This window comes from Microbaculum marinisediminis (assembly GCF_025397915.1).
GTDB lineage: Bacteria > Pseudomonadota > Alphaproteobacteria > Rhizobiales > Tepidamorphaceae > Microbaculum > Microbaculum marinisediminis.
In genome coordinates this window covers 114,326-171,996 of the sequence record NZ_JALIDZ010000010.1, presented here as the reverse complement: position 1 = coordinate 171,996, position 57,671 = coordinate 114,326, and the positions used below count along the sequence as shown (strand labels likewise).

Sequence of the window (57,671 nt, the reverse complement as noted above, 5' to 3'; positions counted from 1 at the left end):
CGTGCCGGTCCGGTCGTCGATCATGTAGGCGTGGGGCGCGGCGGTCTCGATCGCCTGCGCCATGGCTGGCGCGACAGGGGCGACGAAAAGGCCGGCCGCCAGGGCCAGCCCCGGAATGGCGCATCGCCAGAGTCGCGGCAGTGATGAAGGAGCCGGCAGGCGGCGGAAAATCACGCCAATATTCGCCATATCGCAATCGCTCGGTGTCGAGATTCCATCTCTGATACCAAGCGGTTCCGGGCGGGTAAAGAATGCGGGCTTTTAAGGACCGGCCGAATGGGGCGCGGCGCGGTTACCGGAACGTGCGGTTGTCGCTCGGATTCGTCGGCTGTCCGGTGAAGATCAGGACGATGTCCCGCTCGGTGTCGAAGATCGAGAACGCCCGCGCCACTGCGGCATCTGCCTCTCGTTCGGCGTAGCCCTGCACCCAGCGATAGGTGACCTTTCCCGTGCCGACCGGCACCTTGGGGACCGGCCCGTCGGCGGAAGGGGTGAAACTCGCCGATACCGGTTCGGGCGTGGGCGGTACGTCGGCGGCATAGGTCGACGGCGAGAAGGCCACGGTCGTCTGCGGATAGGGAGCCGATGTGCCCGGCGGCGGAGGCGGCGGCTGCATCGCTCGTCCGGCCGACGCCTGTTGCGCCGCCGGTGCCGAAAGGCCGGCAAGCATGACCGGGCCGACCGGCTGGCCATCGTGGCGAACGGTGGTGGTCAACCACTGGCCGTCATTGCCCTCCAGCGGGGCCATGCCGACATATTGGACCCGTACCTTGGCGGTGCCGTCGTTGTGGAAATCGAGCAACTCGGCGGTGCGCTTGGAAACGTCGATCAGGCGGTTATGGGCGAACGGGCCGCGGTCGTTGATGCGGACGACGACCGAGCGGCCGTTTTCGAGATTGGTGACACGGGCATAGGTCGGCAGCGGCAAGGTCGGATGCGCCGCGCTCAGGTCCGCCATGTCGAAGACTTCGCCGTTGGCGGTTTTGCGGCCATGGAAATCGCGGCCGTACCACGATGCCAGGCCGACCTGGTCGTAGCCGGCGTCTTCCTTGGGCCGATACCAGCGGCCGGCCACCTTGTAGGGCTTGCCGACCTTGTAGTAGCCGCCGCCTTCGGGGATCGGCTTGCCGAACGGCACGAGGCGCGGGCTGGCGGTGACACCGTATTTCTTGTCGGGCCCGCCCGATGGCGAGCTGCAGGCCGCGACGAGCCCGACCAGCGACAGGGCGGCAATGCCCCGTGCCGCGCCCAAGGCGGCCGTCATACGCGTACTCGAACCCCGTCCCGTCATTCTTACCCCGTCCGTCGCGGTGCGCCGTTCCTGTCCGCGGGACTTCGTCCCGCGCCGGATTTGATCCCGGTTCTCGACAGTCGACGCAAACACCCCCGTTTAACCGCGACTGTGTGTCCCCGCACGTTACACCGGCGTTAAGGCCATGCCACAATGGGCGGCATGGTTAAGCGATTGTTACCGGCGCTCGCTGCGACGTGAACCTTGGGATCGCAGTGCGGTCGAAATGTGACCGTAATGGGGCCCTGCTGCCCGCGGATGGCATGGCGGCCCGTCGGTCCCAACCGGTTCGTGCCGTGTTTCACTGCAAATTGAAAGCGATCAGGCTCGAATGAACGTGAAAAATGAAGCCCGTTCGTCTCAAAGCCTGTTGAAGCCGACGGCGGCTTCGGCGATGGTGCGGCGTCCGACGGATGGGTGGCCGAGTGGTTGAAGGCACCGGTCTTGAAAACCGGCAGGCGGGCAACCGTCTCGTGGGTTCGAATCCCACCCCATCCGCCATTTTCCCCTGACCGAACGGGCCGGGACACTGCGGAAGGCTTGGACGCTCGCAGAACTGCGGCCTGTTCGCCCTAGACCGACAGCACGGTCGTGCGAAACAGGCTGTCCGGCCTGATGTCCTAGGGGGCGGCCCGGCATGCCGCTGTCGGCCCCAACTGAGCACCCGTCGTAGCCTGCCTGCGGGGCATCACCAGCCTCAAACGGAGCGAAAATGTCTGGCACCCGCCAAAAGAAAGATAGGGTCATGACATCCGCGCCAACCGTCCTATGATCCGCCTGCAAAGCCGACAAGAAACAGGAGTCGCACACATGGCTGATGGCGGGAAATTAGCAAATCGGGCGCAGCGGAGCCTCGTCGTCCATGGCTTTACCAACAGCGTCCTGGACCCGGACGACGAAATGCTCGGCCCAGTTGAGGATGGCGGAACAATCATCGCCAACACCGCACCTGGATGCTGGGGGCCGATGATCACGCCGAGCCTTCGCGGCGGGCACGAAGTTACCCGGCCGGTGCGCATCGAGGGCGCGGCCCCCGGCGACGGGTTGGCCATCCGCATTCGCGACATCACCGTCACCTCGATTGCCACCGCCTCGGGGCATGACAGCTCGCCGGAAGGCTTCTGCCTGGGCGACCCCTATGTCGCTGCGCGCTGTCCGACCTGCGACACTGTCTGGCCGGAAACCCATGTGGAAGGCATCGGCCAGGACGCGGTGAAATGTAATGTCTGCGGAAACCCGGTGAAGCCGTTCGAGATCGTTCACGGCTACACGGTCACCTTCGACGAGACACGCACGGTTGGCCTCACCCTGCCGCGCGAGGCGGCGGAGACGATTGCCCGCAGCGCCGATCACTATGCCGCGCTGCCCGATGAAAGCCACCAGCACTCTATCCTGACCTATGCGCCCTCTGACATGCCCGGCACGCTGGTGCGGATGCGCCCGTTCCTGGGCCAGCTCGGCACCTGCCCGTCGAAAGCGATGCCGGACAGCCACAATGCCGGTGATTTCGGCGCCTTTCTCGTCGGCGCGCCGCATGCTTACGCCATCACGTCAGAGGAGCTGGCGGAGCACAAGACCGACGGCCATATGGACATTGACGCGGTGCGCGCCGGCGCGATCCTCGTCGCGCCGGTGAAGGTGCCGGGCGCGGGCCTTTACATGGGCGACATGCATGCCGGCCAGGGCGACGGCGAGATCGCCGGACACACGATGGATGTCGCCGGCAGCGTGACGCTCCAGGTCGAGGTCGTGAAAGGCTACCCGCTTGACGGACCGGTGCTGTTCCCGCTCCTTGAAGACCTGCCGCCCCTCGCGCGACCGTTCTCCGAGACCGAAAAAGCGAAGGGCAAACGCCTCGCCGCCAAATGGGATGTATCGGAGATCGAGGCGCTCGCGCCGATCTCGGTGATCGGCACTGCCGCCAATCTCAACGATGCGATCGAGAACGGCCTTGCCCGCGCCGCGAAGCTTCTCGACGTAAGCGTCGCCGAAGTGCGTAACCGCGCCACGGTGAACGGCGCCATCGAGATCGGCCGCGCCCCCGGCGTCATCCAAGTCACGTTCCTTGCGCCTCTTGCCAAGCTCGATGCGGCCGGCCTCGGCGACTACGCGCGCGAGCAATACGGCCTCTAGGGTCCCACTCCCCCCACGGCCGGTATCGGCCGTTGGGGGTAATCCCACCCTCCGCCATTTACCGCCGGTTTTACGCCACAGCCCGGATATGACCTGAAATCCGGAGACAACGGCAACCGGCCTCAATCCGCCTGCTAGTGCTGCACGTCCGGAACGACCGCTTCGAGCCTAGAGCGGTCATTCGTTACGTGTCTCCTCATCATGCAAGTTCCCCTGCTGCGAGCGCAGCAATTCTCAGATTCACCTGCGCCAAAGGATCCTGTTCCCGGAGAAGCCACGCCGCCGACAATCCAGTCCATGCGAGAATCCATTGAAGCAGGCGCCGCCGCTCGATATTTGCCGCTTCTGACACTACGGTCAGGCGCCGATGAAAGCGGCCTGGTTGCGTTGCTACTGGCCGACTTGGATCGCTTAAGTCGGGGTTGGTAAAGATGTTAGCAAAGTCGAAGCCGCGTTCACCTGCCAACGCATGTGGGTCGATGGCCAGCCAGCCTCGGTGGCCGAAATCGAGCACGTTTTCATGGTGCAAGTCACCGTGAAGGACGACCTTCTCTCGTGGATCAGCTAGGAGCATTTGCGCGGTCTCGAGGCTCCGGACCAGGATTCCGCCATGCTTTGCCGCTGCTGGTTCAAGTTCCCGGAACCACCCGGTCAGAGGAACCAGTTCGGGCAAAGGACCGGGGCGCCTGCGATGCAGTCGGGCGACCGTGGCGCAAAGAATGCGGCAGGCCTCATCATCATCGCTGCCACGTGCCATGGCCGCCAAAGACCGAGCACCTGTGGCACGCTCCATAAGCAGAGCGTTGTCGTCTTGTGCGAAAACCTGTGCCGCCCCATCCCCGTCCCACCACTTCATCAGCGCCGCGCCGCGTTGCTGATCCAAGTTGCAGGACAGTTTCAACATGGCAGGCTCACCTCTTCGACGCACCGGTAGGAGGCGTGCGGCGGGGGTGACAATCGGCTCGCCATCGGCGACGAGGTTCCAAAGGCGCAGATACGACTCGAACATCACATCTTCTTTAGGCTCGTCCGATTATGGCAAGTGTCATTCCTGGATAGCAGCCAGGTTCGTCGCACAATTCATCGTTTCTGACCGGCCATACGTTGCGGATTGTTTTGCTAGGACACCCAGTGCGAGCAGCGGATGACCGAGCAGAAGTTGTCGCGACGATATCCGGCATCCTTGTCCGCCAGCACGTCCGCCTTGACGTTGCCGAAGGTTGTGTGCGGCTTGTGTTCGATGCCGTCGTAGAACGCCTGAATGATGTCTTCCTTGAAGTGCGGTGTCCTCGGGAATGCCGCGACGACCGCCTCGCGGATCTCTTCCGGATACTGGCCATAGGTCAGGCCGAGCACGTCCATCTCGACGCCGGCCGTAGTCAAGGCAACTACGGGATGCATGAATTCCGGCACGCCCGGTGTGGTGTGCAGGGCGATTCCCGTCCAGACCTTTTCGATGTCGGACGGATCCACCCCGTAGCTATGTAGGAAGTCCCGGGCGGCATTGGCGCCGTCGACCTCGAAACGGAGATCGGCGCTGGCATGAGAGGGCATGAGCCCGACGTCATGAAACATCGCCGCTGCGTAAAGCAGCTCATGATTGACGCTCAGGCCGCGCTGTTGCCCCGCCAGCGCGCCGAAAAAGAATACGCGGCTGGAATGATTGAAGAGAAGCTCGCTCTCCGTATCCCTGATGAACTCGGTGATCGCTCGGCCGAGGCGACTGTCCGGCACACCTATTCCGTTGATTTCGGTTGGCGACGTAAGGGTGTCCAGCATCATCATTTCTCCAATGCAGAAAGGGCGCCTGGCTGCCCGCGCCCCGCGAAGAGCGGCGTCGCGGCGCCTGGCTTGTCTTGGCTCCCCGTTTATTGCTGCGGGCCGGTTTGGCTGCAATCTGCATGACCGTGGATTTTCTGCCAGTCAGGCCATATATGCTGCCCGGCTCCTGATCCGGAGCCTTGGTGAAAGGGGTGGGCGATGGCGAAACGGGATATCGCGCTGGTCATCCATGACGGGGTGCAATCCCTCGACGTGGCTGGTCCCCTCGATGTTTTCTCGGAAGCAAACGGGTTTCTGGCCGAGGGCGAAGGGTATCGCTGCCTGTTGCTCGCCGGCACCACGGCGCTGATCCGGGCATCCAACGGAACCCCGATGGCCGCGCATATGCGTTTCGCAGACGCATCGCGTGTTTTTCACACCGTGCTCGTCGCCGGAGGGCCCGGACTGCCTGAGGGGAGCGAGGACGCAATCATGTCGGCCTGGCTCCGGGATTGGGGAGCAAGGGCCGCGCGATACGGATCGATCTGCACGGGCGCCTTCGCGCTCGGCCATGCCGGGCTGCTCGATGGCCGTCTCGTCACCACACATTGGCAGAATGCCGCCTGCCTTGCCGAGGCGTTTCCCGCCGCGCGTGTCGAACATGATCGCATATTCGCCCGCGACGGCCGGCTGGTGACGTCTGCCGGCGTGACGGCGGGTATCGATCTCGCGCTTGCGCTTGTCGGCGAGGATCATGGAGAGCATGTCGCACTTGCCTGCGCGAAGCGCCTGGTCGTCGCGGCGCAGCGCCAAGGCGGGCAATCCCAGTTCAGCCCGTTCCTGCTTCCGCGGAGCGATCCTGAAACGCCGCTGGGGAAGGTCCAGGCCTATGTCATGGAAAACCTCGATGAGCCCTTTCCGGTCCGGCGTCTCGCCGCCATCGCCGGCACGAGCTCACGCAGTCTTGCCCGGCTGTTTGTGAAGGAACTCGGCGTAACCCCGCACGAGTTCATCGAAAACATCCGCCTGGATCACGCCCGTAACCTGCTCGAGGCGTCCGATCTCGCGTTGAAGGCAATCGCGTTCGATTGCGGTTTCGGTAGCTCGGAACAGATGCGCAGCGTCTTCCAGCGCCGTCTCGGGCTAAGCCCGCTTCGCTATCGCGAGAATTTCCGAACGACGCGGCCCGGTGCGGATTGAGACAATTCTCCGGAATCGGAGGTTGGAATCGGCAGGACTCGCGTTGGCAGGGCCGCTTGCGGCAAACGGTGCCCGATCAGCGCATGATCAATACCGGCACCCGACAGGACCGGATCATCTCGGTTGTCGTCGAACCGATGATGAAGGAGCGGACACGCGAGTGACCGTAGGCGCCCATCACGAGCAGTTCGTGCCCCGGGTCCTGCGTCAGGTCGGCGAGCACCGTTTCCGGTTCGCCGATGCGAACCAGGAGCTTCGCCTCGAAGCCCCCTGCCCTCAGCGTCGCCGCCGCTTTGTCGAGCGACGCGCGGATCTCCGGCGTTTCCTTGCCGGCATAAACCAGAGAAACCGCGAGCCCTGCGAACAGCGGACTGCGCGAGATGTAGTCGACCGCCTTCAGCGACGAGGCACCGCCGTCGAAGGCCACCAGAACCGTCTCGACCGGCCTGAAGGCGCGATTGGCGATGAAGACCGGCTTGTGACTGGCCCTTACGACGCGTTCCAGGTTGGAGCCGAGATGGTCCATCGCGTGGCCCGCCGCTTCGCCGCGCTTGCCGATGACGATCATCTCGCCCCGCTCTTCCTTGGCGGTGACGGTTTCCACCAGGTCGCCCCGGCGCAGGCGGGTCTCGACGGACGCGATACCGCCATCGTCCTGGATGATGGCTTTCGCGTCGTCCAGGATAGCGCGCCCGTGCTCGTGCGCCAGCTTCGCCCGCGCGGCGTCGAGTTGCGAAAGCTGCTCAAGCAGCGCCGTGCGCGCGCCCAGCCGGATCGCGCCGCTCAGGTCCTGCTCGCCGATGCCGTCACGGCGCCCCATGACGTGGTAGATCTTGACCTTCCAGCCGTTCCTGCCGGCGATCCAGGCAGCATGGCGACAAACGCTTTCGGAATAGACCGAGCCATCCACGAGAGCGATCAGTGTGTCGGTTGTCATCGCTCGATCCTTCCTCAGTGACCCATCAGTTGATCCATCGCGCCCGGCTTGTCATGGACGGCGAGCCTGTCGACGATGGTTTCGGAGGCTTCGTTGAGCCCGATGATCTCGACGTCGGCCCCTTCCCGGCGGAACTTGAGCACCGCCATGTCCAGCGCGGCAACGGAAGAAATATCCCAGATATGGGCGCGGCTGAGGTCGATCGTGACCGTCTCCGGCGCCTCCTTGAAATCAAAGGCTTTCATGAAGTCCTCGGAGGACGCGAAGAAAAGCTGGCCTTCTATCACATAGGTGCGATGGCTGCCGTCCGGCGTGATGTCGGACGTGACGCGGAAGAGCTGCGCGATCTTCCAGGCGAAGAAGATGCCCGAGAGCAGGACGCCCACAAGCACGCCGATGGCGAGGTTGTGGGTGTAGATCACGAAGACGACCGTCGCCAGCATCACGACGGACGAGGATTTCGGGTGCTCGCGGAGGTTCTTGACCGACGACCAGGAAAAGGTCCCGATCGAGACCATGATCATGATCGCGACCAGGGCGGACATCGGGATGATCGCCACGATGTCGCCGAGCGCCACCACCATGATCAGCAGGAAGATCCCGGCGACAAAGGTCGACAATCGTCCGCGTCCGCCGGATTTCACATTGATGATCGACTGGCCGATCATGGCGCAGCCCGCCATACCGCCGATGAAGCCGGTGGCGGTGTTGGCGAGGCCCTGCCCGATGCACTCCTGATTGCGGTCGGATGCGGTGTCGGTCAGGTCGTCGACGATCTGCTGGGTCATCAGGCTTTCCAAAAGCCCCACGACCGCGACGGCCAGCGAATAGGGAAAGATGATCGCCAGCGTTTCGAAATTCAGCGGAATGTCGGGGATCAGAAACACCGGAAACGTGTCGGGCAGGTCGCCCATGTCGCCCACGGTGCGGACGTCCCAGCCCATCGCGACGGTCAGGATGGTCAACACGACGATCGTGACGAGCGGCGACGGGATCGCCTTGGTCACCATCGGAAACAGATAGATGATGGCAAGCCCGGCCGCGACGAGCGGATAGGTGAGCATCGGCACCTTCGAGGGATCGAGCTCGGGCAACTGCGCGATGAAGATCAGGATCGCGAGCGCATTGACGAAGCCGGTCATCACCGACCGGGACACGAAGCGCATGACGTAGCCGAGTTTCAGAAAACCCGCCGCGATCTGCAGCAGACCGGCGAGAACGGTCGCGGCGAGCAGGTATTCCAGTCCGTAATCGCGCACCAGCGTGACCATCAGCACGGCGGTCGCCGCGGTCGCCGCCGAAATCATGCCCGGCCGACCGCCGGTGATGGCAACGATGACGGCGATGGAAAAGGACGCGTAGAGCCCGACCTTGGGGTCCACTCCCGCGATGATGGAAAAGGCGATGGCTTCGGGAATGAGCGCGAGGGCGACAACGAGGCCCGACAGCAGGTCACCGCGGATGTTGTGCATCCACTGGTGCCGGTATTGAGAAAGCGAGATCGAGAACACTTCAATATCCCTAGGCCGCAAGCTCTCGCTCGCGGTCTCGACAGATTTCGTCTGTTTGGAATTGTCCGGCGGATCGGCGGCCGGAATAGCCAGCCGGGAATCTCACCCGGCTCCATGTTCGTTGCCCACGCTCTTAGCCAGTCCGGTCGCGAATGCCAACCGTCAATGCAGCGATACTGTTGCCGGACCGGCAACGGCTTCCGACCCGCTTAGGCAATTCAGGGGCGCTTCGTGCACTGGTACTGTTTGCGAATCCCTCCTTGTCGCGCGTACAGCCGGAGAGCAGCAATGGCGCAGAACATCTACGACAACCCGGCGTTCTTTGCCGGTTACAGCCAGCTTCCCCGCCAGGTCCATGGACTTGACGGCGCCCCGGAATGGCCCGTCGTCAGGGATATGCTGCCGTCCCTGGACGGCAAGCGCGTGGTCGATCTTGGATGCGGCTTCGGCTGGGCTTCACGCTGGATACGGGAAAACGGCGCCGCCTCGGTGCTGGGCATAGACCTGTCGGAGAAAATGCTCGCGCGTGCGAGAGCGGAGACAACCGACCCGGCCATCGCGTATCGCATCGACAATCTTGAAACGCTGCAACTGCCGGCGGCGACCTTCGACCTGGCCTACAGCGCGCTGACCTTCCACTACGTCCGGGATTTCGACCGTCTTGCGCGGATGCTCCACGCGGCGATCGTCCCCGGCGGCGATCTCGTGTTCACGATCGAACACCCGATCTTCATGGCAGCCGCCCATCCGCACTGGATCGCCGACGAGGACGGGCGAAAGACCTGGCCCGTCAACGGCTACGCCGTCGAGGGGGAGCGCAGGACGGATTGGTTCGCCAAGGGCGTCTTGAAGTACCACCGAACGGTTGCCACGACGCTCAATACGCTGATGGCCGCCGGATTTGAGTTATCGCGGGTCGAAGAATTCGCGCCAACGCCGGAGCAGATCGCGGCAATGCCGGATCTCGCCGAAGAGCTGGAGAGACCGATGCTGCTCCTTGTGTCGGCACATCGAGGACGGGGCGCACCGGGATAGGTCCGGTCGTAACAAAACGGTCCGGCGGCACCGGCGCGTGTCAGCGTGCGGCGACCTCCGTCGTGCCGCCGACGAGCGCACCGGCGAAGGCGCTGCCGACGACGAAGCGGCTTGCGTCGCGATCGACGACCGTGCGCCCGTTGAGGACGACGCGACGGATGCGGGAGGGATCGCTCAGGACCGCGATGTCGGCCAGCGGATCGCCGTCGACCACGACGAGGTCGGCCAGCTTGCCGGGCTCGAGCGTGCCGACGCGATCGTCGAGCTTCAGCATCCGGGCGCTGTCGCGCGTCGCCACCTGGATCGCTTCGAGCGGGGTCAGCCCCATTTCCACCAGATAGACGAGTTCGTCGAGGTTCTGGCCATGACGCGTGAACGGAACCCCGGAATCGGTGCCCATGGCGAGCTTGACCCCGGCCTTGTGCGCCGCCTTGAAGCCGCCGACGTGGCGCTCGATGGCCGACTGCGCCTTGGCGACGGAATGGGCCGGGATGCCGGCTTCCGTGCCGTGCCGCACTACGTTACGGACCGCCGCCGAGGTCGCCACCAGCGTGGTGCCGTTCTCCAGCATCAGATCGATGCCTTCGGCGTCGATGAAATAGGCGTGCTCGATGGAGTCGACGCCAGCCATCGCGGCGTTCTTGATGCCCTGCGCGCCGTGTGCGTGCGCCGCGGAGATCTTGCCCGCCTTGTGCGCTTCCTCGACTGCTGCCCGCATCTCGTCCACCGTGAGCTGCGGGCTGCCGATCTCCGTCCCCTGCGTGAGGATGCCGCCGGTCGCGATCAGCTTGACGTTGTCGGCGCCTGCCTTGATCTGGGCGCGCGCGGCGCGGCGGGCGGCATCCGGGCCATCGACCTCGATACCGAGAAGCTGCCATCCATGGCCGCCGGTCATGCACAGGGCGCGGCCGCTGAGCACGAGCCGCGGTGTCACGCACAACCCGTCGGCGGCCGCCTGGCGCAGGGCGAAATCGATCTCGCCCGGTGTCCCGCAATCACGCACCGTGGTCACGCCGCCGCCGAGCGACGCAAGCGCGTTCTTGGACGCGGTCATCAGGCCGACGAGCTGCGCCCGCGGAGAGGAGAGCGCGGCCGGCGCGGCAAGTGCGTCCATGGACAGGTGCACATGGCAGTCGATCAGACCGGGCAGAAGCGTGCGGCCGGCCAGGTCGACGACGTCAGCGCCCGACCGCGCGGCAGCCCCGACAGGGTCGCCCTCGCCCACCGCCTGGATTTGGGCGCCTTCCACCGCGACATAGCCGGTGAAGACCTTGCCGTCGCCGTCGACGATGCGGCCGTTGCGATAGACTGTGCTGTGGGAAGACGGCATTGGCATTCCTCGTTTGGTCTTGCGTCTCGGGTCGCCCGCTCACTGGAGCATTTGGGCGGGAAGCCACAGGGACAGGGCCGGGATCGCGATCAGCAGGGCCAGCACGATCAGGTTGCAGACGATGATCGGCACTGCGGCGCGTGTGATCTCGCCCATCGTCGTATCCTGCAGGATGCCCTTGGCGACGTAGAGCAGGATGCCGAACGGTGGCGTGATCTGCGCCAGTTCGACGTTGATGAGCATCGCCACGCAGAACCAGATCGGGTCGTAGCCCAGCGCGGTGACCACCGGAAGGAAGATCGGCACGGTCATCATGATCAGGGGAATGCCGCCGATCGGCCCCCCGAGGAACAGCGTGATCAGATGCATCATCACGATCACCCAGATCGGCGATATCGGCAGCTCGGTGGCCCAGCCGATCAGCTGCTGCGTCGCCCCGGTGTAGGCGAGCAATTGCGTGAAGGCCTTGGACGCGGCCAGGATCGCCAGCACCATCACCGAGATGCGCAGCGTCGACATCAGCGCCTCGATGGTGACCGACCAGGTCAGCCGGCCGTAGCAGGCAGCCAGGCCAAAGGCGCCGGCGGTGCCGAGCGCGGCCGCCTCGGTCGGTGTTGCCACGCCGAGGAAGACCACGCCGATCACCAGGAAGATGATGATGGACAGCGGCAGGATGTATTTCGCCGTCAGCATCAGGCGTTCGCTGATCGCGACCCTCTCCGAGGAGTAGGCCGGTGCGGCGCTCGGGTCGAAGCGACTGGCGAGCACGACATAGACGACGTACGAAAGGGCCAGCAGAATTCCCGGCAGGATGATGGCGATCAACAGCTTGCCGACCGAAACCGACGCGATGACGGCAAGAATGACGCCGAGCGCGCTCGGCGGGATCATGATAGCCAGGCCGCCGCTGCCGAGCAGCGGACCGATGCTCAGCGACTTGCTGTAGCCCCGTTCCTGCATCGCCGGCGTCAGGGTGCGGATCAGCATCGCCGTCGTGCCGATGCTCGCTCCCGACAGCGTCGCCAGCAGCGTCCCTGAGCCAATCGCCAGGAGTGACAGTCGACCGGGAATGGCGCCCATCCACGTGTCGAGCGTGTTGATCATCTTCATGGCGATGCCTGTGCGGAAGAGCACCTCGCCCATCAGGATGAACAGCGTGATCGGCAACAGGACAAAGACCGAAAGGCTGCCATAAACGCTGTCGATCAACAGCTCGAAGCCGGCCTCGCCCATGAAGTAGCCGAGATAGATGATGTTGACGCCGAAGAACGCGAACACCACCGGAACGCCGAGCAGGACCAGAAAGAAGAAGGTCCCGATCAGCAAGAGGAATGCAACATACCACTCCATGCTGCCTCACACGTCCGTCGTGTCGTGGCGCGCGCCGGCGCGGTTGTCGTGCACCTCGCGGCGCATCGACCGCAGGAGCTGGATCAGCCACAGGAGGCTGCCGAACGGGATCACCGCATAGATGTAAAAGAGCGGGACCTCGCGGATCTTGAAGAAGTCGTAGCTTTCGTTGACGTAGTTCTGCCAGGCGACCTTGGCCCCGTACCAGGTCAGGACCGCGGTCGTGAGAAGCGCCAGTCCCCAGGCCGCGGCGCGCGCCATGACGCGCACCGGTGCCGGGAACTTCTGCATGATGGAATCGTCGTTGGTATGGCCGCCTTCGCGCTGCAGCCAGGCCACGCCGAGAAAGGTCAGGAAGACCAGGCTCCACTCGTTCAGCGAGGTCACCCAGCCGAACGAGAAGCCGAAGAAGTAGCGCACGATCACCTCGAAGGAGACGCTGATCACCTGGAACATGATCAGCGCGCACCCAACCAGCGCGAGACAATCGAGCAACCGGTCGAAGTTGCGCCCGAAGCGCGCGCCGATGCCCATGGCCGTGTTCTCCTTCGAGGGTTGCGCCAACCTTTATTGGCGTACGATCAGCGCCTTGATTTCGGCGACGCGGTCGGCACCGAGGATCTCCTCGAGCACCTCGAAGCGGCTTTCCGTGGCCATCTGGCGGAACTGTTCCGCTTCCTCGGGCGGCAGGTTCGTAAACGTCATGCCGGCTTCGGCCAGCCGCTTGCGCTCTTCCTCGGCCATTTTCGCCACGATGTCGGCCATCTCGGCCTCGATTTCGATCTGGGCGTCGATCAGCACGGCCTGTAGTTCGGCAGGCAAGCTGTCGAACTTCTTGCGGTTCATCAGCGTCACCGTCGTGTGGGAGTACCAGAACGGATCCGCGAGCATGTAGTCGGTCACCTCGTGCAGGCCGAGGTCGTAGGCGAAGATGTTGTACGGCGCCGCCGTCACGATGCCGCGTTCGAGACCACCGTAGATCTCCGAAATGTTCATGCCGATCGGATTGGCGTTGAGTTTCCGAAAGAACCCGTCATAGCCCGAATGGGAACGGATCTTCATGCCTTCGAAATCGGCCAGGCTCTCGATCGGCTCCTTCGAGAAGATGAAGAAGCCGGACTGGGTGGCGGCGCGCCCAATCACCTTGAGGTTGATCTTGCTGTGCGCTTCGTCGAGGAGCGCCAGATAGCCGTTCTCACGTTCCTCGGCCACGGTGATGCCGGAAAGACCGAGCGTATCGACTTCGGGTACGAGCGCGGTATGCGCCGTGAACGTCAAGGTGATGTCGGCCAGGCCCTTGCTCACGGCGTTGACCTGGTCGCCGACACCGAACACCTCCGGCCCGCCGAGGATCTCGACCCGCAGCTTGCCCTCGCCCTTGGCGTTCACCTTGTCTATCCACGCCTTGAAGACGGCCATGCTGTCCTCGACTTTCGAGGGCGGCGCATAGGTCAGGGCCTTGAGCACAATCTCCTCGGCCTGGGCACCGGCGACACCGGCGAGCACCACCGAAGCAGCCGTCAGCGATCTGATTGTCTGTCGAAGTCCACGCATGTTTGATTTCCTCCCTGCTTTACGGACTGTGTTTCGGCGCTGCGCGCCGCCTTTCGTCAGGTCATCTGGAAGAGCGTCCCGGCCTCTGCCGTAACCGCGCGCCGGAAGATCTCCCAACCGATGACCACGTCAGTGCTCGCGATGCCGCAGACCCCGACGAAAGTGCGCTCGTAACGGCCGGCCTTCGTCCCCCTGCCGGCTACCAGATTCTGGGTGCGCTCAATCCGTTCAGGGTCGAGCCGCGCCGCGGGGCGAGCCCGCGTGAGCAGGCCGGCCAGGTTCTCCGGATTGTCCGCAACGATCCGGTCCATCGCCGCCGGCACGTCGTCGTGCCACGCGTTTGTCAGGTCGAGCGGCACGAAGAAGCTGCCGGGCGCCAGGCAGTCCGCCGTCACCGGCTGGCCACCGCCCGGCGGGACCGATGACACGACGATGTCGCTCGCGCGTATTGCTTCGGCCGGTTCGTCAACCGGGATGATCCTCGGCGCCCCCTCCCCGGCCAGTTCCTCGGCGAACCGCTCACGCGACGCGGCGGTCTTCGACGAAACATAGACGGTGTGCAGAGACGGAAAGGCCGCCGTCATCACCCGCAGCGACCATCGCCCGAGCCCGCCGCAACCGACCAGCATCAGCGTCTCCGGATCGCGCTCGATGAGTGCGCGCACCGCAACCGCCGCGCACGCGGCCGTGCGCAGGAAGGTGATGTACATGCCTTCCATGATGCAGACGGGGTGGCCGTGATCGGGATCGTTGAGGACGATCAGGCCGGTTGAATCGGCCATGCCGCCGTCAAAGTTACCGGGAAAATACGACACCCACTTCATGCCGAGCGACCGGTTTCCCGCGACCCATGCGGGCATCGCGTGCAGGAAGCTGGCCGGGCGGTCGGGATGCACGCCGATCTTTGTCGGGACCTCGGTCTGGCCTTCGGCATCCAGACGATAGGCCTGCTCGGTCAGGTCGATCACCTCGGAAAGCGAAAGCCCGAGGGCTCGGATGTCCTGCTCGCTGAGAAGTCGCAGCGGTTGTGTCGTCATCGTCACCGTTCAATTCACCTCGAAGAGCCGCCAGTCGGGTACCGGCGAGATGACTTCCGGGCCGGAGGCGCGGACCACGACCTGCTCCTCCGGATTGACGAGGCCGTCCTCGCTCTCGATTTTCGGTTCGGGAGTCAGCACCATGCCCGCCTCCAGCACGGTCTTGTCGGTCCCGGAGATCGACGGCGGCTCGTTCTCCAGCCCTATCCCATGGCCGATTCTCTTCGCGGGGTGGTCGGAGTAATTGCGGAACTCCGGCCGGGCGGCGAGGCGCGCCTGCGAGAAGGCGAAAATCTCGCTGACGGGCGTGCCAGGCACCATCCGTTCGATGATTTCCCAAAGCAGGTCCCACATGCCGTCGTGCTCGGCCAGCTGGCGGGGCGACGGTTTGCCGAACACGGCGCGGCGCGTGATATCCATCCGGTAGCCGGCGTAGCTGCAGCCGCCGTCGATGTAGAGGACGTCGCCATTCTGAAACGTCCGACCTTCGCCGGTGGCACCGAACACCATCGGCGGCTCGGAGGTAATGTCGGCGCCCTCCTCCGCATAGAACGCCAGCACCTGGCGTTGCACTTCGGGCACGGAGATCCCCGGCCGCAGCGCCTCGAACATGCGCTGCCAGGCCCGGCCACCGATCGCGCAGGCCTGGCGCATGCAGTCGATTTCCCACTCCGACTTGATGAGCCGGCAGCCCCACAGAACCGGACCGGAATTGACGAAGCGCACCTTCGGCAACTGCTCGCGCAGCAGCTCATAGTCGTCGTACGGGATGCCGAGCCATGTCTCGCGGCCGAGTTCGATCCCGAGGCGCCCGCTATCCAGGCCGCGCTCGCGCACGATCTCGGCAACACCCCAGTCAACCCGCGGTGCGTCGGTGAAGGGGACTTCCGGGTAGATCCGGCGGTCCTGCACCCAGGAGGGAAACGGCATGTCGTAGAGCCGGCAGAACATCTCCGGGCCGGACCAGGTGATCAGCGCCGGCTCGCCGTCGAGCGGCAGGACCAGGATCGCCGGCCGCGACTTCATCCATGCCGGCACCTTGTGTCCGGTGAAGTAGCCGTAGTGCACCGGGTCGGTGACGATCAGGCCGTCGAGCCCGCGCTCGCGCATCAGGTCGCGCGCCCGTGCGACGCGGTTGGAGTACTCGTCGGGGGGCATTGCTGACATACGGTCTCTCACTGTCTCATACGTACGTCAGCCAATCGGCGTGACGGTTGCTGCGGCCGTAGACCGTGGTGAAATAGGCTTCCTGGATCTGCTTGGTGACGGGGCCGGGCTTGCCGCTGCCGATCGGGCGGCGGTCGAGCTCGACCAGCGGCGTCACCTCGGCGCCGGTGCCGACGAAGAAGGCCTCGTCGCTGGTCAGCACATGGTCGCGGGAGAACAGTTCCTCGCGCACTTCGAGGCCGAGCTCGCGTGCCAGCACGATCACTGTGTTGCGGGTGATGCCGTCGAGCAGATGGGTCAGTGGCGGCGTCACCAGGGCACCGTCGCGCACCAGGAAGATGTGCTCCACCGACCCTTCCGCAACGTGTCCGTTGCTATCGAGCAGAAGCGCCTCGTCATAGCCGTCGCGGCGCGCCTCCGTGCGGGCCATCTGGAACAGCATGTAGTTGCCGCATGCCTTGGCCTTCGACATGTTGGTGTTGATGTGGTGGCGCGCATAGGTCGAAACCCGCGCCCGGCTGCCGTTCTCGAGCGTACCCTTGCCGACATACTCGCCCCAGAACCAGACAGCGATAGCGACGCTTACCGGGCAGTCCTCGTAAGACAGTCCCATGCCGCCCTCGCCGACATAGGCGAGCGGGCGGATGTAGCATTGTTCGAAGCCGTTGGCCCTGATGACCTCCCGCGTTCCTTCGACGAGTTCGTCGAGCGTGTACGGCAGGCTGAATCCGAGGATCTCGGCGGACCGGGCGAGCCGCACCATATGCTCGCGCAGCCGGAAGACGGCCGGGCCGGTGTCTGTCTTGTAGCAGCGTATGCCCTCGAAGACGCCGAAGCCGTAGTGCAACGTGTTGCTGACCAGATGAACCGTGGCGTCGTCCCATGGGACGACCTCGCCGTTGATCCAGATTTTTTCCGCTTTTTCCATGGCCGGACTCCGGTCTGGTAGTGAATGAGAGGGATGTGGAGCCGGCGTCAGCCGGCGAAACCGGATTCGTCGACCATGGTCTGGCCGTCGACGACCACCAGACGGATGCGGTTCCGGTCCTGCAGGACCGTGATGTCGGACAGAGGGTCGCCGTCGATGACGACGAAATCGGCGCGCTTGCCTGCTTCCAGGCTGCCGATGCGGTCGTCCATACGCAGGAGCCGTGCACTGTTGAGCGTGGCGATGGAGATCGCCTCGATCGGCGGAACGCCCATCTCCACCAGGTAGACAAGTTCGTCGAGATTGTTGCCGTGGTCGGTGAAGGGAACCCCGGAATCGGTGCCCATCGCCATTTTCACGCCGGCCTTGTAGGCGCGCTTGAAGCCGTCGATGTGGTGCTCGATCGCGGCTTCCGCCTTGGCCACCACCTCCGGCCGGATGCCGGCGGCCACGCCATGCCGCACCACGTTGCGCACCGCGGACGACGTCGCAACCAGATAGGTACCGCGCTCGAGCATCATTTCGATGCCCTCGTCGTCGATCAGGTAGCCGTGTTCGATGGAGTCGACGCCGGCGCGAACGGCATTCTTGATCGCGGTCGTGCCGTGGGCGTGCGCGCAGGCGGTCTTGCCGGCACGGTGCGCCTCCTCGACGCCCGCAGCCATCTCCTCGACCGTGAACTGCGGCGCGCCGATCTCGGAGCCCGGCGTCAGGATGCCGCCGCTGGCCACCAGCTTTACGTTGTCGGCGCCCGCCTTGAGCTGGCCGCGCGCGGCCCGACGCACGCCGTCCGGCCCATCGGCCTCCAGGCCGAGGCTCCAGCCGTGGCCGCCGGTCATGCAGATCATTACGCCGCTTAGGGCCAGACGCGGCGTCGCGCAGAGCCCCTGTGCCGCGGCCTGGCGCAAGGCGAAATCGATGCCGGCGCGCGAGCCGCAATCCCGAATCGTCGTCACGCCGGCTGCCAGAGTGCGCCGTGCGTTGCGCGCCGAGCGCAACACGGCGACCGCGTCGCTATCGGCAGCCGCCTGGGCTCTCGGGTCGCTCACGCCGTCATTGCGCAGATGGACGTGACAATCGATGAAGCCGGGCACGACAGTCTGTCCAGACAGATCCCGTTTCTCGATCAAACCGTGCTCTTCCGAAACGGGGCCTGCCCCAACGGAAGTGATCGCGCCGTCGTCTACAATAATGTCGCCGTGGAAAATTTTCCCCGTCCCGTCTATTATTTTGGCATTTGTATAAGCGATCGACAAAATCCTGCCCTTTTCCAATTTTTATCTTTAAAGAGCTTTTGATTGGCTCTTCGCGCCATATTGTCGAAAAGGGGGAACGATGCATAATGCCTTTTGTCGCCAAGGCCATACCCGTTCGGCATGACCTGCGTGACGCGGGCGGCCGATGACAGAGTCGGGGGACAACCGTGTCGGGGCACAACCGTCGCGCGCTTGCGACGATGCGGCTGCTCGTCAGGCACGGTTGCGTTTTGCTTGGGCGATACGGACAATTCCTTATGGATCTGAATCTGCGCGAAATCTCCTATTTCCTGAAAGTTACGGAACTCGGCAGCCTGGGAAGCGCGGCCGCGGCGCTCGCCATCAGCCAACCGGCCCTCAGCCGGGCGCTGAAACGGCTCGAGAACCGTCTGGGTGGCGAGCTGTTCGTGCGCCATACGCTTGGCGTGGACCTCACCGCGTTCGGTGAGGCGTTCGTGCCGCATGCGCGGATCCTGCGCGCTGACGCCGACCGCACCATCGCCGACCTGAACCTGCTGAAGGGCGCCGCGCGTGGCGTCGCGCGGGTGGGGATCGTGCCCAGCGCGGCGAGCTTCGTGCTGCCGCCTGTGTTCGAGCGCGCCCTGCGACGGGCGCCGGAGATCGAGATCCATGTCGTCGAAGCGCCAAGCATGCAGCTCGCCGCGGAACTCGAGCACGGCAACATCGATTTCGCTATCGCCAGCGCGCTGCCAACCCAAAACACCGAAACGATCACCGTCAGCGATCTGCTGAGGGAACAGATGTTCGTGGTCGCGCGCTGCAGCCATCCCCTGGCGGGGGGCGATCCGTGCACGGTCGACGACCTCATGCGCTTTCCCTGGATCGTACCCGAGAGGGGCAACGCCATCCTGCTTGAGCTTCGCAAGATGTTCATGCGCGGCGGCGTCGAGCCACCGCGCGCCAGCGTGGCGTCCAATTCCGTCCACACACTGAAACTGACGGTCGCCTCGTCGGATTTCCTTACAATGCTGCCGGCCATGGCATTTCGCCACGAGGAAGAGCAAGGGCTGCTCGCGCCGGTCAGGATCGAGCTTCCGGACATGTTTCGCGACCTCTGCGTCCTGCGCCGCGCCGCACGCCCGCTGTTGCCGGCGGCGAATCTCGTTCTGTCCGAGATCCGAGACCTGGTCACCTCCGGCAAGGGGGCGCTGCAGGAGCCCCTAGTGCGGCCGGACAAGCCCCTTCTGACCCAACCCAAGGAACGCGGGCCGGGCGTCTCCTACGTCAACGGCCTGCCGCACGCCGGCCCGCGCTGATCTGTCCGCGAAAGCCTCGGCTGTCGGCACTTGGCGCCTTCGGCGCGCCCGGGCGGATGGCGGGAGCTTCGGGCGTCGGCATGTCGAGCTGGAAGGCGCCGCGGAGTCACGCACGTTGATGCGATAGCCAGCCGGGACACCTGCGTGCCTACCGCGCTCTCCCGTTAAGTTTCGCGGCGACAACGGGCCGACAGGGCTCGGGCGGCTACCCGGATCAATCCCGACCCTTAGCCATATTCTCCTAAGGTCTCATCCGAATGCGGATGGACTATCCACCTTTCGTTCGGTGCCGTAGCGAAAGGTAGGCTCGTTCCATCGCATTCACCCCTGTTCCTGACGCGTCGTTCCGTCACACTTTGCTGGCGTTGTTTGCCGCCAACCGACATGCCGGTCCTTGAAGCTTCGGGTTGTCACAGTTTGATCCCCTGCCAACAAAAACCGGGCTTGTCATCGCGTCGGCACAGCTGCTGGACCTGCTCTACGGTTCTGGTCGACCGCCGCCGACCGGAAGCGAACAACACAATGGTTCGAATGGGGGGCGTGTCGGCTGCCACCGGAAGGGTTCACGGAGCATAGGATGCGGCATCGAATTTTCACATATTTCGGGCTGCTTTTCGCGCTCTTGCTGATATTCGCGTCTGCCGAAGCGAAGAAACCCATAGAACTGAAGAAATTCGGCGCCGAATTCACGGTTTCGAAAGACGGGTATCGCCCGGACGTGGCCGAGTTGAATGACGGCGGCTTCGTCGTTGTCTGGCGCGCCGGCTCCCCGAATGGCGTAAAGGCCCAACGCTACAATTCCCAAGGCAAGAAAGTCGGTGAGACACTCGACGTTCTCAGGGAGTCCCAGGAATTCCTGAATCCGGTCGTCGCAGGTCTGGCTACGGGCGGCTTCGTCGTCGCCTATGAGTACGACGACGGATCCGGGCTCGGCGTCTATGTCCAGCGCTTTACCGCCGACGGCGAGCGGGCCGGCGAACCCGCCCGGGCAAATACGTACAGGCTGAACGATCAGTACTATCCGACGATCGCGGGCCTAAAGGATGGCAGTTTCGCCGTTGTTTGGAACTCGCGCTATCAAGACCAGGCCTACACCGCAATCATCGGGCGGCTGTTTTCCAAGACCGGCGTCCCCAAGGGGGGCGAATTTCGCGTTGATACGACGTACCCAAATTTTTCGCATGAGTATCCGGCCGTCGGTGCGCTCAATAGCGGCGGTTTTGTCGTCGCGTGGAACGCCAACGGGGCGATTCGCGCTCAGCGCTACACCTCGCGCGGCAGAAAGCGCGGCAAGGGTTTCCTCGTCGATGCCTCCGATGCGACCGCCCTGCTCTCACCCAACCTCGACGGCGGCCATGCCGACGGCGGTGACGGCGTCCAGGGCGCCCAGAGCATTCCCGACGTCGCCGGGATCGCCAAGAACCGCTTTGTCATCACCCGCCAGGCGGCCGGTGAAGATGGTGACGACGACCGCTCAGGCGTGTTTGTCCATCGTTACAAACGGAACGGAAGGCCGACCGGCGACCAAATCGTGGTCAACAAAAAAGCCGCCGGATTCCAGGGCAACCATACCGTCACCGGTCTGAACAACGGCGGCTTCGCCATTGTTTGGGGGGGCGAGAACGGCGTTCGCGGCCAGATCTTCAACGCCAAGGCCAAGAAGACCCGCAAGGCCTTCAAGATCAACAAGTCGGCGGCCCCCTCCGGCGCGCTTCCCGCCATCGCCGCCTACGGGCAGACCGGCTTCGTCGCGGTCTGGTGGTCTGGCGACGGGATCAAGGGCCGGCGTTTCGGTGGACTGCAGGAGCCCGGCAAGGACGGCAAACGCGGGATCAAGAACGGTACGAAGACCGGGGCGCAGAGCGACGGCGCAGGTCCCGACCAGGGCGCCGGCACCGTTTCGGTGATCGAAACCTCCCACCTCAACCGGATCGCCCTGGAAAACGAGCTCCCGGGAACGCCGCGATCCGTCTGGGGCGTCGATGACGACGGCGACGAGAACATCCAGGGCTTTCCCACCGACATCAGCGTCAATGTGGGTGAGACGGTCGACTTCAAGATCAACACCGATTCGACCGACTACCGGATCGACATCTATCGGATCGGCTACTACGGCGGCGATGGCGCCAGGCTCGTCGACACCATGGTCAGGCAACTGGCGCAGCCTCAGGTGCAGCCGGCACCGCTTGTCGAGGCCGCCCGAGGACTTGTCGACGCCGGAAATTGGGCGGTTTCGGCGAGCTGGACGGTTCCGACGGATGCGGTGTCCGGCATCTACTTCGCCAGGCTTGAACGCCAGGACGCGACACCGGGCGTCAGCATGATGCCCTTCATCGTGCGCGATGACGCGGCGTCGACCGATATCGTCTTCCAGACCTCCGACACCACGTGGCATGCCTACAATGCCTGGGGCGGCGCCAGCCTGTATGAAAACCAGCTGCAGGGCGGGGTCGACAGCCGCGGCTATGCCGTTTCCTACAATCGGCCGTACAAGATCAACACGAGCGTCTATGGCGGGCCTTGGGACTACATCTTCACCGGCGAGTACGCGGCGATCCGCTGGCTGGAGCGGAACGGCTATGATGTCTCCTATATCTCCGGCGTCGACGTCGCGCGGTCGGGCAATCTCCTTCTGAACCACAAGGTTTTCCTCTCGGTCGGCCACGACGAATACTGGTCGGCCGAACAGCGCGCCAACGTCGAGGCCGCCCGGGATGCAGGGGTGAATCTCGCATTCTGGTCCGGCAACACGTCTTTCTGGAAGACGCGCTGGGAACCGAGCATCGACGGATCGGGAACCGACTTCCGTACGCTGATCACCTACAAGGAAACGAGAGCCAATACCGACATCGATCCAAGCCCGATCGCGACCGGTACGTGGCGCGATCCGCGGTTCCAGGACCCTGGCCAGGAGCCGGAAAACTCGTTGATGGGAACGATGTTCACCGTCGACAGCTACCGCACCGACATGCTCGACATCCCCTACGAGATGTCGCGGTTCCGGTTCTGGAACAACACGTCCGTCGCGGGGCTGCAGCCGGGGCAGACGGCGACGCTTCTTCCCCCCCTCCTCGGCTACGAGTGGGATTCCGACGTCGATAACGGCTATCGCCCGGCCGGCCTCGTAAACCTGTCCGCGTCGACGGTTTCCGTGAATTCCTATCTTCGCGACTACGGCCTGACCACCGGCGACAATCCAGCGGTCCCGCACAGCCTGACCATGTACCGCGCGCCAAGTGGAGCACTGGTCTTCAGCGCGGCGACCGTCTATTGGGCCTTCGGGCTCGATACCGAGCACGACGCCGACCAGATGCCGGCCGATCCCGACATCCGCCAGGCGATGGTCAACATGTTCGCCGACATGGGCGTCCAGCCGACCACGCTCGCCCCAGGGCTCGTTCCCGCCGTCGAAACGACCGATCTGCAGGCGCCGGCTTCCACGATCTCAACGCCTACGGCGGGTGCCGGTTTTGTCGAAGGCGAACGCGTCACCATCACCGGCACGGCCGCCGATGCGGGCGGCGGCAGGGTCGCTGGTGTCGAGGTCTCTGTCGATGGCGGCGAAACCTGGTTCAAGGCGACCGGCCGCGAAGCCTGGTCCTTTGTCTGGGCGGTGCAGGAGGCCGGAAACTACACGATCCAGTCGCGTGCCGTGGACGACAGTTACCGGGTCGAGACGCCGTCCGCCGGCCGGCAGGTCACCGTCACCCTGCCGGAGACTTCGAGCCTCTGGACGCTCTCGGCCAGGCCCGACCAAGAAGCCGTGATGGACTATTCGCCGCTGGAGTTGGGCGTACGCTTCAGCGCGTCGACCTCGGGGACCATTTCCGCAATCCGCTTCTACAAGGGGCCCTTGAACATAGGCACCCACATCGTTCGACTGTGGACGGGAACGGGCACCCTCCTCGCCTCCGGTACGTCAACGAATGAACCCTATAGCGGCTGGCAGAGCGTAACGCTGGATACGCCCGTCCAAATCAACGCCGGCACCACCTACGTCGCGTCCTATTCCTCGGACGGCCTCTATTCCACCACCAGCAACTACTTCAGCAGCACGTACACGCGCGGGCCGCTTTCGGTGCAGGCGGGCGGCAGCGTCTATGCCTACGGTTCCTCCGGCACGTTCCCGCAATTCAGCTATCAGAACGAAAACTACTGGGTCGATGTGGTCTTCGAGCCCAGCGAGCCAAGCGCCAATCAATCGCCGGTCGCGGTGAACGACAGTGGCTTCACGACGCCGCAGGACACGCCGCTGGCCCTGTCGACCGTGCTCCTGCTGGCCAACGACAGCGATCCGGACGGCGACACGCTCACCGTCACCGGCGTTTCGGCGCCGTCGAACGGCACGGTGTCGCTCAATTCCGGCACGGTCACGTTCACGCCCGCGACCGGCTATACAGGGCCTGCCGGCTTCACCTACGCGATTTCCGACGGGCGCGGCGGCACGGCATCGGCGACTGTGGCGCTGACAGTGACGACGGCAACGCCGCCAGGCGAAGGCATCAGCCTGTTCGCGCCGACCGATACCCCTGCGATCCTGGCCGACGTCGATCCGAGCCCGGTCGAGCTCGGCGTCAAGTTCACCGCCTCCACCGCCGGTACGGTGACCGCGATCCGCTACTACAAGAGCGCCCTGGACAGCGGCACGCATGTCGGCTCGCTGTGGACGTCCACGGGAACCCGATTGGCGCAGGTCACCTTCACCGGCGAGACCAATTCCGGCTGGCAGCAAGCGACGCTGGCGACACCCGTGCCGCTCACGGCGGGCACGACCTACGTCGTCTCGTACCATTCCAACGGGCGCTATCCGGCCACGGCGAACTTCTTCAACAGCGCCCATACGAACGGGCCACTGACCGCCCCGTCGAGCGGTTCGTCGGGCGGCAACGGCGTCTATCTCTACGGCTCGGGCGGGTTCCCGACGCAGACCTACAGCGCGACGAACTATTGGGCCGACATCGTCTTCGTCCCGGCGGCGGGCAGCAACCAGCCGCCGGTCGCGGTGAACGACGGCGGCTTCACGACGTCGCAGAACACGCCGCTGGCTCTGTCGACGGCCACGCTGCTCGCCAACGACAGCGATCCGGATGACGACCCACTCACCGTCACCGGCGTCTCGGCGCCGTCGAACGGAACGGTGTCGCTCAATTCCGGCACGGTCACGTTCACGCCGGCGACCGGCTATTCGGGGCCTGCCGGCTTTACCTACACGATCTCCGATGGCCAGGGCGGTTCGGCGTCGGCCACGGTGTCGCTGACCGTCTCGCCGGCGCCGAACCAGCCGCCGGTTGCGGTGAACGACAGCGGCTTCACCACACCGCAGGACACGCCGCTGGCCCTGTCGACCGGGTTGCTGCTCGCCAACGACAGCGACCCGGACGGCGACCCGCTGACCGTCACCGCCGTTTCGGCGCCGTCGAACGGCTCTGTCTCGCTCAGTTCCGGCACGGTCACGTTCACGCCGGCGACCGGCTATACGGGCCCTGCCGGCTTCACCTACGCGATCTCGGACGGGCGCGGCGGCACGGCATCGGCCACGGTGGCGCTGACGGTAACGACGGTTACACCGCCGGGCGAAGGCATCAGCCTGTTCGCGCCGACCGACACCCCCGCGATCCTCGCCGACGTCGATCCCAGCCCGGTCGAGCTCGGCGTCAAGTTCACCACGTCCACCGCCGGTACGGTGACCGCGATCCGCTATTACAAGAGCGCCCTGGACACCGGCACGCATGTCGGCTCGCTGTGGACAGCTGGCGGAACGCGGCTGGCGCAGGTCATCTTCACCGGCGAGACCTCATCGGGCTGGCAGCAGGCGACGCTGGCGAGCCCGGTGCCGCTCACGGCGGGAACGACCTACGTCGTCTCGTACCATTCCAACGGACGCTATCCGGCCACGGCAAACTTCTTCAACGGAGCACACACGAACGGGCCTCTGACCGCCCCGTCGAGCGGTTCGTCGGGAGGCAACGGGGTCTATCTCTATGGTTCGGGCGGGTTCCCGACGCAGACCTACAACGCCACGAACTATTGGGCCGACATCGTCTTCGTCCCGGCGGTAGGCAGCAACCAGCCGCCGGTCGCGGTGAACGACAGCGGCTTCACGACGGCTCAGAACACGCCGCTGGCTCTGTCGACGGCGACGCTGCTCGCCAACGACAGCGATCCGGACGGCGACCCCCTTACCGTCACCGGCGTCTCGGCGCCGTCGAACGGCACGGTGTCGCTCAACTCCGGCACGGTCACGTTCACGCCGGCGACCGGCTATTCCGGGCCTGCCGGCTTCACCTACACGATCTCCGACGGCCAGGGCGGTTCGGCGTCGGCCACCGTGTCGCTGACCGTCTCGCCGGCCGCCAACCAGCCACCGGTCGCGGTGAACGACAGCGGCTTCACGACGTCGCAGGACACGCCACTGGCGTTGTCGACCGCGCTGCTGCTGGCCAACGACAGCGATCCGGACGGCGACCCGCTGACCGTCACCGGCGTCTCGGCGCCGTCGAACGGCTCTGTCTCGCTCAATTCCGGCACGGTCACGTTCACGCCGGCGACCGGCTATACGGGCCCCGCCGGCTTCACCTACGCGATCTCCGACGGGCGCGGCGGCACGGCATCGGCCACGGTGTCGCTGACCGTCTCGCCGGCCCCGAACCAGCCGCCGGTGGCGGTGAACGACAGCGGCTTCGCAACGCCGCAGGATACGCCGCTGGCGTTGTTGACCGCGTTGCTGCTTGCCAACGACAGCGATCCGGACGGCGACCCGCTCACGGTCACTGGCGTCTCGGCGCCGTCGAACGGCACGGTGTCGCTCAATTCCGGCACGGTCACCTTCACCCCGACGACCGGCTATACAGGGCCTGCCGGCTTCACATACGCGATCTCCGACGGGCGCGGCGGCTCGGCATCGGCAACGGTGGCACTGACAGTGACGACGGTAACGCCGCCGGTTGAGGGCGTCAGCCTGTTCGCGCCGACCGATACCCCCGCCATCCTGTCCGCCAACGATCCGAGTCCGGTCGAACTCGGCGTCAAGTTCACCACGTCAACCGCAGGGGCGGTGACCGCCATCCGCTACTACAAGGGGACACAGGATACCGGCGCGCATATCGGCTCGCTGTGGACATCCACGGGAACGCGACTGGCGCAGATCACCTTTACCGGAGAAAGCAGTTCTGGCTGGCAGCAGGCGACGCTGGCGAGCCCGGTATCGCTGACGGCGGGCGCGACCTACGTCGTCTCGTATCATTCCAACGGGGGCTACGCCGCCACGCTCAACTATTTCACGACGGCGCGTACGAGCGGGCCACTGACCGCCCCGTCGAGCGGGTCGTCAGGCGGCAACGGCGTCTATCTCTACGGTTCGGGAGGGTTCCCGACGCAGACCTACAACGCGACGAACTATTGGGTGGACGTGGTTTTCGAACAGAGTTCGAGCCAGAGCGCGAGCCTGGAGTGACCCGAAACCCGATCTAGATTGGAGAACCGCTTCCGAGCTTCGATGCGCTTTTTGCATGTCATCGCCGTCTTCCTGAGCGTCTTCGTTCTTAGCGGGATCGCGGTTGCGGATACCCCTGGTGCGCGGCATCCCTCGCCGCTCGACGACCCGGCATTCTTCACATTGGCCGTCTGGCTGCAGAACCCCGCCAATGCCTGGAGGTATCGGGCCGCCGGCATCAATACCTATGTCGGCCTTTGGGATGGACCGACCGAAGGGCAACTCGCCGAACTGAAACAGGCCGGTCTGTTCGTTGTCGCCGAGCAGAACGACGTCGCTCTTTCGAGCCCCGACAACGACATCGTCATCGCCTGGATGCACGGTGACGAGCCGGATAATGCGCAACCTTTGCCCTTCAAACTGGGCTATGGGCAGCCGATCCCCCCGGACGCGGTCGTTGCCGACTACCACGAAATGAAGCAGCGCGACCCGACCCGACCCGTGTTCCTGAATCTCGGCCAGGGGGTGGCCTGGGATGGCTGGCACGGGCGCGGTGCGCGAAGCGGCCATCCGGAGGACTACCCGCGCTATGTAAAGGGGGGCGATATCGTCTCTTTCGACATCTATCCTGCGGTCAGTCCTCATCCGGAGGTCGCCGGAAAGCTGGAATTCGTTGCGCGCGGCGTCGCGCGATTGCGAGGCTGGGCCGGTCCCGAGCAGATCATATGGAACTGCATCGAAGCCAGCCGTATCGGCAATCTCGAGAGGAAGCCCTCACCGGACCAGATCCGCGCCGAGGTCTGGATGGCGCTGGTCCACGGCTCGAAGGGGCTGATCTACTTCGTCCACCAGTTCCAGCCGAACTTCGTCGAGGCGTCGCTGCTCCAGGATCGAGAACTGTTCGATGCCATCGCAGGGATCAACAAGCAGATACTGGACCTTGCTCCTGTCCTGAACTCTCCCTCGATAGACGATGCCGTCGAGATCGAAACGGATGCGGGCTCTTCGGCGGTAGCCGCTATGGTCAAGCGGCACGACGGCGCCCTCTATCTCTTCGCGGTCGCCATGAGCGATCGCGGGGCCAAGGCGACGTTTTCGCTTCGGCAGGCCGAGCAGTCCAATGTGGACGTGATTGGCGAGGGGCGGTCGATCACCTTGTCGAGTGAAGCGACTTTCAAGGACATATTCGAACCGTACGCGGTCCATCTCTACAGGATCGACTGATGGTCCGTCGTCGCCTGCGCGGTTTGCGGCCGGTTTGCAATGTATCCGGGACGCGACCAACACCACGAGCGGCCGTCATTACTTCGTCGATGGGGCGCTTAGTCGCCGCATAACCCGCTGTTTTTGGCAATAGTGCTGTGAACGTGCGCCTGATTGTCGCACCCTGGGGGCTGTGGTAGCGTTTTCAATTCGCGATCGGACCAGCCTTATCGGTCTTTACCGTCCATGTCCGGCCGGCCCGGGGTCACGGCAGGTCCCCGCCGCAACCAGACATCGAAAGAGAATGCGTGAAACGGACGGTTCAAGTCCGAAGCGGTAGCGGAATCGCGGGGAAACGAGGCAGTCGCCACGTAAATCGGGCGATCCCTCACATAAGTCAGACGGGGAGGAAATATGCTGAAAAGACTGATCCTAGGCAGTTTCGCTGTCGCAGCGCTGGCATTGCCGGCTCAGGCGCAGGTCAAGGTGAAACTCGAGCCCTTCGTCACCGGCGTGAACACGCCGCTGGCAATGGTACAGGTGCCCGGCGAGAACCGCATGTTCGTCATCGAGCAGTTCGGCCGCGTCCGGGTTATCGAAAACGGCGAGCTGTTGCCCGAGCCGCTGATCGATATCCGCAACAAGCTGCCCAAGCTTTACTCGGATTTCGACGAGCGTGGCCTGCTCGGCATCGCCTTGCATCCCGACTTCGCCAACAACGGCAAGTTCTATCTGGCCCACAGCACGCCGGTCGATTTCCAGCTCGATCTGGCCAAGGAGTTTTGGTGGGACCACACCAACGTGGTCGAGGAATACCAGATCTCCTCAGACGACCCGAACGTCGCCGACGGTTCGACCGTGCGTAAGATCTCGTCGATCGATTGGCCGCAGTTCAACCACAACGGCCACTGGATCGGCTTCGGTACGGACGGCATGCTTTATGTCTCGACGGGCGACGGCGGCTACGCCAACGACTGGGGCATCGGCCACAACGTGACCGAGGGCAACGGCCAGGACAACAGCCAGCTGCATGGCAAGATCCTGCGCGTCGATGTCGACAACCCGTCCGAGGGCAGGCCCTACGGCATTCCCGACGGCAACCTGGCGGCCGGCAATCCGGACATCGCGCCGGAGATCTGGGCGACCGGCTTCCGCAATCCCTGGCGGTGCTCGTTCGACATGGCCGACGGCCGGCTGTTCTGCGGCGACGTGCAGCAGAACTCCTTCGAAGAGGTCAATATCGTCGAGGCCGGCAAGAACTACGGCTGGCGCAAGATGGAGGCCAACCACTGCTTCGACTACGTCAACCCGAACGATCATCCGGCAGAATGCGGTGATACCTCCGGGTTCACGCCACCGATCCTCGAGTACAACAACTGCACCGCCAAGCCGGACGGCTGCAAGGGTATCTCGGTGACCGGCGGCTTCGTCTACCGCGGCGCGCATGATCCGTGGAAGGGCAAGTACATCTTCGGTGACTGGTCGAAGAACTTCGGTGCGATGGACGGCCAGATCTTCGTCGCTTCGGAAGGGTCCGACGGCAAGTGGACGATGGAAGTGGCCGAGGTTGTGGGCATGGACACCGTGCCTTATGTCCTGGCTTTCGCGCAGGATGCTGACGGCGAGGTCTACGCCCTGACGTCGATCACGACCGGTCCGGTCGGCAGCCTCGACACGATCTACAAGATCGTGCCGGCGAACTGATCGGAGCTAGCACTGAAACGCCATTCGATCGGGTGGCGGACCGTCCCGGCGTCCTTTGGCGCCGGGACATCTATCTTACCCAAGATCACTAGCGGGACCCGGCAGACTGTCCGGCCATCCCGGCAGACGGTACGGGAGACACAGGAATGCGTAACCGCGTCATCGCGGCAGCCACAGGAGTCGCCCTCGTCGCCATGCTCGTCGCGGCACAGAGCCGGGCCGACGAAGACGAGATCGTGGTGGAGGACGTCGAGTTCACCGACGCGTACATGAGCGATTCCGCCAACATCAAACAGGGTCACGAGATCTGGGTGGAGCAGTGCCAGCACTGCCACGGATCCAAGGCCTATCCCGGCAAGGCGCCGAAGCTGAAGCCCAGGAAATACAAGCCGGACTTCGTGTTCTACAGGGTGACGAAAGGCTTCAAGGGCATGCCGCCCTGGAAGGATGTCTATTCCCTCGAGGAGCGGATGGCCGTCGTCTCCTACGTGATGAGCAAGGAATTCTCGCCGTAAGCTCTAGGTCGCGCCAGCGAGGTCATCAAGCTCGCCCCGGTGCTCCCGCATATAGATGCGGAACCAGGGGGCGTAGGCATCGGGACGGGCGGCAATGTCCGTCTCGATTTCATAGAGGCTCATCCAGGCGATCTCCTCCACTTCCTCCGGATCGGGGACCACGGGCGGCCCGTCCGCGGGCAAGCGCCCGTGAAACCGGTGCACGATCTCGTTTTCGTAGAGGTCGCCCACCGGTGCCTGGTATTCGACGATCCCGAATGGCTGCAGGACGACGCTGAAGCCGAGTTCCTCGCGCAGGCGCCTGTCGGCGCAATCATCCGCGCTCTCGTCCCAGCGCGGATGCGAACAGCAGGTGTTCGCCCAAAGATGCGGCGAGTGATATTTCCCGGCCGCGCGTTTCTGTAGCAACAGCTTGCCGTCGCGAAAGACGAAGATGGAGACGGCCATGTGCCGGATGTTGTGCAGATGGGCGTCGAGCTTGCCGATCTGGCGCCGCATACCGTCTGCGTCGATCGCGACGATCACGTCATCGGCATCCGCGGGCCTCGGCCGGGTTCGTTCATTGGGATCGAGACGAGGCGGCGCGGTCATGGCGTGGCCCTCGCCTGCAGGCTGCGAATGACATACCACACCGGCAAAGGCAGCAGGGCCGCGAGCACGAGGGTCAAAAGCGGCCGGTCGGCGCCGTAGTAGCCTGCCGTCGCGAAGGCGAAGGCAAGCGGGATTACACCGCTCAGCATCGCCAGGACGAACCGGTGAAACGGCATGCGGGCCAGGCCGGCCATGCACGATATCACCTCCGGCAGGATGGGCAGCCAACGCGAGGCGGCGACAAGCCAGCCGCCGGAATTCGCGAACAGGCGCTCGCCTTCCTCGACCCCATCCTCGCCGATCAGCCAGCGCGCCACCGGACGTCCGAACCGCCGGCTTGCGCCGTACCCGACGAGCCCGGCCATGACGAGGCCGACGGTTGCCACGGCGCCCCCCAGCAACGGGCCGTACAGGATGCCGCCCGCGGCGATAACCGCTGTGTTCGGCACCGGTATCAGCAGATCGACGACCAGAAGCGCGATGATGATCAGCCAGGCATAAGCAAGGCTGTCGCCGGCGGTTTCCACCAATGCCGCCGTCGACCACAGGCGGTCCGTGTGCTCTCCCCATATGGCGAAGGGGGCAGCGACGACGACCGCGAGCCCGATGAACAGGGCCAGCAGACGGATCATTCCGTCGATGCCGGCGAAACGGGTGGCGAGTGTCCTCATTCGATGATCAGCTTGTCCATGCCCCGCTGGGCTCCGGGCTCTTCGATCCTGGCTTCGCGTCCCCCGCGCAGGACGGAATTGCCCTCGTAGAGGGTGCGCTGGTCGATCGCGGGCGGATTGAGCCAGTCGTCTTCCTTTATCTGTCCGCTCTGGCCATAGGCGCTGAGCGCGTTCTGATAGCAGGCGAGCCGGACGTGTTCCTCCGGGACGCCGCTATCGAGGGCGAGCCTGGCTGTCTTCGGCACGCCGAGCGGATCGGAGATGCCCCAGTCGCAGGCTGAATCGACGATGATCCGCTCCGCTCCGTACTGGCGCAGGATCTCGACCATGCGGGCATTGCCCATCTTGGTCGAGGGATAGATCGAGAACGCCGCCCAGAAGCCACGATCCAGGACTTCGCGAACGGTCTCCTCGTTGTTGTGATCGACGACGACCATCGCGGGGTCGAGGCCGTGCTCGAGGCACACGTCCATGGAGCGGCTGGTACCGCGCTTCTTGTCGCGATGGGGCGTGTGGATCATCACCGGCAGCGCGAGTTCCTTGGCAAGATCGAGCTGCAGGCGGAAGTACTTGTCCTCCAGTTCCGTTTGCTCGTCGTAGCCGATCTCGCCAATGGCGACGACGGCTTCCTTCAGCGCGAAGCGCGGCAGGATCTCCATCACGCCTTCGGCCAGTTCCTGGTTGTTGGCCTCCTTCGAATTTAGGCCGATGGTGCAGTAGTGGCGAATGCCGAACTGGCCCGCGCGGAAGCGTTCGAAGCCGACGATGTGCGAAAGATAGTCGATATAGCTGCCGACATAGGTGCGTGGCTGACCGAGCCAGAAGGCCGGCTCGATCAAGGCGACGACTCCGGCGGCCGCCATGGCCTCGTAGTCGTCCGTCGTACGCGAGATCATGTGGGCGTGCGGATCGATGAACATCATGGTACGCGCTTCCTCCACTCCCTTTCGGCCGGCGTTTTCCGCGAGCCCTATTGTTCAAGTCGGACGTCCCGGTCAGGCCGGGACGACGTCTTTCCAGCGCAGCGTTCCGGCTTCGAGCGCGGCGGATTCGGCGGTCAGCCCGACAAGGATCGCTTTCGCTTCGGGCGCCCCGCTCGCGGTAAGGGCCAAGGCGGCGGCGGATCGTTCTTGCGGATCCGAACTGCCCGCGACGCGCTTCAGATCGGCGATCATGTCGCCTTCGGCGAACGGACCCACGCAGCGCCAGATCTCCGGCGTGATCTGCCGGCCGGCGGCCCAGCGCTCGTGGGCGTAGTCGCACATGATGCGGGCGAGCACCGGGTTGGCGCGATCATCGAGACCCTGGATGGGATCGAGCGTCGAGCCGATGAACAGCGCCTTCAGCACCATCTGGTTCCAACGGTTCTCGTCGAACTGTTCACGCGGATAGGGATTGCGGTGGGCGACGGCCTCGAACACGGCACGGACGTTGCCGCGCAGGCCCTCGCCGGCCTGGTCCACGAGTTTCTCCGGTGCCGGATAGAGCGGCAGGCCGGCGTACAGCGCGATCGCTTCGGCCACGTCGGCGGAGCGGCAAAGCTCCTTGTAGGCATCGAGAAACGCGGCTTCGTTCCCCGAGAACGCGAGCAACGCCAATACCCGGGCCGCCGTCTCTATCGTCCATAGGCTTGGATCCCACCCGGGCCGTGCCGCGTCAGCCGCGGCCAGGTCTCCGGCGGAGAGGTTCAGGTCGTCCTTGCCGAGGCGTCGCGGGATCATGCCAAGCGTGATGACGAGATCGCGGTCGCCGCTGGCATCGCGAAGCTTGCCAAGCTGCCCATCGAGCCATTCAAGGCTCTGCTCGGATACACGGCGGCTCAGCCACTCGTGCAGTAGATCCGTCGGTGTGCCCATACCGGTGCCGTTTATCGTTTTGTGCCGGCGATCCACCTGCCATGGCCGCCGCCTTGATCCGAAGTATAGGGGTGGGTTTCGGACGGTGAAAGACTGTGTCCTTGCCGCGCGCCGACAAGCACCATTAACCTGCGCCTATGAAATCGACCCTCGTCGTACTCGTCGTCGGACTGACGCCGTCCCTCATCGGCAAACACACGCCGAACCTCAAACGCCTCGCCGCTTCCGGTGGCATGCGCCCCCTGACAACCGTGCTGCCGGCGGTGACATGCACGGCGCAGTCGACGCTTCTGACCGGGCTGATGCCGTCCGGACACGGCGCCGTCGCCAACGGCTGGTATTTCCGCGATCTCTCCGAGGTATGGCTTTGGCGGCAATCGAACCGGCTGATCGGCGGCGAGAAGATCTGGGAGGCGGGGCGAAAGCGCGACGCCGCGTTTACCTGCGCCAAGATGTTCTGGTGGTACAACATGTACTCGTCGGCCGACTGGAGCGCGACGCCCAGGCCGATCTACTGCGCCGACGGTCGTAAGATCCCGGACCACTATGCCCATCCGTCGCAGCTGCGGGACGAGCTCGACGCGAAGCTGGGTCGGTTCCCCTTGTTCAAGTTCTGGGGGCCGGCGACGGACATCACTTCGTCGAAGTGGATCGCCGGTTCGACCGAGCATGTGATGGCGACCCGCGATCCGACACTGACGCTGTCCTACCTGCCCCATCTCGACTACGACATTCAGCGCTACGGGCCCGATCTCTCCCATCCGGCGGTACAGACGTCGCTGGAAGAGGTCGACGCCGTGGTCGGCGGGCTGATCGCGGCGGCCGAACGCGACGGACGGTCAGTGATCGTCGTGTCGGAGTACGGCATCACGCCGGTGAGCGATGCCATTCACATCAACCGCGCGTTCCGGCAGGCGGGTCTGCTCGCGGTGCGGGACGAACTCGGGCACGAACTGCTCGATGCCGGCGCGTCGCGGGCCTTCGCGGTGTCCGACCATCAGGTCGCCCATGTCTATGTCCGCGATCCGGCCGACACTTCTTCGGTGAAGTCCCTGCTCGAAAGCCTGGACGGCGTCGAGGTTGTGCTGGACGCGGATGGCAAACGGGAGAACGGGCTCGATCACGAGCGGTCCGGCGAACTGGTTGCCGTCTCGCGCGCGGACCGCTGGTTCAGCTACTACTACTGGCTCGACGACGACCACGCGCCGGACTTCGCGCGGCTGGTCGAGATCCATCGCAAGCCCGGCTACGATCCGGTCGAACTGTTCGTCGATCCCGCGATCCGCCATCCGAAGCTCGCGGTGGGCTGGCGGCTCGCCAAGCGGGCGATCGGGATGCGCAGCCTGCTTGACGTGATCTCGCTGAAGGACGTCAAGCTGGTGAAGGGCTCGCACGGGCGGCTGACGGAAGATCCGAACGACGGGCCGCTGGTCATGTCCAGCCGCGGCGATCTGCTGCCGGAAGGCGCCGTCGCCGCCACCGATTTCAAGGAACTGGTTCTGGAGCACGTCTTCGGCTGATGCCGGTCAGGTCCCCGGAATATAGCGCTGCGCGGCCCGCGTTACCGCGAACAGGACGACGGCAACGACCGCCCAGCCCGTCGCCCCCTCCCCGGCCAGATAGATCGCATCGAGCAAGGCGACGCCGGCGATCAGGGTGACGACCGCGGTCGGCACGTCGCCCTTCCCCCGCCGCAACAACAGTCGCAGTGCCCAGCCGATCAGCACGGAAAACAGGAAGAAGAAAACGGTGGCGACCGGCATCGCCGTCGACAGCCAGAGCCCGTAGACCCACGGCACGGCGAGAAATGCGAGAGGCCACAGGTTCTCGACGCGGCCGAGCGACTCCTGCTTTGCCGCGTAGGTCAGGCCCACGATGTAGCAGAGCATGACGATCGCCGCGGCGACCAGCGGCCACGGCAGAGCCGTGGTGAATGCCAGGCCGACCGCGACATAGACGAGCGCCCGGCACAGCCCCATGAAGGCGGGGCTGAGCGGATTGCCCTTGTGGAACCAGTCGTAGAAGACGATGGCGGCGGACAGCGCGAGCCCGCCGAGTGCCGGCCAGAGCGCCGTCATCCCCGAAAGGCCGATGAGGGCCAGAATGACGACGCAGCCGGCGAGCATGGCGAAGCCAGCCCCGAATACGGTCCCGTGCGAAACGGCGCCGGACGGAATGGGCCGCTCCGGCCGCTCCCTTGCATCGATATCGGCGTCGAAGGCGTCGTTGAGATACATGCCGCCGACATAGGCAAGCGACGTCGCCAGCAGCAGCGCCAGAGTACTCCAAGCGGTCGCCTCTCCCCCGGCCAGGACGATTGCCGCAAGCGTGTTGGTCCAGACCGTCGGCACGTTGGAGACGCGGCCCAGGCTCAGCGCGATCTGCCAGTTCATCTGAGCAACTCGTCGGCCACCCAATCGAGTTCCCGGGCGATCGCCTCGCTCACCGCAACGGCGCGATACTCGTCGGGCAGAACGTCCCAGGTATAGGTCTCGACCTCGAGATGCGGCGCAATCGGATCCTCGCGGTGCAGCGCGAGGATTTCCCCGAGAAACGCCTGCGTCGTCGAAAACGCGGCGAGATCGTGCAGGAAGACCGGCACGTGGAAATGCACACGCCACTCGTGCCCGGCGGCCCTGTCGCTCTTCGCCAGGGCCTCGGGCAGATCGAGATAGCGGACGAGCCCTCCCGGGGTCCGCTCGACGACCTGATGCAGGTAGGTCGTTTCGTCGAAGGGCATCAGCGCGGCCGCCATGCCATCGTCCATGCGATGGATGCGAAGCGCGGAAGAAAGCTGCAGCTTCGGGATCGAAATCCCGGCGTCCTTCAGCGCCATGACGCTGCGGCGAGGATCCTCGAACTCGATGGCGGCGTGACAGACGTCGTAGCAGACGCCGATATGACGGCGCAGCGCGGCCTCGCAATCGGCATCCGACAGGCCGGTCGCATTGGCCAGGTGCTTTCGCGCGGCGCCAGCGAACAGGCCGTCCTCGAAGAATTCGACGGTCTCCTCGATTGTCTCAAGCAGGCAGCATGGCTCGGGTTCCAGCGCCAGGGCGATGTGGCGGCCGGTTCGTCGTTCAATGTCGACGAGATGGGCGACGTGGGAAACGAAATTCTCGACGATCCGGTCGAGCCTTCCCTCCTCCTCCATCCACCCCTTGAAGCTGCCAGGCACCGTGCTGATCGAGCCCATGGGGACGTCGGCCGGCAGGATCTCGGCCAGTATGTCCGCGAGCCGGTTGGTATAGGTCAGCCGTTCGGCGGTCGACCAATCCGGCGCGTACACGTTCTCCTTGACCCGGGCGCCGTGGAACGAGCCGTAGGGAAAGCCATTGACGGTAAAGCAGTAGGTGTCCGTTTCGGCCAGGAAGGCATGTAGTTCGTCCAGCGCCTGCGGATGGATCAGCGCGTCTGCGGCTTCCGCGGAAATCCGGAGGCCGAGGCCGAACGGGCGATCGGGCGAGACCATGCGTTTTACCGCGAGCACGTGCAGGTGCAGCGAGTAGAGAAGCGCCGGCCAACTCTCGCCGGGATGGATGTTCGTGCAGTAGGTCAGAAGCCCGAGATCCGGGCGCCCCTCGATCCGCATCAGCCGGCGGCCCGATCGCGCAACCAGTCGATCGCGCCGGCGATCAGCGCATGATCCATCTCGTGCACTTCGACGCCGACGCCGACATCCTCGAGCAGCGTGATCGTCAACTCGCCGCCCAGATGCTCCTGGAATTCGCGCAGGCCGTCGATCACGACGTGGCCGTCCTCGGCATTGCGTTTGTCGAGCGCGGGATGCCAGAGACGGAAGCCGAGCTGTTCCAGCAGACAGGCGACTCGCACCTCGGTTCCGGGCGTCAGCATGCCGGCAAGTACCGAGTATCGGGTGTCGAGCGCGATGCCGATCGCTACCGCTTCGCCGTGGCGCAGATGATAGCGGGTCATCGTCTCGAGCCGATGCGCCGCCCAGTGGCCGAAATCCAGCGGCCGTGCGCTGCCTGTCTCGAACGGATCTCCGCCCTTTGCGATCTGGATCATGTGCAGTTCCGCGCAGCGCCGGATCATATGGGACATGGCGGCGCGCTCGAAGACGACGAGATCGTCGCAATGGCGTTCGAGCCATTCGAAGAACGCCCCGTCGCGGATCAGCGCCACCTTCACCGCCTCGGCCATGCCGGCGATCTTCTCGCGATCCGGCAACCCTTCGACGAAATCGAGATCGTTGAGCACGGCGAACGGTGGCGCGAAGGTGCCGACGAAATTCTTCACGCCATTCAGGTTCACGCCGTTCTTCACGCCGACACCGGAGTCGTTCTGCGACAACACCGTGGTGGGTACGCGGATATGGCGTACGCCGCGATGGGTGGTGGTGGAGACGAGCCCGACCGCGTCGAGCACGGCGCCGCCGCCGATTGCCAGAACGTAGGAATGGCGGTCGATATGGTGGTCGAACAAGGTCTGTTGGATCTGCTCGACGAAATGCAGGTCTACCTTGATGCGCTCACCACCGGGTACCGGAAACGGCTTGGCCACGAGATCGATGCGGTCGCCATGGTGGGCGGCATAGGCGACGATATCGTCCGAGATCGCTGGACATGCGGCGAAAAGGCCGTCATCGAGGAAGACGATGCAACGGTGGCGCTTGCCGGGTTCTTGGCGAGACAGCGTATCCGCCAACACGGGATTGGCCGGATCGAACAGCCCGCTCGTGAATACCACCGGATAGCGGAACGTGACCGAGAAGTTCTGCTCGTAGGTATGCGTGTCCGGCGTAACGATCAGGCCCGATCCATCCCGTCCCATACGCCGTCTCTCCCTACTTGCCGCCCTTGTTCTTTGTGGCCTTCGCGCCCGGTTATGAATACGTTATGCCAGATCAAATAACGGCTCAATGGTCGTCGTCGGCGTAACTGATTGGCCGAAAGGGGAGGAATTCCATGCGGATCGTCTACGGCATCATCTGTACGCTCATGCTCTTGTTCGTGGGCGTTCAGTACAACGACCCGGACGGCTCCCTGTGGATGCTGATCTACGGTGTACCGGCGATCCTGGCGGGGCTGGCCGCCTGGCGCCCGGCGATCGTGCATCAGGGGATCGGCCGGGCGGCCCTGCTCGTCTGCGTCGCCCTGGCCGTCGCCGGCACGCTCTACTACTGGCCGGCCATGCCGGGCTTCTGGAACATGAAGGTCTGGTGGGTCGAGGAGACGGCTCGCGAGGGCCTGGGCGTGATGATCATGACCACCGGGCTAATCATTCTGGCGCTACCCATGTTGCTGCGACGCGGGTGATCGGGGATCGACCGCCCGCGCCTATAAGCCCATGGTCTAGCTCTCCGCGGCAACCGCCGCCGCGGCGGCGGCCGTCGGGGCAGCCGGCTTTGCGTCTTCCGCCTGCTGCCTGTCGTCTTCGTGCTCTTCCAAGTCTTCGGCCTGCGGGACGTCGACGATGACGCGCTTCGGCGCGAACTTGATCCCGAATTCCTTGAACTTCTGCTGCACCTGCTCGTACACGGCCTTGCGCACGCCCCACTGCTTGTTGGGCTTGGTCATGAACTTGCCGGAAACGATGAAGGCGGAGTCGTCCATCTTGATGACACCCTGCGACTTGAAGGGCTGGATGAAGTTCGGGCCGAGTTCCGGATCCTCGAGCATCTCCTGGCCGATCTTCTTGAAGATCTTGCGGACCAGGTCGATGTCGGTGTCGTAGGGCACGCGGAAACGCAGCTTCATGATCACCCAGTCGCGGCTGTAGTTGGTGACCTTGCCGAGATCGCCGTAGGGCACCGTGTAGACCGCCCCGAGATAGCCACGCAGCACAAGCGAGCGGGCATTGAACTTCTCGACCGTTCCGGCCACGTCGCCGCATTCGATGTACTCGCCGATGCGGAAGGCGTCGTCCATCAGGAAGAACAGGCCGGAGATCAGATCCTTGACCAGGGTCTGGGCGCCGAAACCCACGGCAAGCCCGATGACGCCCGCCCCCGCGATCAACGGCGCGATGTTCACGCCCATCGACGCCAGGATCACCATGACGGCCATGACCGCGATCGAGATCTGAACGAACTTGCGGACGATCGGCAGGATCGTCTGCAGTCGCGTCCCGCTCGACATCATCGGCCCTTCGCCGTGCTCTTCGGGCTCCGGCGACTTGACCCGTTCCTCGGCCAGCTTGCGGTCGATCCAGCTCGCCACGAACGACCAGCCGATGTAGCCGAGCAGAGCGATGATGCCGACGTTCAGGAGGACGCGCAGCACGAACTGGGCGATCGGATATTCCTGCGTCTTCGAGAAGACGTTTACGCCGATCACCATGGCGAAGGCGGCAAGCGACAGGATCAGGACGGTGATCGAAATCACCCGTTTGAGCACGCGCCGGTCGTGCATGACGGCGGGCGAGGACTCGACGGCAGCCTCTATCGCCTCGTCGGCGTCTCCCGGCGCCTCGGCCGGCTGCGCGTCGATCGACGTCTTCACCCGCTCTCCGTCATCCGGATCGGTGACGTAGACAACCGGCTTCGCCTTCACGGATACCGGCGTGTCAGGTGCCAAAATGCCTGTCGCCACGGCGGTGACGTACGGATTGAGCACGAACAGGATGAAGAAACCGATTGCGGCGTCGACCGGATCGAAGCCGATCCCCAGAAGCAGGTCATAGATCCCGATCAGGAATGCCACGATCACGTAGCTGAGGGCCAAGGTGAACCAGCTCCATCCGGCGGCATCCTCGGCCCAGCGCGGTACCGATCCGTCCTTGATCGCGGTTTCGACGGCGCGCAAGAGGTGATTGCGATACCGGGTTATGAACACGCACACCGAGGCGGTGAAGATGATCGCACTGAGGAGTGCCCAAAGCCGCCAGACGTCGTGATCCACCTCCCACATCAGGCCGAGTGTCGCGAGCAACAGAAGGGTCGTGCCCAGCGTCAGCTGCCGGCGCGTGCCGCGAACAAAATGGGCGGCGGCCTCGTCGTCGACCGGCATGATGCGCCAGCCTGGATGCTTGGGCAGGAAGATGAACCGGACGATCGCGACCGAAATGCGGGTGATGAGGATTGCCAGCAGGACCACGACGACGAAGTCGCGGCGGACCAGATCCCCGTCCCAGACCGTGAAGAATATGCCGACGTAGCCGACCGCGAACGCGACGATCGCGCCGAGACCATGGAGGAGCTGTCCACCCGCGTGAGTCAGCTTTTGCCGTTCAGTGTCGGCAGGTGCTGCCTCGTAGCGCTCCACCATCTTGCGGGTAACGAACCGATAGGCGTACTCGACGGCGGCGCCGACCGCGACAAAGAATACGAGGAACCGGATAACGAACCACACGCCGCCGGCGCCTACCGTAATCCCCAGCTTCTGCTCCATATGGCCGACATATTGGTCGACCAGGTCGTCGAACCGGGAAAGCACGGCCGCCAGGTTGTCGCGAAGACGGGTGATATTTGACTTGAGGGCGGCGACCGAAAGTACGGCCGTTGTCTGCCCCTCGTCCGCGCCGGCCGGGGCTGAAACCTTGAGATAGTAGAGAAGCAGATCCCTCACCTGTGCATCCGTCAGGCGACCGACCAGGGCTTGCCGTTCGTTGACCGAGAGCGGCGCGAGCTCGTCGGCCACTGTCTGACTGGCGTTCGCGTCAGTGTTGGCGGCGTCCTGGGCGGACACGAGAGCCGGTGTGGCGAGCAGGAAAGCGAAAAAAATCGCCGCGGGCACCAATCTGCCAAGGAACAACCGGCTTACCTTGCCAAGCGTGACCATCGGATCAGACCTCCCGCGCCTCGTAAAAATGCGAATAAATCAAATACCAGGGCGCCTATCTTAGGAATCGTGGCGCTTGTTTGTACAACTACAACAGCGACTCGCGCGACGTAAGATGCAATTGGCCAATCCCTAGGCATTGACGCCTTATGGCAATTGCGAGTGCCTGCTCAAACGGGCGCGTCTATGGGACCGACACCCCTACCCTCCAGCCGTATTCGACGGCGGCGTCCGTGACCCAGTCCCATAGTGAATTCGCCAGGCTCGTCGTGGCGAACACGTCGAATGTATCGTCAGCGAGGCGGATGATGGTGGCGCCCATATGGTGGATGCCGGCATTCGTTGCCGACATCGGCGCGAACCGGGAAATATCGAACGAGACGCCTTTCTGGATCAGCGTTGCGGCCGGATCGCCGGAAATGCGCAAGCCGGCGCGCCCGTGGGTCTGGTCCACGACCGTACCGTCGTCGAGGGGAATCCCCGCCTCCAGGCGGTCAGCGAGACCAGCGGCCTGAGCGATCGCGGTCATACGACCGGGCGCGGTCGAGAGGCAGACAAGGCCGGGACCGGCGACCACGCCGCCAGGTGCGGGAATTGCAAAAATGCCCAATGTGGCGGCAATGTCCGTTGCTTCGTCCCAGATCGCGATATCCGCGATGGTGCCCGGTCTGCGCTCGGACAGCGTGATTGCGGCGGTGCCGTCAACCGGACTTCCCGTGCCGGGAACGGCGAGCGAAGCAAGCGGGAAGCGCTCAGACATGCATCCTGCTCCCGTCCGGGTCGTAAAACCGCGGATCGCGGACCTCTACCGGCAGATGGCGGCCGCGAACGGGGTCGGCCGCGTAAAGGGTCGCACCCAACATTTCCCGGCCGTTCTCGACCAGTGCCAGCGCGATATACTGCTCCAGCGCGGGGCTGTAGGCATTGGCGGTCACGTGGCCGAGGCTGCGTTCCGGCTCGTTCGGCCGGGAGCCACGGACAATCTGCGCGCCGTTCGGAATGCTCTGCCGGTTGGGCGACACGAGGCCGACGAGAACCCGACGCCCATCGCCGAGGAGACCGGGCCGGTTCGCCATCGCCTTGCCGATGAAGTCCTTCTTCTTCGACAGCATACCCGACAGGCCCAGGTCGGCGGCGGTCGTGCGGCCATCTATCTCGGAACCGGCGACGTGGCCTTTCTCGATGCGCAACGTGCCCAGCGCTTCCAGGCCATAGGGCGTGATCCCGAAATCCTTGCCGGCCTGAAGCAGGGCTTCCCACAGCGCCGTTCCGAAACGGGCCGGGACATAGACCTCGTAGGCGAGCTCGCCGGAGAAGGACAGCCGCGCGACCATACCCGGCCAGCCGAGTATCGTGGCCTTGCGGACGCCGAGATGAGGCAGACCCTCGTCGGATGTGTCGGCGTCCGAAACGATACGCGACAGCACCGCCCGTGCGTTCGGCCCCGACAGGGCGACACTTGCCCAGACGTCGGTCACAGACGTGAGGTTCACTTTCAACGCGGGCCACACGGCTGCGAGCAGGAACTCGAGTTTCTGCATGACCGCGCCGGCATTCGCCGTCGTGGTGGTCATCAGGAACCGGGAGTCTGAAAGCCGCCAGCTCGTGCCGTCATCGAACAGGATGCCGTCGTCGCGCAGCATCAGCCCATAGCGTGCCTTGCTGACAGCCAGCGTGGAAAACGTGTTCGTGTAGACGCGGTCCAGGAACTCGGCGGCGTCGGGGCCCTGCACGTCGATCTTGCCGAGCGTCGACACGTCGGCGATGCCGACGCTGTCGCGCACGGCGCGGGCCTCGCGGACATAGGCCTGCTCCAGGGTTTCGCCGGGTCGAAAGTAGGCGCGTGGACGAAGCCACATGCCGGCCGGGATCATCGTTGCGCCATTCGCCAGGTGCCAGTCGTGCATTGGCGTCTTGCGCACCGGGCGGATATGGTGCCCGGCTTCGCGGCCGCCGAGCGCGCCGAGGCTGACAGGCGTGTAAGGCGGGCGAAAGGTCGTGGTGCCGACGGCGCCGATCGCCTCGCCGCGCAATGCCGCCATCATCGCCAGCCCGGCGACGTTGGAGGTCTTGCCCTGGTCCGTCGCCATGCCGAGCGTCGTGTAGCGTTTCAGGTGCTCGACCGAGCGGTAGCCCTCCCGGTGCGCGAGCCTGACGTCCGAGGCGGTCACGTCATGCTGCTGGTCGACAAAGATCTTGGCCTTGATGCCGCGCGGGCTTTCCACGACACGCAAGGAAAGCGGGGCGCTGTCCTTTCGCGGAGGCTCTGTTTCGGCAGGTGCGTCCGCCTCCACGTCGAAACCCGCCGCGATGGCGGCGTCGCGTCCGGCCTTGGCACCGTCCTGGAGACAGGCGGCGAGGCTGAAAACACCTTGGCAGGCGCCGGCCGAGCGCCAGCGCTCGCGCGGCTCGCCGGGCAGGAAGATGTCCCGCCCCTCGTCGTAGACCGGCCGCGATCCCGCCTGGCTGTGCAAATGGACGGCCGGCATCCAGCCGGCACTCGTCGCGCAGACATCCGCGGGCAGCGTTTCGACCTTGCCGGCGATGCGGCCCTCGCCGTCGACGGCTGCGATCTCGACGCGGGATACGCCTCTGGAACCGGCGACGCGGACGACGGCGGCCCCGGTTCGCGCCGCAATCCCGGATTTCTCGGCCTGCGATGCAAGATCGGCGGGCGCGTTGTCGCGCGGATCGACGATCGCGGCGACACCCACGCCTGCTTCCGCCGCCGCCAGCGCGGTTTCCCAGATGCCGTCATGGCCACCGAAGAAGACGACGCTTCGGCCCGCGCCTACTCCATAGGCATGGGCGTAGCGCCCGACTGCGCCGGCGAGCATGACGCCGGGGACATCATTCCCGTCGACGAGGACCGGTTGCTCGAACGCGCCGGTCGCGAGAACGACCTGCGCCGCGCGGATCGTCCAGTGGCGATGACGCGGCAGGTGCGCGGGCCTGCTCGCCATATGGTCCGTCACGCGCTCGACGGCGCCAAGCTGGTTCTGGTCGTAGTAGCCGTAGACGGTGGTGCGCGGCATCACCCGAACGTTGGGAAAGGCGGCGAGCGCCGTCACCGTCGCCCTGGCCCACTGGCCAGCCGGCAATCCGTTGATCCTCGCCGTCTCGGCGAACAACCAGCCGCCGGGCTCGGTCCCTTCGTCGGCGAGCACGACACGGGCCCCGGACCCTGCCACAGCGAGCGCGGCGGAGAGTCCCGCCGCGCCGCCGCCGACCACCAGCACGTCGCAGAACAGATGGGACTTCTCGTAGCGGTCCGGATCGGGCTTACGGCTCGCCTTTCCCATGCCTGCGGCGCGGCGGATGAAATGCTCGTAGAAGCGCCACGCCCCGCGCGTCGGCCCCATGAAGGTCTTATAGTAGAAGCCTGCGGTGAAGATGGGCGACAGCAGACCGTTGAGCGCGAGCACGTCGAACGCTAGGCCCGGCCACCTGTTCTGGCTGGTGGCGACCAGGCCGTCGTACAGCTCGGCGACGGTCGCGCGCACGTTCGGCTCGGCACGCGCGCCCTGCCCGATTGTCAGCAGCGCGTTCGGTTCCTCGACGCCGCAGGAGACGATGCCGCGCGGGCGGTGATACTTGAAGCTGCGACCGACGACGCGCGTCCCGGACGCGATCAATGCCGAAGCGACGGTATCGCCGTCCAGGCCGCGCATCACCCTGCCGTCGAAGGTGAAGGCCAGCGGCCGGTCGCGGTCGATCAGCGCGCCACCGGATGGAAGCCGGTAGCCGCTCATTCGCCCGTCCTGCCGGAAAACCGGCCGAGCAGCGTCACGCCGAGGATCGCGTGGGTCAGCGTATCGCGCTCGACCTTGAGCCAGGAGCGGCAGCCCTGGGCGTGCTGCCAGTATTCGGCGTGTGGCCCGCGCGGGTTCTCGCGTTCATAGACAGCGACGCACCAGTCTTCGGCGGAGGCGTCGAGGGCCGGACGCGGGAGCGTCGCATCGCCCTCGTAGGCGAACTCCGCCACGCTGCGTTCGCCGCAAACCGGACAGGTGATGCGCATCGTCTCTCAGCCCCTCAGTGATGCCACGGCACGGGCCCGGCACCGCGCTCGTCGATGACCGCGCCACTGTGAAACCGGTCCAGCGTGAAGGCGGCATTGAGGTCGTGCGGGGCGTCCCTGGCGATCGTCCAGGCGAAACACCAGCCCGAGGCCGGTGTCGCCTTGAAGCCGCCGTAGCACCAGCCGGAATTGAGATACATGCCCGGCAGCGGCCCGGTGGTGATGATTGGGCTGCCATCCATCGACATGTCCATGATGCCGCCCCAGCTTCTCAGAAGCCGCAACCGGCCATAGGACGGGAACATGGTCAGCAGCAGACTGGCAACATCCTCGACGATGGGAAGATTGCCGCGCTGGGCATAGGAGTTGTAGCCGTCGATATCGCCGCCGAAGACAAGGCCGCCCTTGTCGGACTGTGAGATGTAGAGGTGACCGGCGCCGAATGTGACGACGGTATCGAGCAGCGGTTTCAGCGGCTCGGAGACGAACGCCTGCAGGACGTGACTTTCGATCGGCAGGTGCTGGATGCCGGCCAGGCTCAGGACCTGGCTGGTCGAGCCGGCGACCGCGACGCCGACCTTGCCGGCGCCTATCTCACCGCGTGTCGTCTCTACGCCGGTGATGCGGCCGGTCCCGTCGCGCAGGAATCCGATGACCTCGCAATTCTCGATGATATCGACACCGCGCCGGTCGGCACCGCGGGCAAATCCCCACGCGACGGCATCATGACGCGCCGTGCCGCCGCGCGGCTGCAGCAGGCCGCCGTGGACCGGAAATCGGGCATCCGGCGACACATCGAGATCGGGAACGAACCTGGCGACGTCCTCGCGGGTCATAAGCTCCGCATCGATGCCGGCGAGCCGCATCGCGTTGCCGCGCCGGGCGTAGGCATCCATTTGTGCCGGCGAATGGGCCAGGTTCAGGACACCGCGCTGGGAGAACATGACGTTGTAGTTGAGGTCGTGGGACAGCCCTTCCCACAGCTTCATCGACCACTCGTAGAAATGCGAATTGGCCGGCAGCAGATAGTTGGAGCGGACGATCGTGGTGTTGCGCCCGACATTGCCGCCGCCGACATAGCCCTTTTCGAGGACCGCGACATCGGTGATGCCGTGTTCCTTGGCCAGGTAGTAGGCGGTCGCCAGTCCGTGGCCGCCGCCGCCCACGATGATGACGTCGTAGCGCGGCTTCGGTGTTGCCGCCCGCCATGCCGGCTTCCACGACCGGTTGCCGGTCAGGGCATTGGCGATCAGCGAGAAAACGGAGTACTCGGCCACGTGATCTTCCCGTCAGGCGTAACGCGCCCGTCAATCATACTGTGAATTGATGGCAGATACCGGGTTCCCCGGGCATCGCGATTCCGACAGGCTGCCAACGTCAACGCGACGCCTGTCGCTTGCAACGCGGCGACGGCGGCACTATCGGGTATTTGACGCTGAGTGAGGCGCCCTTGAGCCAGGCACCAGAAAACGAACCATACGTCGTCGCCTTCGGATTGGTCGAGCGCTTCTCGCTGATGAGCGAGGTTGCCGCGATCGACACGATGCGCATCGCCAATCGACTGCTTGGCCGCGACGTCTATCGCTGGCAACTGCTGTCGTTGAACGGCGGGCCGGTGACGGCATCCAATGGCATCCGCATCGAGTGCCAGGGCGGTTTCGATGTCGCCGAACGCGCCGATCTGTTCTTCATCTGCGCCGGTCTGGTGCCGCTGCCGGATCCACTGAGCGCCTATCACGCCGCATTGCAGCGTGTGGCCCGGGCCAACGTCGCCCTCGGCGGCCTGTCGACCGGGACGTTCCTCCTGGCCAGCGCCGGACTTCTCGACGGCTATCGCTGCACGGTGCACTGGGAAAACCGTCCGGCGTTCATGGAAATGTTCCCTGGTATCGACTGCACCGCGAAGGTCTACGAGATCGACCGCGACCGCTACACGACGTCCGGCGGCGCCGCCTCCGTCGACCTGATCCTCCAGATCGTCACCCGCCAGCACGGCGCCGATCTCGCGGCGGCGATCGCGAACCAGCTTCAGCATGACCGCATCCGGCCGGCCGACGAAGAACAGCGGCTGGGGAACCAGACCTTCCTGCATCCCCTGCCCGGCAAGCTGCGCATGGCGATCGAGATCATGACGAGCCATCTCGAGGCGCCGCTGGCGACCGCCACCATTGCCTACCGGACCGGGCTTTCGGCCCGCCAGCTCGAGCGGCTGTTCCAGCGGTATCTGCAGGTGACGCCGGCGCGCTACTACATGCGGCTGCGGCTGGAGCGGGCCCGGGATCTGCTTCTGCATACGAACGTTCCGATCCTCGACGTGGCGGTTGCGACCGGGTTCACGTCGAGTTCGTATTTTTCCCAGTGCTACCGGCAGGCCTTCGTGCAGACGCCCTCGGCGACGCGTCGGATCGCCGTCATGGCCGGCGAGCGAACGGAGCCACACGGCGCTAGCGGCGGGAAATGAGCGTCCTCAGCGCTTCGGAGACGATTTGCGTTGCTGCCTTCAGATCGCCGAGTTGCAGATGCTCGTCGGCGCCGTGCGCATTGGCCTCCAGGATCGACCGCGGGCCTGCGCCGTAGAGCACCGTCGGTATTCCGGCTGCCGTGTAATGGCGCGCATCGGTATAGAGCGGAACGCCCGTCGGCTTAACGTCGACGCCGAGAACCCTGCGAGCCGGCGTCTGCAGCGCCGTGATCAGTCTTTCGGAACCGGGCAACTCGCGCAACGGCTCGGCGAGCATGATCCGGCGACATTCCACGACGGCCCCGGGGATGGCCTTCGCGGCGGACTCGATCAGGTGGATCAGCTTCGATTCCACTTCCGTGCCGACTTCGTCGGGAATGATCCGCCGGTCGATGCGCAATGTCACGCGATCCGGCACGACATTGGTGTTGATGCCGCCCGATATCAGGCCGACAGTCAGCTTGGGCGAGCCGATACCCGGGATCGCGCTCTCGATGCCGCCGAGGGAATGGCGTTCCTGATAGAGAGCGGTCAGGATCGCGTTCGCCGCCTCCAGCGCATCGATGCCGGATTCCGGCATGGCCGCATGCGCCTGCCGGCCGCGCACGGTCACTTCCAGATGCAAGCATCCGTTGTGGGCGGTTGTAATCGCGTAGGAGAACCCCGCGGAGATGGCGTAGTCCGGCTTCGTGAGGCCCTGATCGAGAAGCCATTTCGGCCCGACATAGCCGCCGGTTTCCTCGTCGTAGGTCAGGTGCAGCTCGATCGTGCCGTCGAGGCCGTCCGGGTCGGCTTCGAGCGCCTTCAAAGCGAAGGCATAGGTGGCGAAGTCGGATTTCGAGACCGCGACACCGCGGCCATAGATCGCTCCGTCCTTCTCCTCGGCGCCATAGGGATCGACCGTCCAGCCGTCGCCGGGCGGCACCACGTCGCCATGGGCGTTGAGCGCGACCGTTGGCCCCGTGCCCGCGCCGAAGCGGCGGCGCACGATCAGGTTCTCGACGCTCTTCATGCCGTGCTGTTCGACGAGATCGGCAGGAACCGGATGGCGCTCGACCTCGAAGCCGAGCTCTTCGAGAATGACGGCGGCCCGTTCGGTGTGGCGGACACAGTCGCCGGGCGGGTTGTCGCTCGGAATGCGCACCAGCTCCTTGAGGAAGGCGACTTCGTCGGTCCAGTTGTCTTCTATTGCGTCGGTCATGTCCGGCCTCCCTTCACTCCGCGATCCGGTCTTCGAGCCGGAACCGCATGATACGGCATACTTGTTCGAGCGCGGTTTCGAATTCGCCCGCGCGGTCGTTGTCGATCCGCGCTTCGAAAGCCGCGAGGATGTCGTGCTTCGTGGCGCCGCGCACGGCCAGGATGAACGGGAAGCCGAAGCGGTCGCGGTAGGCTGTGTTCATCTCGGTGAAGCGGGTGAATTCGTCCGCCGTCAGGCGGTCCAGTCCTGCCCCGGCCTGCTCCGAGCGGGAGTCGGCACCGATCTGGCCGGCGATCGCGGCGCGGCCGGCAAGATCGGGATGGGCGCGCAGAAGCGCGAGGCGATCGTCCGCGTCGGCGGAACGGACTGCCCGCGCGAAGGCGTCGACGACTGCCGAGCGATCCCTGAAGGGCCGTTCGGCCGCGGCCCGTTCCGCGACCCAGGGCGAATGTTCGGCGATGTCGGCGAAGGCGGCGACGAAGGCGGCCGGATCCATGGCGTTCACGTCGGCAACGGATAGTCGCGTCACTGCCGATCCTCGATCCAGGCGCCAAGCTGGTCACGCTCTTGGTCGGTCATGCCGGTTTCGTTGCCCAGCGGCATGGCGTCGCCGCGTACCGCCTGCGCCATCACCCGCTCGGCGAAGCGGCGAAGGTCGGGGATCGTGTCGAGCGCGACGTCGGCCGGCGGCACCTCGAAACCATCGTGGGAGGGCTGCGGCGAATGGCACATGACGCAGTGCTTGTCGAGGATCGCCAGCACGTCCCGATCGCTCGGCACGGCGATAGCGGTCTGCGATCGCGGTTCCGGCTGTGTCAGGAAGATCGCGCCGACGAGGCCAAGGGCCGCCACCAGCAGCGCCCAAGAATAGGTCGGGAACGCGTCGCCGGCATCTGCACGGTTGATGAAATGGCGCACCATGGCGCCGATCACCAGGATGAAGGCGACGATCAGCCATGTGTGCGGATGGCTGTAGAGCATCGGATAGTGACCGCTGACCATCATCAGCAGCACCGGCAGGGTCAGGTAGTTGTTGTGCGTCGAGCGCTGCTTGCCGATCTGACCGAGCCTCGGATCGGGATCCTCCCCCTGCAACAGCGAGGCCGTCATCTTCCGCTGGTTGGGGATGATCACCATGAAGACGTTGGCGGCCATCATCGTGCCAACCAGCGCGCCCACATGGATCAGCGCGGCGCGGCCGGAGAAGACGTGGCTGTACAGATAGGCGGCGAGGCACACCTCGGCGAAAACGGCGAGACCGAGCAGTGCCGGGTTGCTGCCGATCGGAGAGCGGCACAGGCCGTCATAGATCAGCCAGCCGGCCGCCAGGCTTGCGACCGAAATGGCGATCGCCTCGCGTGGCGCGAGGTCGAGGACCTGCGGATCGATCAGATAGGCGGTGGCGTTGAAATAATACTGAAGGATCAGGAGGGCGAAGCCCGTGACCCAGGTCAGATAGGCTTCCCATATGAACCAGTGCAGGTCCTCCGGCAGCCTGGCCGGCGCGACCGAGTATTTCTCGACATGATAGAACCCGCCGCCGTGCACCAGCCACGACGTTCCGTAGACGCCGGGGTTCATCTTCTCGCGCTGGCGCAGGCTGAGGTCCAGCCAGACGAAATAGAAGGATGCGCCGATCCACCCCACCCCGAAGACGAAATGGGCCCACCGCACCAGCAGGTTCAGCCAGTCGACGAGGAAGACGAGCATGGCGATCCGGGCGTTGTCGGGCGCCGGGTCGATCCCGGCGCCCGGTTTTCCTCAAGTCAGCGCATCTAGTTCGGCAGCTTGTCGTCGATGCCCTTCACGTACCAGTTCATGCCGAGCAGCGCCTCGTCGCCGATCACCTCGCCTTCCTTGGCGGCGAGCGTACCGTCCTGCTTGTAGATCGGCCCGGTGAAGGGATGCAGCTTGCCCGAACGGATCGCTTCCTCGGTTTCGGCGGCTTCCTTGGCGACATCGTCGGGCATGTTCGTGTAGGGCGCCATCAGGACCATCTCTTCCGCGAAGCCGCCCCAGGTGTCGTCCGCCTTCCAGGTACCGTCGAGCACGGCCTTGACGCGATTGGTGTAGTAGACCGACCAATCGTCGACGATAGCGGTCAGCTGGGCATCCGGGCCGAACTGGATCATGTCCGAGGCTTGGCCGAAGGCATGGATGCCGCGCTGCTGGGCGACCTGCATGGCGGCCGGCGAGTCGGTGTGCTGGACGATGATGTCGGCGCCCTGGTCGATCAGCGCCTTGGCCGCGTCTGCCTCCTTGCCCGGATCGAACCAGGAATTGACCCAGATGATCTTGACCTGGGCGTCGGGACGCACGGACTGCAGCCCGAGCATGAATGCGTTGATGCCGCGCACCACCTCGGGGATCGGGAAGGAGACGATGTAGCCGATGATGGCGCTCTCGCTCACGCGGCCGGCGATCTTGCCGATCACGTAGCGGCCTTCGTAGAAGCGGGCCGAATAGGTGCCGAGGTTCTCGGCGCGCTTGTAGCCCGTGGCATGCTCGAACTTCACGTCCGGATACCGGCCGGCCACCTTGACCGTCGGGTTCATGAAGCCGAACGAGGTGGTGAAGACGATCGCGTTGCCGTCGGCGGCAAGCTGGTTGATGACGCGTTCGGCGTCCGGTCCTTCCTCGACATTCTCGACATAGGACGTCTCGATCTGGTCGCCGAGCGCTTTCTCGACGGCGAGGCGCCCCTGATTGTGCTGGTAGGACCAGCCGAAATCGCCGATCGGGCCGACATAGACCCAGGCGGCCTTGGTCTTGTCCTGAGCGTGCGCCGCTGCCAGGCTCAATCCCAGCGCGGCGGCAGCGAGTAGCAGTCTTTTCATCACGCAACTCCTCTGTTGAACGGGCCATTCTTCCAATCTGTCCGGCGCGACCGTGGCCGTGGCGATCCGCCGTATAATTCCGCTTTCCGGTTCACCTCACCTGTCGGGCACGAACGGGACGCCGAGGCACAGCGGCGTGTTGGCGCGCGCCCGCGTGCGTTCGTAGGAAATGACGACCAGCACGACGATGGTCGCCAGATAGGGCAGCGACGACATCAGCTGGGAGGGGATGCCGATACCCGCACCCTGGGCGTGGAACTGCAGGATGGTGATGGCGCCGAATAGATAGGCACCGACGATCGCCCGCCACGGTATCCATGAGGAGAACACCACCAGCGCCAACGCGATCCAGCCCCTGCCCGCCGTCATTTCCTCGACCCATAGCGGGGTGTAGGACAGCGATAGATAGGCACCGGCCAGGCCCGCGCAGGCACCGCCGAACAGGATCGCCAGATAGCGCACCCGCGCGACCGGCAGCCCCAGCGAATGGGCGGAGTTGTGGTTGTCGCCGACCGCCCTCAGGGTGAGACCCGTACGCGTCCTGCGCAGGAACCAGGCGACACCGAACACCAGCGCGAAGGACACATAGACCAGCGCGTCCTGCCCGAACACGACCGGGCCGATGAACGGCGCATCACTCAGTCCCGGGAAATCCAATTTCGGCAGCGGAGCGCGGTCGACGCCGACATAGCCGTCGCCGATGACGCCGGATACGCCGATGCCGAACAGGGTGAGCGCGAGGCCGGTGGCAACCTGGTTGGTGGCGAAGGAGACGGTCAGGACCGCGAAGATCACCGACAGGCCAGCGCCCGCCAGGGCCCCGGCGATGATGCCGAGAAGGCCGCTGTCCATTTCCACGGCGATGGCGAAGGCGCAGACGGCGCCCATGATCATCATGCCCTCGACACCGAGATTGAGGACACCGGAGCGCTCGACCACGAGTTCGCCGATCGCCGCCAGGAGAAGCGGCGTCGAGGCGGTGATGACGGTGAGGATCAGGGGTTCCAGCCAGCCCATGGTCATGTCCTCGCGTCGCCGGCCGGGACCGCCCGGGGCCGATAGAGCCGCAGCCGGTAATAGATCAGCGTGTCGCAGGCCAGGATGAAGAACAGCAGGATGCCCTGGAACACCTTGGCGACGTCGAGCGGCAGGCCGAGGCGGATCTGCGCTGCTTCGCCGCCGATGAAGGAAATCGACATGACGAGGCCGGCGAAGACGATGCCGATCGGATTGAGCCGGCCGAGGAAGGCGACGATGATGGCGGTGAAACCATAGCCGGGCGAAATGGTCGGCAGAAGCTGGTTGAGCGTGCCCGACACCTCGGCGATGCCGGCAAGGCCGGCGAGCCCGCCGGAGGCCAGGAACACGAACAACACCATGCCCTTGTCGCCGAACCCGGCGAAACGGGCCGCCCTGGGCGCCTGGCCGACCGTGCGTATCTCGAAGCCCTTAAGGGTCGTCGGCAGGGCAAAGGCCATGATGATCGCCAGGACGAACGCGAACAGGACGCCGAGATGAAGCCGGCCACCCGAGCTCAACCCGGGCAGCGTCGCGGCGGAGGAGAACAGCGCGCTTTCGGGGAAATTGTAGCCTGCCGGGTCGCGCAGCGGGCCGCGGACCAGGTAGTCGATGAGCAGCAGCGCCACGTAGGTCAGCATCAGGCTGGTCAGGATCTCGTTGGCGCGGAACACGGTCTTGAGCAGCGCAGGGATCGCCGCCCAGAGCATGCCGCCGACGATGCCGGCGAGCAGAACCACGACCAGCACGAGCGGTGTATCCACGTCGGCGAGCGCCAGCGCCAGCCATCCGCCGAAGACCGCGCCAAGCGTGTACTGCCCCTCCGCGCCGATGTTCCAGACATTGGCCTGAAAGCAGAGCGCCAGGCCCAGCGCGATCAGGATCAGCGGCGAGGCCTTCACCAGCACTTCCTGGGCCGAATAGGCGCTCGTGACCGGAGAGATGAAATAGGTATAGAGACCGTCGACCGGGCTTATCCCGGCGAGCAGGAACAGGATCGCACCGGCGATCAGCGTCAGGCCGATGGCGATGACCGGCGACAGCACGGTCATCAGCTGCGAGTGCGCCGGCCTGCGTTCCAGTTCAAGCCGCATCGCTGTCCTCCGTCGGCTCGGAGGCGTGGACGCCGCCCATCAACAGGCCGACCTTCTCCATCGACATGTCGCGGGCCGGGTGCGCGGCGGACAACCGGCCGTGCGAGATCGCGGCGATGGAGTCGGCGATCTGGAAGATCTCGTCGAGGTCCTGCGAGATCACCACCACGGCGCTGCCCGCCGCCGCCAGATCGATCAGCGCCTGCCGGATGACGGCCGCCGCGCCCGCGTCGACACCCCAGGTCGGCTGGCTCAGCACGAAGACGCCGGGATCGCGCCGCATCTCGCGGCCGACAACGAATTTCTGCAGATTCCCTCCGGACAGGCTGCCGGCTTCCGGATCCGGACTGCCGACCCGCACGTCGAAACGCTGGATGATCTCGGCGGCATAGGCCTTCGCCGTCCGCGAATTGATGATCCCGTTGCCGACGAGGTGTTCGGTCGCGTGGCCGGACAGGAGCACGTTGTCGGAGAGCTTGAAGCGGGCGACGGCCGCCTCGCCGATCCGTTCCTCCGGCGCGAAGGCGGCGCCCAGCTTCCGGCGTGCGTTGATGTCGGCGCGTCCCACCGCATTGCCGTCGATGGTGACGGTGTCGGGTCGCGAGGCCGGGACAATGCCGGCGAGCGCCTGGAACAACTCCTCCTGGCCGTTGCCCGCCACCCCGGCGATGCCGAGGATCTCGCCCCCGCGCACCTCGAAGGAGATGTCGCGCAAGGCCGTCCCCAGCGGATCTTCGGGCGTGGAAGACAGGCGGTCGACCTTGAGGCGCACGGGACCGAGCTCGTGCTTGCCCGGCGGCTTCACTTCCGCGATGTCGGCCCCGACCATCATGCGCGCCAGCGTCGCCGCCGTTTCGCGGCCGGGATCGCAGGTCGCGACCACCTTGCCGCGCCGCAGGACCGTGGCCGTCGAGCAGATGCGTTTCACCTCCTCCAGCCGGTGGCTGATATAGAGGATGGCACAGCCTTCAGTCGCGAGGCGGACGAGCGTATCGAACAGCTTGTCCGCTTCCTGCGGGGTCAGGACGGCGGTCGGCTCGTCCATGATGATGAGCCGCGGGTTCTGCATCAGGCAGCGGACGATCTCGATGCGCTGGCGCTCGCCGACCGACAGCGAATAGACGTGGCGGTTCGGGTCGAGCGGGAGGCCATAGTCGCGGGAGATCTCGCGGACGCGGCTTGCGACATCGCGGACCGGGGTGCCCTTTGGCAAGGCGAGTGCGATGTTCTCGGCCACGGTCAGCGCCTCGAACAGCGAGAAGTGCTGGAACACCATGCCGATGCCGAGCGCCTGGGCGTCGGAGGGCGCGCGGAGGCGGACCGGCCGGCCGCGCCACAGCACGTCGCCGCCGTTCGGTTCGAGAATGCCGTAGAGGATCTTGACCAGGGTCGACTTGCCGGCGCCGTTCTCGCCGAGCAGGGCGTGGATCTCGCCCTCCCGAACGACGAGGTCGACCGTATCGTTGGCGATCACCGTGCCGAAATGCTTGGTGATGCCGCGCGCCTCGAGCAACGGACCGTCGTCGCTATCAGTGATGTCCGCCCCGGACATGCGTTCCACCCCTCCCCGTCGCGGCGTTCCTTTCGGCGTGCCGACGATCCATCTCACGTTCGACCAAGGGTATCATGTCCCGCAAGGCCGTGCCCCCTCAGCGCCAATCAATAAATTGATTGAACAAGCTTTCTCATGCAGCTGTTTTGAATGCATAAAGTGACATTCGCACGTTATCTATAGGCGTCCTCCGCAGCTGTCTTGTCCACCGCGACTTTCGTAAGTGTCTGCCTCGTGAGCAGAAGCTCGGCGGCAACCGAGGTGGCGATGACCGATGGCGCCTTGTCGTCTATGCCGTCGATGCCGATGGGGCACCTGAACCGTCTCAGCGCGCCGGCGTCGAGGCCGGATTCCGCCAGGCGCTTCAGGAAACGGGCCCGCTTGGTGTCGCTGCCGATGACGCCGACATAGGGCAGATCGGCCCGCGCCAGCGCCGCCCGGGCGAGCTCCAGGTCGAGCGGATGGCTGTGCGTCATGATCAGCACGAAGGCGCCGGCGGGCGCGTCCGCGACGAGGCCCGCCGGCTTCTGCGCGCGCACGGCGCTCACGTTCCGAGGCGTTGCTTTCGGGAAGGCATCGGCGCGGCCGTCGATCCAGGTGACGCGGAAGGGCAGCGGCGCCAGCGCCAGCACGACGGCGCGCCCGACGTGACCGGCGCCGAACAGCAAGACGGGTTGTCGGGCGTCCGTGAAGGTCTCCCGGTAGAGGCGCGTCGACGGATTGAGGGCGACGATGCCAGCGTCGTCGGACGGCGGCTCTTCCGACAGGCCCCGCCAGGCGTGTGATTGCGTTTCGTCGAACCGCGTCTCGCATGAGAAGCCGCCGCTCGCCTCGAGGCCCGAGTACGTCCGGATCTCGGGCAGATCGGCTCGGGCGTACATCTCCACGGCGATTTCGACCCGGCCGCCGCAGCACTGGCCGAGATCGGGGCCCAGAGCGAAATCGGTCAGGCACAGCGTTGTCGCGCCGCCCCTCAACCTCCCGGCCGCGAGCTGGATCGCCTCCCACTCGAGCTGCCCGCCGCCGATCGTGCCGGCGAACCGATTGTCGGCCGAAACGACCATGCGGGCACCGGCTTCCCGGGGGGCCGAGCCGCGGATGGCCAGCACAGTGACGAGCGCGGCTTTGCCGTCTTCCTCGACAATCCCGCAGAGGCGCGTCCAGACATCGGTCATCGCCGCCCCTCCCGAATGGTCGTGATGGCGCGAAGTATGGCCTCCGGAGTGGCCGGCGCATCGAGCGGGATCCGGCTGTCGGGGGGCGCGAGCCCCGCGATCGCGTCGAAGATCGCCGAATGCACAGACGTCGCCAGCATCAGCGGCGGCTCCCCGACGGCCTTCGATCCGTAGATCGCCTCTTCTCGGTTGATGCCGTCGTGAAGATGGACATTGAACTCGGCGGGAACGTCGGATGCCGTCGGGATCTTGTAGGTCGAGGGTGCGTGCGTCCGCAGCCGCCCCTCGTCGTCCCAGACCAGTTCCTCGGTCGTGAGCCAGCCCATGCCCTGGACGAAGCCGCCTTCGATCTGCCCGATGTCGATTGCCGGATTGAGCGACTTTCCGACGTCATGGACGATGTCGACGCGGTCGACGCGCAATTCCCCGGTCAGCGTATCGATGGTGACCTCGGAACAGGCCGCGCCATAGGCGAAATAGAAGAACGGCCGCCCTTCCCCCTTCTTCCGGTCCCAGTGGATCTTCGGGGTCCGATAGAAGCCTGTCGAGGACAGAGAAACGCGGGCCATGAACGCCTGCCGGGCGAGGTCGGAAAAGGCCACCGAGCGGTTGCCGACGATCACCTGATTGTCGTGGAACCGCACGTCTTCGGCCGCGCCGTCATAGGTCTCGGCGGCGAACGCGGCGAGGCGCTCCCGGATCCGGGCCGCAGCCACGCGGGCGGCCATGGCGTTGAGGTCGGTGCCGGACGAGGCCGCCGTCGGCGCGGTGTTGGGCACCTTTGCCGTGGTCGTCGCGGTGATCTTCACGTGATCGAGGTCGATGCCGAACT

Annotated in this window: 46 protein-coding genes, 1 tRNA gene and 1 other annotated feature (2 of these 48 running past the window's edge); of the genes, 12 read left to right on the top strand and 35 right to left on the bottom strand. The window is 65.1% G+C overall.

Going from position 1 to position 57,671, the window contains the following annotated elements; genetic code table 11:
• Positions 1-189 carry the 5' portion of a D-alanyl-D-alanine carboxypeptidase family protein gene (locus tag MUB46_RS20015; RefSeq protein ID WP_261617731.1) on the bottom strand. 1,065 nt of this gene lie to the left of the window's left edge, so only the first 189 of its 1,254 coding nucleotides appear in the window; its start codon is at positions 187-189; its stop codon lies off the left edge, out of view.
• A gap of 103 nt (positions 190-292) precedes the next feature.
• Positions 293-1,264 (bottom strand): septal ring lytic transglycosylase RlpA family protein, encoded by a 972-nt coding sequence (locus tag MUB46_RS20010; RefSeq protein WP_261617730.1) that lies wholly within the window; start codon positions 1,262-1,264, stop codon positions 293-295.
• A 438-nt stretch (positions 1,265-1,702) separates the two neighbouring features.
• Here MUB46_RS20010 and MUB46_RS20005 point away from each other — a divergent pair.
• Both MUB46_RS20005 and MUB46_RS20000 read left to right on the top strand, forming a co-directional pair.
• Positions 1,703-1,792: transfer RNA gene (locus MUB46_RS20005), tRNA-Ser, on the top strand.
• A gap of 309 nt (positions 1,793-2,101) precedes the next feature.
• On the top strand, positions 2,102-3,424 hold the full coding sequence (locus MUB46_RS20000; protein ID WP_261617729.1) for an acetamidase/formamidase family protein: 1,323 nt from the start codon (positions 2,102-2,104) through the stop codon (positions 3,422-3,424).
• A 199-nt stretch (positions 3,425-3,623) separates the two neighbouring features.
• On the opposite strand, the gene MUB46_RS19995 is transcribed toward MUB46_RS20000, so the two are convergent.
• Both MUB46_RS19995 and MUB46_RS19990 read right to left on the bottom strand, forming a co-directional pair.
• Positions 3,624-4,433, bottom strand: a complete 810-nt coding sequence (locus MUB46_RS19995; protein WP_261617728.1) for an aminoglycoside phosphotransferase family protein — start codon at positions 4,431-4,433, stop codon at positions 3,624-3,626.
• 110 nt (positions 4,434-4,543) lie between these two features.
• Positions 4,544-5,203, bottom strand: a complete 660-nt coding sequence (locus MUB46_RS19990) for an HD domain-containing protein (RefSeq protein WP_261617727.1) — start codon at positions 5,201-5,203, stop codon at positions 4,544-4,546.
• A gap of 201 nt (positions 5,204-5,404) precedes the next feature.
• Between MUB46_RS19990 and MUB46_RS19985 the strand changes: the two genes are divergently transcribed.
• Positions 5,405-6,385, top strand: coding sequence for a GlxA family transcriptional regulator (locus MUB46_RS19985; RefSeq protein ID WP_261617726.1), 981 nt, complete (start codon positions 5,405-5,407; stop codon positions 6,383-6,385).
• Positions 6,386-6,461: 76 nt separating this feature from the next.
• On the opposite strand, the gene MUB46_RS19980 is transcribed toward MUB46_RS19985, so the two are convergent.
• The gene (locus MUB46_RS19980; protein WP_261617725.1) at positions 6,462-7,322 is read right to left on the bottom strand and encodes a universal stress protein; all 861 of its coding nucleotides are present in this window, start codon (positions 7,320-7,322) and stop codon (positions 6,462-6,464) included.
• A 14-nt stretch (positions 7,323-7,336) separates the two neighbouring features.
• The gene (locus MUB46_RS19975) at positions 7,337-8,794 is read right to left on the bottom strand and encodes a SulP family inorganic anion transporter (protein ID WP_261617762.1); all 1,458 of its coding nucleotides are present in this window, start codon (positions 8,792-8,794) and stop codon (positions 7,337-7,339) included.
• Between the two features lie 98 nt (positions 8,795-8,892).
• Positions 8,893-8,950 (bottom strand) — a sequence feature (sul1 is cis-regulatory element that is thought to sense ions involved in sulfur or methionine metabolism; They are found in Alphaproteobacteria).
• 171 nt (positions 8,951-9,121) lie between these two features.
• On the opposite strand from MUB46_RS19975, the gene MUB46_RS19970 reads away from it, so the two are divergent.
• The gene (locus tag MUB46_RS19970) at positions 9,122-9,868 is read left to right on the top strand and encodes a class I SAM-dependent methyltransferase (protein ID WP_261617724.1); all 747 of its coding nucleotides are present in this window, start codon (positions 9,122-9,124) and stop codon (positions 9,866-9,868) included.
• 40 nt (positions 9,869-9,908) lie between these two features.
• On the opposite strand, the gene MUB46_RS19965 is transcribed toward MUB46_RS19970, so the two are convergent.
• From MUB46_RS19965 to MUB46_RS19930, 8 genes are read right to left on the bottom strand one after another with little or no spacing between them, the layout of a single operon-like run.
• Positions 9,909-11,198 (bottom strand): metal-dependent hydrolase family protein, encoded by a 1,290-nt coding sequence (locus MUB46_RS19965; protein WP_261617723.1) that lies wholly within the window; start codon positions 11,196-11,198, stop codon positions 9,909-9,911.
• A 39-nt stretch (positions 11,199-11,237) separates the two neighbouring features.
• Entirely contained in the window at positions 11,238-12,548 is a 1,311-nt protein-coding gene (locus MUB46_RS19960; RefSeq protein WP_261617722.1) for a TRAP transporter large permease, read from the bottom strand.
• Positions 12,549-12,554: 6 nt separating this feature from the next.
• Positions 12,555-13,082: a TRAP transporter small permease gene (locus MUB46_RS19955; protein WP_261617721.1), complete on the bottom strand. Its 528-nt coding sequence runs from the start codon at positions 13,080-13,082 to the stop codon at positions 12,555-12,557.
• Between the two features lie 33 nt (positions 13,083-13,115).
• Positions 13,116-14,102 (bottom strand): TRAP transporter substrate-binding protein DctP, encoded by a 987-nt coding sequence (gene dctP, locus MUB46_RS19950; RefSeq protein ID WP_261617720.1) that lies wholly within the window; start codon positions 14,100-14,102, stop codon positions 13,116-13,118.
• A gap of 56 nt (positions 14,103-14,158) precedes the next feature.
• Complete coding sequence (locus tag MUB46_RS19945) at positions 14,159-15,139, bottom strand: ornithine cyclodeaminase family protein (RefSeq protein WP_261617761.1); 981 nt, start codon at positions 15,137-15,139, stop codon at positions 14,159-14,161.
• Between the two features lie 9 nt (positions 15,140-15,148).
• Positions 15,149-16,306 (bottom strand): M24 family metallopeptidase, encoded by a 1,158-nt coding sequence (locus tag MUB46_RS19940; protein WP_261617719.1) that lies wholly within the window; start codon positions 16,304-16,306, stop codon positions 15,149-15,151.
• Between the two features lie 16 nt (positions 16,307-16,322).
• A complete protein-coding gene (locus MUB46_RS19935) occupies positions 16,323-17,234 on the bottom strand; it encodes a branched-chain amino acid transaminase (RefSeq protein WP_261617718.1) in 912 nt (303 codons plus the stop codon).
• A gap of 47 nt (positions 17,235-17,281) precedes the next feature.
• Positions 17,282-18,364: a metal-dependent hydrolase family protein gene (locus MUB46_RS19930; protein WP_261617717.1), complete on the bottom strand. Its 1,083-nt coding sequence runs from the start codon at positions 18,362-18,364 to the stop codon at positions 17,282-17,284.
• Between the two features lie 326 nt (positions 18,365-18,690).
• Between MUB46_RS19930 and MUB46_RS19925 the strand changes: the two genes are divergently transcribed.
• The 5 genes from MUB46_RS19925 (at position 18,691) to MUB46_RS19905 (ending at position 30,621) form a co-directional block, all read left to right on the top strand.
• Positions 18,691-19,767: a LysR family transcriptional regulator gene (locus MUB46_RS19925; protein ID WP_261617716.1), complete on the top strand. Its 1,077-nt coding sequence runs from the start codon at positions 18,691-18,693 to the stop codon at positions 19,765-19,767.
• 577 nt (positions 19,768-20,344) lie between these two features.
• Positions 20,345-27,220 carry a DUF4082 domain-containing protein gene (locus MUB46_RS19920; RefSeq protein WP_261617715.1) on the top strand — a complete coding sequence of 2,292 codons (6,876 nt, stop codon included), beginning with the start codon at positions 20,345-20,347 and terminating at the stop codon, positions 27,218-27,220.
• Positions 27,221-27,262: 42 nt separating this feature from the next.
• Positions 27,263-28,423: a hypothetical protein gene (locus MUB46_RS19915; RefSeq protein WP_261617714.1), complete on the top strand. Its 1,161-nt coding sequence runs from the start codon at positions 27,263-27,265 to the stop codon at positions 28,421-28,423.
• A 393-nt stretch (positions 28,424-28,816) separates the two neighbouring features.
• Positions 28,817-30,106 (top strand): PQQ-dependent sugar dehydrogenase, encoded by a 1,290-nt coding sequence (locus MUB46_RS19910; RefSeq protein ID WP_261617713.1) that lies wholly within the window; start codon positions 28,817-28,819, stop codon positions 30,104-30,106.
• Between the two features lie 146 nt (positions 30,107-30,252).
• On the top strand, positions 30,253-30,621 hold the full coding sequence (locus tag MUB46_RS19905; RefSeq protein ID WP_261617712.1) for a c-type cytochrome: 369 nt from the start codon (positions 30,253-30,255) through the stop codon (positions 30,619-30,621).
• Between the two features lie 3 nt (positions 30,622-30,624).
• Here MUB46_RS19905 and MUB46_RS19900 read toward each other — a convergent pair whose 3' ends face one another.
• The 4 genes from MUB46_RS19900 to MUB46_RS19885 form a co-directional block, all read right to left on the bottom strand.
• Positions 30,625-31,212: an isopentenyl-diphosphate Delta-isomerase gene (locus MUB46_RS19900; protein ID WP_261617711.1), complete on the bottom strand. Its 588-nt coding sequence runs from the start codon at positions 31,210-31,212 to the stop codon at positions 30,625-30,627.
• On the bottom strand, positions 31,209-31,883 hold the full coding sequence (locus MUB46_RS19895; protein WP_261617710.1) for a TVP38/TMEM64 family protein: 675 nt from the start codon (positions 31,881-31,883) through the stop codon (positions 31,209-31,211). Before MUB46_RS19895 ends, MUB46_RS19900 begins: the two co-directional genes overlap by 4 nt.
• Positions 31,880-32,806, bottom strand: coding sequence for a TatD family hydrolase (locus MUB46_RS19890; RefSeq protein ID WP_261617709.1), 927 nt, complete (start codon positions 32,804-32,806; stop codon positions 31,880-31,882). The genes MUB46_RS19895 and MUB46_RS19890 overlap by 4 nt, the downstream gene beginning before the upstream one ends.
• A gap of 72 nt (positions 32,807-32,878) precedes the next feature.
• The gene (locus MUB46_RS19885) at positions 32,879-33,739 is read right to left on the bottom strand and encodes an EboA domain-containing protein (RefSeq protein ID WP_261617708.1); all 861 of its coding nucleotides are present in this window, start codon (positions 33,737-33,739) and stop codon (positions 32,879-32,881) included.
• Positions 33,740-33,876: 137 nt separating this feature from the next.
• On the opposite strand from MUB46_RS19885, the gene MUB46_RS19880 reads away from it, so the two are divergent.
• The gene (locus MUB46_RS19880; protein WP_261617707.1) at positions 33,877-35,259 is read left to right on the top strand and encodes an alkaline phosphatase family protein; all 1,383 of its coding nucleotides are present in this window, start codon (positions 33,877-33,879) and stop codon (positions 35,257-35,259) included.
• Between the two features lie 6 nt (positions 35,260-35,265).
• On the opposite strand, the gene MUB46_RS19875 is transcribed toward MUB46_RS19880, so the two are convergent.
• The 3 genes from MUB46_RS19875 to MUB46_RS19865 are packed head-to-tail and all read right to left on the bottom strand — an operon-like array spanning position 35,266 to position 38,533.
• Positions 35,266-36,132, bottom strand: a complete 867-nt coding sequence (locus MUB46_RS19875) for a UbiA family prenyltransferase (protein WP_261617706.1) — start codon at positions 36,130-36,132, stop codon at positions 35,266-35,268.
• Positions 36,129-37,331: a metabolite traffic protein EboE gene (gene eboE, locus MUB46_RS19870; protein ID WP_261617705.1), complete on the bottom strand. Its 1,203-nt coding sequence runs from the start codon at positions 37,329-37,331 to the stop codon at positions 36,129-36,131. The genes MUB46_RS19875 and eboE overlap by 4 nt, the downstream gene beginning before the upstream one ends.
• The gene (locus MUB46_RS19865; RefSeq protein WP_261617704.1) at positions 37,331-38,533 is read right to left on the bottom strand and encodes a 3-dehydroquinate synthase; all 1,203 of its coding nucleotides are present in this window, start codon (positions 38,531-38,533) and stop codon (positions 37,331-37,333) included. The genes eboE and MUB46_RS19865 overlap by 1 nt, the downstream gene beginning before the upstream one ends.
• A 134-nt stretch (positions 38,534-38,667) precedes the next feature.
• Between MUB46_RS19865 and MUB46_RS19860 the strand changes: the two genes are divergently transcribed.
• Entirely contained in the window at positions 38,668-39,018 is a 351-nt protein-coding gene (locus MUB46_RS19860; RefSeq protein ID WP_261617703.1) for a transmembrane 220 family protein, read from the top strand.
• Positions 39,019-39,054: 36 nt separating this feature from the next.
• On the opposite strand, the gene MUB46_RS19855 is transcribed toward MUB46_RS19860, so the two are convergent.
• From MUB46_RS19855 to MUB46_RS19835, 5 genes are all read right to left on the bottom strand, one after another.
• Positions 39,055-41,481, bottom strand: a complete 2,427-nt coding sequence (locus MUB46_RS19855) for a mechanosensitive ion channel family protein (protein WP_261617702.1) — start codon at positions 41,479-41,481, stop codon at positions 39,055-39,057.
• A 184-nt stretch (positions 41,482-41,665) separates the two neighbouring features.
• Positions 41,666-42,241, bottom strand: coding sequence for a sarcosine oxidase subunit gamma (locus tag MUB46_RS19850; RefSeq protein ID WP_261617701.1), 576 nt, complete (start codon positions 42,239-42,241; stop codon positions 41,666-41,668).
• Positions 42,234-45,233 (bottom strand): sarcosine oxidase subunit alpha family protein, encoded by a 3,000-nt coding sequence (locus tag MUB46_RS19845; RefSeq protein WP_261617700.1) that lies wholly within the window; start codon positions 45,231-45,233, stop codon positions 42,234-42,236. The genes MUB46_RS19850 and MUB46_RS19845 overlap by 8 nt, the downstream gene beginning before the upstream one ends.
• Positions 45,230-45,502, bottom strand: coding sequence for a sarcosine oxidase subunit delta (locus MUB46_RS19840; protein WP_261617699.1), 273 nt, complete (start codon positions 45,500-45,502; stop codon positions 45,230-45,232). Before MUB46_RS19840 ends, MUB46_RS19845 begins: the two co-directional genes overlap by 4 nt.
• Before the next feature lie 14 nt (positions 45,503-45,516).
• Positions 45,517-46,779: a sarcosine oxidase subunit beta family protein gene (locus tag MUB46_RS19835; RefSeq protein ID WP_261617698.1), complete on the bottom strand. Its 1,263-nt coding sequence runs from the start codon at positions 46,777-46,779 to the stop codon at positions 45,517-45,519.
• Positions 46,780-46,952: 173 nt separating this feature from the next.
• Between MUB46_RS19835 and MUB46_RS19830 the strand changes: the two genes are divergently transcribed.
• Entirely contained in the window at positions 46,953-47,963 is a 1,011-nt protein-coding gene (locus tag MUB46_RS19830) for a GlxA family transcriptional regulator (RefSeq protein ID WP_261617697.1), read from the top strand.
• Here MUB46_RS19830 and MUB46_RS19825 read toward each other — a convergent pair.
• The 9 genes from MUB46_RS19825 to xdhB form a co-directional block, all read right to left on the bottom strand.
• Positions 47,947-49,164 (bottom strand): ArgE/DapE family deacylase, encoded by a 1,218-nt coding sequence (locus MUB46_RS19825; RefSeq protein ID WP_261617696.1) that lies wholly within the window; start codon positions 49,162-49,164, stop codon positions 47,947-47,949. The two genes, MUB46_RS19830 and MUB46_RS19825, sit on opposite strands and share 17 nt — an antisense overlap.
• 13 nt (positions 49,165-49,177) lie before the next feature.
• Positions 49,178-49,660: a 2-oxo-4-hydroxy-4-carboxy-5-ureidoimidazoline decarboxylase gene (gene uraD, locus MUB46_RS19820; RefSeq protein ID WP_261617760.1), complete on the bottom strand. Its 483-nt coding sequence runs from the start codon at positions 49,658-49,660 to the stop codon at positions 49,178-49,180.
• Positions 49,661-49,689: 29 nt separating this feature from the next.
• Positions 49,690-50,874 (bottom strand): urate hydroxylase PuuD, encoded by a 1,185-nt coding sequence (locus tag MUB46_RS19815; protein ID WP_261617695.1) that lies wholly within the window; start codon positions 50,872-50,874, stop codon positions 49,690-49,692.
• A 65-nt stretch (positions 50,875-50,939) separates the two neighbouring features.
• Complete coding sequence (locus tag MUB46_RS19810; RefSeq protein WP_425256289.1) at positions 50,940-52,004, bottom strand: BMP family ABC transporter substrate-binding protein; 1,065 nt, start codon at positions 52,002-52,004, stop codon at positions 50,940-50,942.
• A gap of 93 nt (positions 52,005-52,097) precedes the next feature.
• On the bottom strand, positions 52,098-53,018 hold the full coding sequence (locus tag MUB46_RS19805) for an ABC transporter permease (protein ID WP_261617693.1): 921 nt from the start codon (positions 53,016-53,018) through the stop codon (positions 52,098-52,100).
• A 2-nt stretch (positions 53,019-53,020) separates the two neighbouring features.
• Positions 53,021-54,112 (bottom strand): ABC transporter permease, encoded by a 1,092-nt coding sequence (locus MUB46_RS19800; RefSeq protein ID WP_261617692.1) that lies wholly within the window; start codon positions 54,110-54,112, stop codon positions 53,021-53,023.
• Positions 54,102-55,664 carry an ABC transporter ATP-binding protein gene (locus MUB46_RS19795; RefSeq protein WP_261617691.1) on the bottom strand — a complete coding sequence of 521 codons (1,563 nt, stop codon included), beginning with the start codon at positions 55,662-55,664 and terminating at the stop codon, positions 54,102-54,104. The genes MUB46_RS19800 and MUB46_RS19795 overlap by 11 nt, the downstream gene beginning before the upstream one ends.
• Positions 55,665-55,837: 173 nt before the next feature.
• The gene (xdhC, locus tag MUB46_RS19790) at positions 55,838-56,839 is read right to left on the bottom strand and encodes a xanthine dehydrogenase accessory protein XdhC (protein WP_261617690.1); all 1,002 of its coding nucleotides are present in this window, start codon (positions 56,837-56,839) and stop codon (positions 55,838-55,840) included.
• Positions 56,836-57,671: the final stretch of a xanthine dehydrogenase molybdopterin binding subunit gene (xdhB, locus tag MUB46_RS19785; RefSeq protein WP_261617689.1), read on the bottom strand. The gene runs 1,498 nt beyond the window's last position; the window shows 836 of its 2,334 coding nt (coding positions 1,499-2,334); its start codon lies off the right edge, out of view; the stop codon is at positions 56,836-56,838. Before xdhB ends, xdhC begins: the two co-directional genes overlap by 4 nt.

Coding starts and splice junctions, on each gene's coding strand:
- MUB46_RS20000 (WP_261617729.1), top strand. CDS start 2,102: ATGGCTGATGGCGGGAAATTAGCAAATCGGGCGCAGCGGAGCCTCGTC.
- eboE (WP_261617705.1), bottom strand. CDS start 37,331: ATGCGGATCGAGGGGCGCCCGGATCTCGGGCTTCTGACCTACTGCACG.
- MUB46_RS19965 (WP_261617723.1), bottom strand. CDS start 11,198: ATGCCGTCTTCCCACAGCACAGTCTATCGCAACGGCCGCATCGTCGAC.
- MUB46_RS19970 (WP_261617724.1), top strand. CDS start 9,122: ATGGCGCAGAACATCTACGACAACCCGGCGTTCTTTGCCGGTTACAGC.
- MUB46_RS19800 (WP_261617692.1), bottom strand. CDS start 54,112: ATGCGGCTTGAACTGGAACGCAGGCCGGCGCACTCGCAGCTGATGACC.
- uraD (WP_261617760.1), bottom strand. CDS start 49,660: ATGGATCCGGCCGCCTTCGTCGCCGCCTTCGCCGACATCGCCGAACAT.
- MUB46_RS19825 (WP_261617696.1), bottom strand. CDS start 49,164: ATGACCGACGCAATAGAAGACAACTGGACCGACGAAGTCGCCTTCCTC.
- MUB46_RS19985 (WP_261617726.1), top strand. CDS start 5,405: ATGGCGAAACGGGATATCGCGCTGGTCATCCATGACGGGGTGCAATCC.
- MUB46_RS19910 (WP_261617713.1), top strand. CDS start 28,817: ATGCTGAAAAGACTGATCCTAGGCAGTTTCGCTGTCGCAGCGCTGGCA.
- MUB46_RS19795 (WP_261617691.1), bottom strand. CDS start 55,664: ATGTCCGGGGCGGACATCACTGATAGCGACGACGGTCCGTTGCTCGAG.
- MUB46_RS19995 (WP_261617728.1), bottom strand. CDS start 4,433: ATGTTCGAGTCGTATCTGCGCCTTTGGAACCTCGTCGCCGATGGCGAG.
- MUB46_RS19860 (WP_261617703.1), top strand. CDS start 38,668: ATGCGGATCGTCTACGGCATCATCTGTACGCTCATGCTCTTGTTCGTG.
- MUB46_RS19980 (WP_261617725.1), bottom strand. CDS start 7,322: ATGACAACCGACACACTGATCGCTCTCGTGGATGGCTCGGTCTATTCC.
- MUB46_RS19920 (WP_261617715.1), top strand. CDS start 20,345: ATGCGGCATCGAATTTTCACATATTTCGGGCTGCTTTTCGCGCTCTTG.
- MUB46_RS19975 (WP_261617762.1), bottom strand. CDS start 8,794: ATGCACAACATCCGCGGTGACCTGCTGTCGGGCCTCGTTGTCGCCCTC.
- MUB46_RS19955 (WP_261617721.1), bottom strand. CDS start 13,082: ATGGGCATCGGCGCGCGCTTCGGGCGCAACTTCGACCGGTTGCTCGAT.
- MUB46_RS19855 (WP_261617702.1), bottom strand. CDS start 41,481: ATGGTCACGCTTGGCAAGGTAAGCCGGTTGTTCCTTGGCAGATTGGTG.
- MUB46_RS19905 (WP_261617712.1), top strand. CDS start 30,253: ATGCGTAACCGCGTCATCGCGGCAGCCACAGGAGTCGCCCTCGTCGCC.
- MUB46_RS19865 (WP_261617704.1), bottom strand. CDS start 38,533: ATGGGACGGGATGGATCGGGCCTGATCGTTACGCCGGACACGCATACC.
- MUB46_RS19895 (WP_261617710.1), bottom strand. CDS start 31,883: ATGAGGACACTCGCCACCCGTTTCGCCGGCATCGACGGAATGATCCGT.
- MUB46_RS20010 (WP_261617730.1), bottom strand. CDS start 1,264: ATGACGGCCGCCTTGGGCGCGGCACGGGGCATTGCCGCCCTGTCGCTG.
- MUB46_RS19815 (WP_261617695.1), bottom strand. CDS start 50,874: ATGCTCGTCTTCCTCGTCGACTGGCTGAACCTGCTGGTGCGGTGGGCC.
- MUB46_RS19935 (WP_261617718.1), bottom strand. CDS start 17,234: ATGGAAAAAGCGGAAAAAATCTGGATCAACGGCGAGGTCGTCCCATGG.
- MUB46_RS19850 (WP_261617701.1), bottom strand. CDS start 42,241: ATGTCTGAGCGCTTCCCGCTTGCTTCGCTCGCCGTTCCCGGCACGGGA.
- MUB46_RS19840 (WP_261617699.1), bottom strand. CDS start 45,502: ATGCGCATCACCTGTCCGGTTTGCGGCGAACGCAGCGTGGCGGAGTTC.
- MUB46_RS19890 (WP_261617709.1), bottom strand. CDS start 32,806: ATGATGTTCATCGATCCGCACGCCCACATGATCTCGCGTACGACGGAC.
- MUB46_RS19900 (WP_261617711.1), bottom strand. CDS start 31,212: ATGACCGCGCCGCCTCGTCTCGATCCCAATGAACGAACCCGGCCGAGG.
- MUB46_RS19915 (WP_261617714.1), top strand. CDS start 27,263: ATGCGCTTTTTGCATGTCATCGCCGTCTTCCTGAGCGTCTTCGTTCTT.
- MUB46_RS19885 (WP_261617708.1), bottom strand. CDS start 33,739: ATGGGCACACCGACGGATCTACTGCACGAGTGGCTGAGCCGCCGTGTA.
- MUB46_RS19925 (WP_261617716.1), top strand. CDS start 18,691: ATGCGGCTGCTCGTCAGGCACGGTTGCGTTTTGCTTGGGCGATACGGA.
- xdhC (WP_261617690.1), bottom strand. CDS start 56,839: ATGACCGATGTCTGGACGCGCCTCTGCGGGATTGTCGAGGAAGACGGC.
- MUB46_RS19880 (WP_261617707.1), top strand. CDS start 33,877: ATGAAATCGACCCTCGTCGTACTCGTCGTCGGACTGACGCCGTCCCTC.
- MUB46_RS19875 (WP_261617706.1), bottom strand. CDS start 36,132: ATGAACTGGCAGATCGCGCTGAGCCTGGGCCGCGTCTCCAACGTGCCG.
- dctP (WP_261617720.1), bottom strand. CDS start 14,102: ATGCGTGGACTTCGACAGACAATCAGATCGCTGACGGCTGCTTCGGTG.
- MUB46_RS19990 (WP_261617727.1), bottom strand. CDS start 5,203: ATGCTGGACACCCTTACGTCGCCAACCGAAATCAACGGAATAGGTGTG.
- MUB46_RS19805 (WP_261617693.1), bottom strand. CDS start 53,018: ATGGGCTGGCTGGAACCCCTGATCCTCACCGTCATCACCGCCTCGACG.
- MUB46_RS19945 (WP_261617761.1), bottom strand. CDS start 15,139: ATGACGACACAACCGCTGCGACTTCTCAGCGAGCAGGACATCCGAGCC.
- MUB46_RS19960 (WP_261617722.1), bottom strand. CDS start 12,548: ATGGAGTGGTATGTTGCATTCCTCTTGCTGATCGGGACCTTCTTCTTT.
- MUB46_RS19940 (WP_261617719.1), bottom strand. CDS start 16,306: ATGTCAGCAATGCCCCCCGACGAGTACTCCAACCGCGTCGCACGGGCG.
- MUB46_RS19845 (WP_261617700.1), bottom strand. CDS start 45,233: ATGAGCGGCTACCGGCTTCCATCCGGTGGCGCGCTGATCGACCGCGAC.